This is a genomic window from Pseudomonas sp. FFPRI_1 (assembly GCF_055384485.1).
On record NZ_AP029168.1, the window covers coordinates 1041563 to 1097355 of the forward strand.

A 55793-nucleotide genomic window follows, 5' to 3' on the forward strand; every position below is an offset into this window, starting at 1 on the left:
TGCGCGGTGAGCGCCACCACCGGGGTACGCACCCGTTGGTTGCCGACTTCCCAGGCCCGCAGTTGCTGGGTGGCGGAGAAGCCGTCGAGCACCGGCATTTCGCAATCCATCAGCACCAGGTCGTAGCGCTTGGCTTTCATCGCCTGCAGGGCCTCTTCGCCATTGCTGGCGGTGTCGGGCTGCAGGTTGAGCTTGCCCAGCATGCCGCGGATGACCTTGGTGGAGATGCTGTTGTCCTCGGCCACTAGGATGCTGAAGTCGCTGGGCACAGTGACCGATGCCGGGGCCGGGGGCGGATTGAGCGGCAGGTTGTAGGGCGCTGTCGGTGCCTTGTCGCGCTGGCTGAGCTCGTCGGCCAGGGTGGTCTTGAGGGTGTAGCCGGCCACTGGCTTGGCGAGGATGCGCTTGATCCCGGCATTGCGTGCAATCACCTTGCTCGGCGCATTGCTGATGCCGGTGAGCATCACCAGCAGGATGTCGTGGTTCAGGCTCGGGTCTTCCTTGATCTTGGCCGCCAGTTGCATGCCGGTCATGCCGGGCATGTTCTGGTCCAGCAATACCACATCGAAGTAGTCCCGCAGGTGCGCCTTGGTGCGCAGCAGGGCCAGGGCTTCCTTGCCCGACGGCACGGCGCTGACGTTCAGGCCCCAGGCGCTGCATTGCTGCACCAGGACCTTGCGGCAGGTGTCGTTGTCGTCCACCACCAGTACCCGCGCGCCTTGCAGCGGGCCGTCGAGGTCGGCGGTCGGGTGCTCCAGGCGTTCGGCGTCCAGGGGCAGGGTCAGCCACAGGGTGCTGCCTTGCTGGGTACCGCTCTTGATGCCGAACTCGCCGTGCATCAGCAGGATCAACTGACGGGCGATCACCAGTCCGAGGTTGCCCCCCAGGCGGGTGGTGGCGAGGAAGTTCTTGCTGTGCAGCTCGGTGTGCAGCAGGGCCTCGCGCTCTTCGGCGTCCATGGGCTGGCCGCTGTCCTGCACGGCGATGCGCAGGCGCGGCTTGCTGCTGCGCTCGTCGAGGGCGACGACGATCAGCACCTCGCCTTCGTCGGTTTTCTTCAGGGCGTTTTCCAGCAGGCTCAGCAGGGCTTGGCGCAGGCGCGTCGGATCGCCGCTGATGACCCGCGGCACTTGCGGCTGGATGAAGCTGATCAGCTCGACATTCTGCTGTTCGGCCTTGGCCCGGAAGATGCTCAGGCAGTCCTCGATCAAGGCGTTGAGGTCGAATTGCACGTCGTCCAGCTCGATCTGCCCGGACTCCAGCTTGGAGATGTCGAGGATCTCGTTGATCAGGGTCAGCAGCTCGTTGCCGGCGCTGTGGATGGTCTGCACGTAGTCGCGCTGCTTGACCGACAGTGGTGTGCCCAGCAGCAGTTCGGTCATGCCCAGCACGCCATTCATGGGGGTGCGGATTTCATGGCTGATCTTGGCCAGGAACTCGGCCTTGGCGTTGACCTCGGCGGTGCTGGCGGCCAGGTCGCGGCTGACGCTGAAGCGGTTCTCGGTGATGCTGCGCTGGCGCTCGCCCAAGGCAACGCTCATCAGCAGGCCGGCGATGCACACCACGCTGAGCAGGGTGACGATCAGGCCTTGCGGCGGTACCAGGGTCAGGCCGAGCAGGGCCGGGAGGATCACCAGGGTGCCGAGGTTGAAGATCACCATCGCGGCCACGAACAGCCGCGCCGGGCGATAGCCCTGATGCCAATGGTAGCCGCCGACGAACAGCATGCTCAGGCCGGCCAGGGCCACCAGGCCATAGGTGATGACATTCAAGGGCAGGGTGCTGACGAACAGCAGCAACAGGCCGAACAGGCTGATCAGCAGGATGTTGCCCAGCAGCAGCCGGTTCAGTGGATGCGGGCCCAGGGGGGCGAAGAAGCGGTAGGCGAACATCATCCCGCACGGGGCGGTCAGCAGCAGGGCGACATAGGCCCCTGGGGTCTGCAGCGCTTGCCAGTCCGGCAGCCAGGGCGCCAGCAGGTTCAGCAGCATCAGCAGGCTGAGGGTCAGCAGGCTCTCGCAGGCCGCCAGCCACAGGCTGCTGCGCGAGCGGGTGTAGGCGAAGCGCGTGAGGTTGTGCAGGATCAGCATCGCCAGGCAGCCGAAGAGCAGGCCGTAGATCAGCGTCTGGCTCTGGTCGGCGGCGGCCGTCACCGCCGATTGCAAGGTGATGTAGGGGCGCAGTTCGTGCTCGGACACCAGGCGCACATAGACTTCCAGGGGCTTGGCGCTTTGCGGCAGCGGCAACATGAAATCGCTGCTGGGCAGGGGCTTTTGCGCCTGGGAACGGCTGGAGCCGGTGTTCACTTGCTCGATCAGCTTGTCGCCGTCGAGCACATAGAGATTCAGGTGGGACAGGTCGGGCGCGAAGATCCGCAGCACCTGCTCGTGGGTTCCCGGCTGGAGTTTGAAGCGCAGCCACAGGGCGCCATCGGGCTCGGCGGCGGTCAGCTTGTCCAGTTCGATCGGGCTGAATTGATTGGTGTAGCGCGGGGAGCGGATGTCACTGAGCTGCAGGTCGGCCTGTTCGTCGAGCAGCACCGCCCAGCCACTGCCTTGGGCGGCCAGGGCCGGGGTCAAGCAGAGCAGGGTCAGCAATGTGACGGTGAAGCCTAGGGCAATCCTGAGCCAGCGCACGGCGAAATCCCTTCGTTGGTTGATGCCTGATTATAACTATGCGCGGCGTAATAGCCGCCCGGCAAGGGCTTGAACCCCTTGCCGGAGGCTTGGACGGCCTTACTCCTGGCCACGCTCGCGGGCAATGGCACGGTAGCCGATGTCCTTGCGGTAGAAGCAGCCTTGCCAGTCGATCTTGGCTGCCAGGCGGTAGGCTTGCTGCTGGGCCGCATCGACGCTGTCCCCCATGGCCGTGGCACAGAGCACCCGGCCGCCGGAGGTCACCACCTGGCCGTCCTTGAGTGCGGTGCCGGCGTGGAAGACCTTGCCTTCCAGAGTGGCGGCGGCGTCCAGGCCGGTGATCGCGGCACCCTTGGCGTAGTCGCCCGGGTAGCCGCCGGCGGCCAGCACGATGCCCAGGCTCGGACGTGGATCCCATTGTGCTTCGACCTTGTCCAGGGCCTGGGCCAGGGCGGCTTCCACCAGCAGCACCAGGCTCGACTGCAGGCGCAGCATCACCGGCTGGGTTTCCGGGTCGCCGAAGCGGCAGTTGAACTCGATGACTTTCGGGTTGCCGGCCTTGTCGATCATCAGGCCCGCGTAGAGGAAGCCGGTGTAGACGTTGCCTTCCTCGGCCATGCCGCGCACGGTCGGCCAGATCACCAGGTCCATCACCCGCTGGTGCACATCGGCGGTGACCACCGGTGCCGGCGAGTAGGCGCCCATGCCACCGGTATTGGGGCCAGTGTCGCCGTCACCGACGCGCTTGTGGTCCTGGCTGGTGGCCATGGGCAGGACGTTCTTGCCGTCGACCATGACGATGAAGCTGGCTTCCTCGCCGTCGAGGAACTCCTCGATGACCACGCGGGAACCGGCGTCGCCGAAGGCATTGCCGGCGAGCATGTCACGCACTGCGTCCTCGGCTTCGGCCAGGGTCATGGCGACGATCACGCCCTTGCCGGCGGCCAGGCCGTCGGCCTTGATCACGATCGGTGCGCCTTTCTCGCGCAGGTAGGCCAGGGCCGGCTCGATCTCGGTGAAGTTCTGGTAGTCGGCGGTGGGGATCTTGTGCCGAGCCAGGAAATCCTTGGTGAAGGCCTTCGAGCCTTCCAGCTGAGCCGCGCCGGCGGTCGGGCCGAAGCAGTCCAGGCCACGGGAGCGGAACAGGTCGACCACGCCGGCCACCAGCGGCACTTCCGGGCCGACGATGGTCAGGGACACGTTCTTCTCTGCAAAATCTGCAAGCTGTTCAAGGGCCAGCACGTCGATATCGACGTTCTCGCACTTGGCCTCGATGGCGGTGCCGGCGTTGCCCGGGGCGACGAATACTTTTTCGACCCGTGGGTCCTGAGCGACTTTCCAGGCCAGGGCGTGTTCACGACCGCCGCTACCAATGATCAAAACGTTCAAGTCAGACTCCTTCGGAGGAAGCTACAAGCCGCAAGCTGCAAGTGAAGAGCAATCTGGGTCGCTCTGAAGTGCGGCGTGCGGCTTTGAATGAGAAAGGCTGCAAGCGCAAGCAAGGGCGACTGCGGTCGGCTCTGGCTTGTCGCTTGCAGCTTGATGCTTGTGCTGCTCTTAGTGACGGAAATGACGCATGCCGGTGAAGACCATGGCAATCCCGGCTTCGTCGGCTGCGGCAATCACTTCGGCATCACGCATCGAGCCGCCCGGCTGGATCACTGCGGTAATACCGACCTTGGCGGCGTTGTCCAGGCCGTCGCGGAACGGGAAGAACGCGTCGGAGGCCATGACCGAACCGGCTACCTGCAGACCGGCGTGCTCAGCCTTGATGGCGGCGATCCGCGCGGAGTTCACGCGGCTCATCTGGCCGGCGCCGACACCGATGGTCTGGCGGTTCTTGGCGTAGACGATGGCGTTGGACTTGACGTACTTGGCGACTTTCCAGGCGAAGATCAGGTCGTTGATCTCTTGCTCGGTCGGGGCGCGCTTGGTCACCACTTTCAGGTCATCGGCACCGATCATGCCGATATCACGGCTCTGCACCAGCAGGCCGCCGTTGACGCGCTTGTAGTCCCAGGCTGCGGCGCGGTCAGCCGACCACTCGCCGCAGGCCAGCAGGCGCACGTTGGCCTTGGCGGCGACAATGGCGCGGGCTTCTTCGCTGACGCTCGGGGCAATGATCACTTCGACGAACTGACGCTCGACGATGGCCTTGGCGGTTTCGGCATCCAGCTCGCGGTTGAAGGCGATGATGCCGCCGAAGGCCGACTCGGTGTCGGTGGCGTAGGCCAGTTCGTAGGCCTGGCGGATGCCGCCTTCAGCGTCGGGGCTAACGGCTACGCCGCACGGGTTGGCGTGCTTGACGATGACGCAGGCCGGCTTGACGAAGCTCTTCACGCATTCCAGGGCGGCGTCGGTGTCGGCCACGTTGTTGTACGACAGCTCCTTGCCTTGCAGCTGGGTAGCGGTGGCGATGCCGACCTCGGCCGGCTTGGCTTCCACGTAGAACGCCGCGCTCTGGTGCGGGTTCTCGCCGTAGCGCATTTCCTGGGCCTTGATGAACTGGCTGTTGAAGGTCCGCGGGAACTCGCTGCGGCCTTCTGTGCTCAGGGTCTCGGCGGCCTGGTTCACGGTGCCCATGTAGTTGGCGATCATGCCGTCGTAGGCCGCGGTGTGTTCGAAGGCCTTGAGCATCAGGTCGAAGCGCTGGGCGTAGGTCAGGCCGCCGGCTTTCAGGCCTTGCAGGACGCTGGCGTAGTCGCTGGCGTTGACCACGATGGCCACGTCTTTGTGGTTCTTGGCCGCCGAGCGAACCATGGTCGGGCCGCCGATGTCGATGTTCTCGATGGCGGTCGGCAGGTCGCAGCCTGGCTTGTTGATGGTGGCTTCGAAGGGGTAGAGGTTGACTGCCACCAGGTCGATCGGCTTGATGCCGTGCTCGTTCATGATGGCGTCGTCGATGCCGCGACGACCGAGGATACCGCCGTGGATTTTCGGATGCAGGGTCTTCACCCGGCCGTCCATCATTTCCGCGAAACCGGTGTAATCCGCGACTTCCACTGCGGACACGCCGTTGTCCTGCAGCAGTTTGAAGGTCCCGCCGGTGGAGAGGATCTCCACGCCGAGGGCTTCCAGCTCCTTGGCGAATTCGAGGATCCCGGTCTTGTCGGAAACACTGATCAAGGCGCGGCGGATCGGCAGGCGGGTAGTCTGGTCGGTCATCTCAATTTCCATCAAAAGCAAAGGAGTCAGCAAAAAAGGCGACCGTTTTTTACGCGGGCGCCTTTCTGGTTTGATTGAATGCTTACAACAAATCGTACTGCTTGAGTTTCTTGCGCAGGGTGCCGCGGTTCAGACCCAGGAGTTCGCTGGCCTTGGTCTGGTTGCCCTTGACGTAGTTCATCACGCTTTCGAGCAACGGAGCCTCGACTTCGGAGAGCACCAGGTTGTACACGTCCGTGACGGCAGCGCCCTCAAGGTGGGCGAAATAATTGTGCAGCGCCTTCTCGACACTCCCGCGAAGGGTCTGGCCTTCTTCGCTGGGGGTATTGAGGTGCTGTTTCAAATTCACGTTGTCGCTCACGGGTGTAGTTCCACTCACTAAAGTCTCGGTCATCATCGTCATGCGGCCACCCCCTCTCCGTCCCCTGTCGCCAGGCTCTTGTAACGCCCGGCGAAGAACTCCCGAACGTTGGCGCATTGTGCTTCCGTATCTTCCAAACGATTGAAGTGGGCGCGAAACTCCCTGGCGCCCGGCAGGGTTGCGAGATACCAGCCCACATGCTTGCGCGCAATGCGTACGCCCATGACATCCCCATAGAAGGCATGCAGCGCGGCCAGGTGCTCTAGCAGAATACGTTCCACCTCGAACAGCTCCGGGGCCGGGAGGGTTTCACCGGTGCTCAGGAAGTGTTCGATTTCACGAAAAATCCATGGCCGCCCTTGGGCGGCCCGGCCGATCAACAGCCCGTCGGCGCCGGTAGCGTGCAATACGTGCCGGGCCTTTTCGGGTGAGTCGATGTCGCCATTGGCGAAGACCGGAATCGACACCGCCTGCTTGATCGCGGCAATGGTGTCGTACTCGGCTTCACCGGTATACAGGTCGGCCCGGGTCCGACCATGGACCGCCAGTGCCGTAATGCCTGCCTGCTCGGCGATCTTCGCCACCGTGAGGCCGTTCTTGTTCTCCCGGTCCCAGCCGGTGCGGATCTTCAGGGTGACCGGTACATCCACCGCGGCCACCACCGCCTGGAGAATCTCGTTGACCAGGGCTTCGTCTTTCAGCAACGCGGAACCGGCGGCCTTGTTGCAGACCTTCTTCGCCGGACAACCCATGTTGATGTCAATAATCTGTGCGCCCAACTCGACGTTGGCGCGGGCGGCGTCTGCCAGCATCTGTGCATCGCCACCGGCGATCTGTACCGAGCGGGGCTCGGGATCGCCTTCGTGGATCATGCGCAACCGCGATTTGCGGCTGTTCCACAAGCTCATGTCGCTGGTGACCATTTCCGAGACTACAAGGCCCGCGCCTAATTGCTTGCAAAGCTGACGAAAGGGCTGGTCGGTGACCCCCGCCATCGGGGCGAGAATCAAGCCGTTGTGCACTGTGTATGGGCCGATGCGTACCGCCGACATAGGACTTCCCTGTTGTGGGGCCGGATCATGAGAGTTCGAAAAAGGGTTGGCATGATACCCGCTCTCGATGACCGGATAAAGGCTGAATTGGATAAAATCTGAACAGTTCTTCCGTTATCGCCCCGGGATTAATCTGGGCGATGCAGTCATAAATCTGTCGTCAATCCAGAATTTTCCATCAGCTTGTTTGGCTGATTCACTCGGGCGAGTGGAAACTCAGACTGTAGTTCACAGCTTTCGGTCCTGGGTCGAGAATATCCAGGGCGATGTGAATGGGCGTCTGCGGCGGCATTTCCGCGGCATCCTGCAAGTCGCCACCCAGGTATTCCCCAGGCTTGAAGCTGCGGCTGGCAATCAGATGGCCATTGAGGTCGGCGAAGCGCAGTTCCAACAACGGGAAGGGCTGGGAGAAGGGCGCGCGGTTGTAGATGATGGCGTCCACCACCAGGGCCCCGCTGAACTCCGGATGGCTGCGCACCACCAGGTTGCTGCTCTTGATCCGGGCGATATCGACCCGGGACGGCACTGTGCAGCCCAGTTCCGGGCACAGTTCCTGGAACCAGGGGCGGTACTGGTCCTGGCGCGCCAGTTCATCGAAGTGATAGGCGACGTACTGGCCTACCAGGCCACCGGCAGCCAGCAGGATCAGCAGCAACCAGAGCAGGCGTCGGCCCCAGGGCGAACGTCGCTTTTGCCAATCGAGGTGCAGCGGGTCGTCCACCAGGTCCAGCAGCACCTCTTCCTTGACTCCGGGCTCGTTGCGCTCGCGGCGCTTTTTGCCTTGGGCGGCTGGCTCGGGCGGCTCGTCCTGTTCGCTGGGGTCGGCTGCAGGATGAGCGGCCAGGGGTTCGAGGTCATCATCCAGGCGCAACCGTGGAGCCTGGGGCTCGTCATCCAGGTCCGCCAGGTTGAACGACAGCGACGGTTCGGTGCGGCTGGGCTTGGGTGGCTCGGGGCTGGTCTCGGTGTCGCTCGCTTGCATCTTGAGGGGCGAGGGCTCGTCTTCGTCCTGTTCGGCGGCACTGCCGAACAGCCCATCGGGCCAGTTCGCCTCATCGGCATCCCGGGTATCGCGTCGGGCGCTGAGGCTGCCTTCCTTGTGCTCGCGTTCCTGGCCAAAGGTCTTGGCCGGCTGGATCTCGCGCTGTTCGAGCTTGGCCAGTTCTTCGTCGAGGTCCAGGTGATCCAGGTCCATCTCGGCGGCCGACCACTGTTTCTGGCTGATGGCACGCTGAGGGGTGGCAGGCGCGGTCGGCGGCGGCAGATCCGTTTGGGGCGCCGCGGCTGCCGGTGTTGCCGGCGCCGCGGGAGCGACCGGCGGTACTGCCGGTTTGGCAGTGGCTTTCGGCGTGGCAGCTTCCCTGGCCGCGCGTTGCTCGAGCAACTGCCGCGCGGCGTTGAACACCTGCAGGCAGGAGCCACAGCGAACCACCCCGCGGGCCACGCTCAATTGAGCGTGGCTGACGCGGAACCTGGTTTGGCAATGCGGGCACTGGGTGACGAAGCTGTCGGTCATGCGGCCATCCGGATTATGCAGGCGGCCATTCTAGCGCCGACGGCCGGTGATGCGCACCCAGCCATCGAGGGTGGCGATCGGGTCCAGATCGAAGTCCTGGGCATAAGCGGCAGCCACTTCTTCGCCTTGTTCGGCGAGGATGCCCGACAGCGCCAGGCGCCCACCGGACTTGACCAGGCCCGATAGCTGCGGGGCCAGGGAAACCAGGGGGCCGGCGAGAATGTTGGCCACCAGCACGTCGGCCTGGACCTGGGGCAGTTGTTCCGGCAGGTACAGCGGGAACAGAGCCTCGGCAATGTTGTTGCGCCCGGCGTTGTCACGGGAAGCTTCCAGGGCCTGCACGTCGATATCGGTGCCGACGGCCTGCCTGGCTCCCAGCAGCAGGGCGGCGATGGCGAGGATCCCCGAGCCGCAGCCGAAGTCCAGTACGTCGCAGCCCTTGAGGTCCTGGCCGTCCAGCCATTCCAGGCACAGGGCGGTGGTCGGGTGGGTGCCGGTGCCAAAGGCCAGGCCCGGGTCCAGCAGCAGGTTGACGGCCTCCGGCTCCGGCGCGGCGTGCCAGCTCGGGACAATCCACAGGCGCTGGCCGAAGCGCATGGGCTGGAAGTTGTCCATCCAGCTGCGTTCCCAGTCCTGGTCTTCGATGACTTCGCTGTGGTGCTCGGGCAGTGGGCTGCCGGTCAGCAGCTCGAGGTGAGCGAGTACGCTGGCGGCTTCGGTGCCGCCTTCGAACAGGGCCAGCAGGTGGGTGTGGGACCACAGCGGGGTGGTATTGAGTTCGGGTTCGAAGATCGGTTGATCCTCGGCGTCCATGAAGGTCACCGAGACGGCGCCGACTTCAAGAAAAGCGTCTTCGTAGGTTTCGGCTTGTTCTGGGCTGATGGCGAGACGGACTTGCAGCCAAGGCATGGCGGGCACCTTCGAAAAATGTGATGTGCAGCCTAGCGGGCCGCGAGAAGCGCGCAAGTTTACGCGAGACGACCCGTGGGAGCGAGGGGGATGCCTGGTTCTTGCTTGCGATAGCGGCTGATCAGGCAATCTAGGCAATGGCGCGCTGCGCGGTTCGCGGTTCGCGGTTCGCGGTTCGCGAGCAGGCTCGCTCCTACAGAGCGCGGGGAGACAAGCAGATACGCCAAGGCCGCTCGAAAGCGGCCTTGGCGGTGTGGCGGTTGCCGATCAGTGTTGCTCGGCCAGCTTGTGCTCGAGGTAGTGAATGTTCACGCCCCCTGTGCAGAAGCCTTCGTCACGGGTCAGGTCGCGGTGCAGCGGGATGTTGGTCTTGATCCCGTCGACGACGATTTCGTCCAGCGCATTGCGCATGCGCGCCATGGCTTCGTCACGGGTGGCCCCGTAGGTGATCAGCTTGCCGATCAACGAATCGTAGTTCGGTGGAACCGCGTAACCGCTGTACAGGTGCGAGTCGACGCGCACGCCGTTGCCGCCCGGAGCATGGAAATGCTTGACCGTGCCGGGGCTTGGCATGAAGGTTTTCGGGTCTTCGGCGTTGATCCGGCATTCCAGCGCGTGCCCGCGGATGACCACGTCATCCTGGGTGAACGACAGCTTGTTGCCGGCGGCGATGCTGAGCATCTCCTTGACGATGTCGATACCGGTGACCATTTCCGAAACCGGGTGCTCTACCTGCACGCGAGTGTTCATCTCGATGAAGTAGAAGCGGCCGTTCTCGTAGAGGAACTCGAACGTGCCGGCGCCACGGTAGCCAATGTCGATGCACGCCTTGACGCAGCGGGCGAAGACTTCCTGGCGAGCAGTCTCGTCGATGCCCGGTGCCGGCGCCTCTTCGAGGACCTTCTGGTGCCGACGCTGCAGCGAGCAGTCGCGGTCGCCCAGGTGAATGGCATTGCCCTGGCCGTCGGACAGTACCTGGACTTCCACGTGACGTGGGTTGGTCAGGAACTTCTCCAGGTAGACCATCGGGTTGCCAAACGCCGCGCCCGCTTCGGAGCGGGTCAGCTTGGCCGAGGCGATCAGGTCTTCTTCCTTGTGCACCACGCGCATGCCGCGACCACCGCCGCCGCCAGCGGCCTTGATGATCACCGGGTAGCCGACTTCACGGCCGATGCGCAGCGCGGTTTCCTCGTCTTCCGGCAGCGGGCCGTCGGAACCTGGAACCGTGGGTACGCCGGCGGCGATCATGGCGTGCTTGGCAGAAACCTTGTCGCCCATCAGGCGGATGGTCTCGGCTTTCGGGCCGATGAAGGCGAAGCCGGAGTTTTCCACCTGTTCGGCGAAATCGGCGTTTTCCGCGAGGAAGCCGTAGCCGGGGTGGATAGCGGTGGCGCCAGTGACTTCAGCGGCGGCGATGATGGCCGGGATGTGCAGGTAGGACTGTGCGGCTTGCGCAGGCCCGATGCAGACGGACTCGTCCGCCAGGCCCAGGTGCATCAGCTCCTTGTCGGCCTTGGAGTAGACGGCGACGGTCTTGATCCCCATTTCCTTGCAGGCACGCAGGATCCGCAGGGCGATTTCGCCGCGGTTGGCGATCAGGACTTTTTCCAACTTCGCAGGCTTCAACATCAAAGACTCTCCGCGGTTCAAACGATGGTGAACAGCGGTTGGTCGTACTCAACCGGCTGGCCGTCTTCGACAAGAATGGATTCGATCACACCGCTGGTTTCAGCTTCGATGTGGTTCATCATCTTCATCGCTTCGACGATGCACAGGGTGTCGCCTTTCTTCACGCTCTGGCCGACTTCGACGAAGGCTGGCGAGCTAGGCGAAGATTTGCGGTAGAAGGTACCGACCATCGGCGAGCGGGCCACGGTGCCATTCAGTGCCGGAGCGGCTGGGGCGGCAGGTGCAGCGGCAGCGGCTGGAGCGGCGGCGGCAGGTGCAGCTACGGGGGCGGCTACCGGAGCCGGTGCGTAGTACTGCTGGGCTGGAGTCTTGCTGTGGCGGCTGATGCGTACGGACTCTTCGCCTTCCTTGATCTCCAGCTCGTCGATGCCGGACTCTTCCAGCAGTTCGATCAGTTTCTTAACTTTACGGATATCCATGAATCATCAACTCCCAAGGGTCGGTCAGGGGCGTTTAGCTTGTTGTTCAAGCTGCTCTAGTGCGGCCTCCAGGGCCAGTCGGTAACCGCTGGCGCCAAGGCCGCAGATCACTCCCACCGCAACGTCGGAGAAGTAGGAGTGATGGCGGAAAGGTTCGCGTTTGTGCACGTTAGACAAATGCACTTCGATGAATGGGATGCTCACCGCCAGCAGCGCGTCACGTAATGCGACGCTTGTATGCGTAAAAGCTGCTGGATTGATCAGAATGAAATCCACGCCTTCATCCCGTGCGGCATGGATGCGCTCGATCAATTCGTACTCGGCGTTGCTCTGCAGGTACTGCAGATGGTGCCCGGCATCACGGGCCCGCTGCTCCAGATCCTGATTGATCTGGGCCAGGGTGGTTGCACCGTAGACCCCCGGTTCACGGGTGCCGAGCAGGTTCAGATTGGGTCCGTGAAGAACCAGTAGGGTGGCCATCGGTTGTTCCTTGTTATCGGGGTGCTGTTGTCAGAACCCGGCGACTATGCCGGAAAGACTTTATGACTGTCCAGTTCTCGGCAATAGCCAGCACGATGACCGATGTTTGCGCAAAATATGTGACCAAGCGATTAAATCCGGTCATTTGCCTGCAAGCCATGTGGAGGGGCGTGTTTGCCGTGGGTTTCGCCGATGTTGCGCTCCAGTGCTGTCAGGCTGGGCGCCGCGGGCGAAGCGGGCAGTTTCAGCCCGTCTCCAGGTATTTCATGCGGCGAGGTCCTTGCCCTAGGCGTCGAGGCCGGTCTCGGGCGGGCGTGTCCGGGGTCAGACGCGGAAGGCTTGCACTGCCGTGTGCAACTGGCCGCCCAGGTCCAGCAGGTTGTCGCCCTGGGCCCGGCCTTCGCCGATGCGTTGCAGGTTGTCGCCGCCCAGTTGATGGATACGCTCACTGTGGTCGCGGATCTCGCTCACCGCGCCGCTTTGCTGGGCGGTGACATCGGCGATCCGCACGGCGGTCTCGGCAATGGTCTGGATCGCCCCGACGATTTCGTCCAGGGCGCCATCGGCAGCCTGGGCCTGGCTGGCGGTGGCCTCGGCATGCTCCACCTGGGCACGCATGCCCTGCACCGATTGCTGCGCGGCGCTCTGCAGGCCGGCGATCAGGCTCTGGATCTCTGCGGTGGCCCCGGCGGTGCGCTGGGCCAGGGTACGCACCTCTTCGGCGACCACGGCAAAGCCGCGGCCCATTTCGCCGGCGCGGGCGGCTTCGATGGCTGCGTTGAGGGCCAGCAGGTTGGTCTGGTCCGCAATCGAACGGATCACCGTCAGCACGCCGCCGATGGTGGCGGACTCCTGTGCCAGGTGTTCGATCATCTGCGCATTGCCCTGCACCTCGCCCACCAGGGCGTGCAGCCCGGTCAGGCTCAGGCCAATGACTTTCTGCCCTTGCTGCACTGCCAGCCCGGCGCTGCGGCTGGCATCGGCGGCCTGGCTGGCGTCGCCGGCCACTTGCTGGATGGTGGCTTCCAGTTCGCCCAGGGCATCGCGGATCTGCGCAGTATCGCCAGCCTGGCGCTCGGCGCCGCTGTGCAGGCCGCTGCTGAGGTCGGCCAGGGCCCGGCTGCTGCCGGCCACCTGTTCGGCGTTCTGGCGAATGGTGCCCACCAGGTCCACCAGATAGGCCCGCAAGCGGTTCAGGGATTCTTCGATGGCGTGCAGTTCGTAATTGGTCTTGCCCAGCTGGATCGGCCGGCTGAAGTCGCCATCGGCCCAGGTCGACAGCGCCGGGGCCAGATTGGTCAGGACCCGGGCCAGCCGGCGCTGCAAGGTGTCGATCACCAGGGCGATCAGCAGGATCAGGCCGATCATCAGGCCCTGCATCAGTCGTACCTCGCCCTGGATCTGCCCGTGCTGGGCGCGCACCGCAGGTTCCAGCTCGGCGATGGCCTGGCGTACGGCAGTAATCTTCAACAGGGTCGCGGCGCTCAGGTCGGCACGTTTCTGGATCTGTTGCCGGGTGCGCTCAAGTTCTGCGGGGTAGCGGTTGAGCAGGCTGTTGAGTTCGCGCTTGAGGCCGACGCCGACGTCTTCGGCAGCGGCCTTCTGGGTGTTTTCCAGCCCCATCAGGGCGGCGAAGTCGTCGGTGCCGGATTCGCTGCTGGCGGTCACGCCCAATAACGGCAGGGCCTCGATCAGCTCGGCCTGGGCGCGGATGTTGTTCACTTCGCGCTCGACGTCGGCAGCCAGTTCACTGCGGCCACTGCTCACCAGCTTGTCCCGGGCCAGGGACAGCTTGCCCAGGTGCTGCGAAGCCGTCAGCAGCAATGGCAGGTAGGCTGCGGCATCGGTTTTCCCGGTGCCACTGGCGTACTGGCTGAACTGCTCCAGGTTGGCGCTCAGTTCCCGCTCGGCCTGCAGCAGCAGGGCCTGCGGATCGCCCGCCAGCTTGCCTGCCGCCAACAGGTCGGTCTTGCTGAACTCGTCGAGGCTGGCCAGGCTCGGGCGCAGGCTTTGCGCGAGTTGCGGTGGCAGCTCGGCCAGTTCGCTCTGCAGGGTCTCGATCGCCTGGGCGGCACTGCTCAGGCGCAGCGCGTCGCCACTGGCCAGGTAGTCCTCGATATTGCGCGCCACTTGATTCTGAAACTGCTGGGACAACCCCAGGTACCGCTCCATCAGCAGGTAGGGGCGCTCCAGGGCTCGCTGCGACCACCAGAGCGTCGCCCCCAGGGCCAGGCACACGGCAACTAATAGCAGGGTGTTGAGATTGGTCAGCAGCTTCAGGCGCATCGGGGCTCTACCAACGGCTTAAATGGTAAGCGCCCGAACTTATTGCGTTTGTATTACAAGGTTATGACCGAATCAGTGGATTCGGATGAAAAAGTGGCACTTTGACTTGATTGCCGCGCGGCCTGCACCCGGTTGCGTCCGCCGTGCTTGGCGCGGTACAGGGCCTCGTCCGCCTGGCTGGCCATCATCAGGCTGTCGGAGTCTTGCTGCATTTCCACCACCCCGGCGCTGAAGGTGCACCACAGGTCCTGGGGCTGAGCCGGGTAGTGGATCTCGGCAAAGCGCTGGCGGATTTCATCGAGCACCTTGCAGGCGGCTTCCTGGTCGGTGTCGGGCATGACGATGGCGAACTCTTCACCGCCGTAGCGGCCGATGAAGTCGGTCTTGCGCAGACGCTGCTTGAGGAACAGCGCCAGGCTCTTGATCACTCGGTCGCCCATGGGGTGGCCGTGGCTGTCGTTGACCCGCTTGAAGTGGTCGATGTCGAGCATGGCGAAGCTCAGTGGCTTGCCCTCGCGGCGAGCGCGGAAGCTGCAGTCTTCGAGCAGTTGCAGGATGTGGGTATGGTTGTACAGCCCGGTGAGGCTGTCGCGGACCATCCGCGCCTTGAGGTTGCGCGCCCGGGCCGCGCGGTTGCGCACGGTGGTGATCAGGTGGCGCGGCTTGATCGGTTTGGTGAGAAAGTCGTCGCCGCCTTCGCTCATGGCGTCGAGCTGCTTGTCCAGGTCGTCCTCGGCCGACAGGTAGATGATCGGCACGCTGACGTAGCGGTCGTTGTGGCGGATCACCTTGGCCAGCTCGGTGCCGGTGCAGGCCGGCATGTACATGTCGAGGATGATCAAGTCCGGCTGGAAGTCCGCCAGCTCGGCCATGGCCTGGATCGGCTCGATCAGGGTACGGGTAACGATCCCGGCGCTGTTGAGCAGGCGCTCGGTGTGCAGCGCCTGGGCCCGGGAATCGTCGATGATCAGCACTTTATAGGGCTCGTACTGGGCGACGCAGGTCAGCACTTCGATCTTTTCCAGCAGGCTGGAGGCTTCCAGGGTGCCGGTGAGAAACTCCTGGCCACCGGCGCGCACGGCCGCCAGGCGGGTCGGGGTATCGGTTTCATGCAGGCTGAAGAACAGCAGCGGCAGCTTCTGCTCCAGTCCGAGCTGGGCCTCATCGGCCAGGGTCAGGCCGATGCCGGGGCCGCAGAAATCCACATCGATGACAATCGCCGCCGGCAGGCGCTCGACCATGGATGAGCGAAACGCCGCGACGCTGTCCAGGGATTGGGCGCTGAGGCCGAAGAACTCCAGCTGCTTGGCCAGGCGCTCGGCCCGGTCGTGATCCTGCAGCATCACGTAGATCGGTTTGCGCAGCGGTGGCAGGAAGGTTTGTTCCAGCTGATCGCCGTGACGCAGCCCGGTACGCGACAGGCGTTGCATCAAACGGTTGAGGTCGGTGATGAGGTTGCTGCTCAGGCGCCCGCGGTTGGCATCCACGGCTTCCAGCGACTGGCTGATGCTGCGGGCCAACTGAGTGTGTTCGGGTTGTTCGAAGCGTTCGGCGAACCGCAGCAGGCGCAGATTGGCCTCGCACAGTTCCGACATGTCAGTGGTCGACCATTCGCTGCGCTGCAGACGCTGCCATATCTCAAGAATCTGACGTGCCTGATGAATTACCCGCTGGGCAAAGTGGTGCTTGAGGCGCTCACGGCTGGGGTCTTCTGGCTCGGTCATATCCTGACTACTAGTTAGGGTGCATGCTGAGATCGACTGGTGGCTCTATGCTAGCACCACTTTTGCGTCCCATGAGTGTCGTACGTCAATAATGTGCAAGGCGAGCCGATTCAGTTCCTGACCGGCTGGTCGCATAGGCTTCGGGACTGTGCTTCATTTATAGTGGCTGCCTGATTCGCAATCATTGCGCGGCGCGCATTTGCCGGAAGAGATATCCCGTCAAGGCAAGGCACGATGGAGTAGGGTTGTGGTCGAACCGATGAACCCAAAAGTGATTGAAAGGACATAGCCATGCTGGATTGGAAGAATCGCGCAGGCAGCGCGCCGGATCGGGCTGCCGAACCCAAGTCGGCGACACGCAGCTATTTCGGTGGCCTGCTGTTCAGCCGCGCCCTGGCCACCTTGCTGGGCCTGTACTTGTTGGTCACCGGTGCCCTGGGCTGGTACTGGAGCCAGGAACCGGCGCTGTTCCCGGTCCAGCAGAACGCCCAGATTGCCGCCGAGAAGGAAGGCCGGCAGATGGTGGTGGGCTACACCACCGTGGAAACCCTCAAGACTGTGGCCGGTACCCTGCTGGACAAGCCGGGCGGCTATATCTCCAACGACCGCTTCCCGCCGGGCCTGTGGATGGACAACATGCCGAGCTGGGAATACGGCGTGCTGGTCCAGGTCCGCGACCTGACCCGTGCCCTGCGCAAGGACTTCGCCCGCTCCCAGTCGCAGTCCGCCGAGGATGCCGACCTGGCCAAGGCCGAGCCGCGCTTCAACTTCGACAACAAGAGCTGGGTGCTGCCATCCAGCGAGTCGGAGTATCAGGACGGCATCAATTCCCTGAGCCGCTACCAGGCGCGCCTGTCCGACCCGAACCAGAAGACCGCGCAGTTCTATGCCCGTGCCGACAACCTCAACAACTGGCTGGGTGATGTCGGTACGCGCCTGGGCTCGCTGTCCCAGCGGCTCTCGGCCAGCGTCGGCCGGGTCAAGCTCAACACCGCGCTGAAAACCGAAACCCCGGCCCCGGGCCAGGCGCCGCAGGTGGACGAGGTGGTGGAGGAAACCCCGTGGATGCAGATCGACAACGTGTTCTACGAGGCCCGTGGCCAGGCCTGGGCGCTGTCGCACCTGTTGCGGGCGATCGAGGTGGATTTCGCTGATGTACTGGCGAAAAAGAATGCCACGGTCAGCGTGCGCCAGATCATCCGTGAACTGGAGGCCTCCCAGGAACCGGTCTGGAGCCCGATGATCCTCAACGGCAGCGGTTTCGGGATATTGGCCAACCACTCGCTGGTGATGGCCAACTATATTTCCCGGGCCAACGCGGCGGTCATCGACTTGCGCCAACTGCTCAATCAAGGCTGATCCATGGTCGCAACCACCAATGAGGCGGCCCATCGCGCCGCCTCCGACGCAGAACAGATCGCCTGGGTCGATGGCGAAGACCAGTTGCTGGGTGCCATGGTCCGTTCCGAGCTGCGCGAGCGCGGCCTGATCGGCCGGGGCACCTACATCATGCTGTTCAACTCCGCCGGTGAGCTGTGCGTGCACCGGCGCACCCTGAGCAAGGCCATCTACCCGGGCTACTGGGACGTCGCCGCCGGCGGCATGGTCCTGGCCAGCGAGAGCTATGCCGAGTCGGCCGCCCGGGAACTGGAAGAAGAGCTGGGGGTGAGCGGGGTGGAACTGGTCGCCCACGACCACTTCTTTTTCGAGGACACCGGCAACCGTCTCTGGTGCTCGGCGTTCAGTGCCGTGTGGGATGGCCCGCTGCGCCTGCAGCCTGAAGAAGTTCTCGAAGCGCACTTCCTGCCACTGGATCAGGTGCTGCGGGAAATCCACGAAAAGCCCTATTGCCCGGACTCTCTGGCCGCCTTGCAACGCTATCTGGCCCGACGTCGCTAAAGTTGCATAAATTGGCGCTGATTGGCTCTTAGCAAGTGGGCTTTTTGCCGTTACACTGCGCGCCTTTTCAAGCTGAGCCGGCGTTGTCTTTTATCCGCCGTCGGCCCAGTAGCGCTGCCCCTGCCTGAGTGGGGCTTCGCGGTCGATGGCAGCGCCATATGCTTCGACCAGTCTTTGTCCTCCCAAGAGGATTGCCGGTGGCCAAAAAAGCCGCATCCTTCGCCGCCCTTGGTGGCCTGGTGTTTTCCACCGACGCAGGTCGACATTGCCCGGACTGTAGCCAGCCGGTGGCCGCCTGTATCTGCAAACAAACCCTGATTCCGGCCGGCGACGGCATTGCCCGCGTGCGCCGCGAAAACAAGGGCCGTGGCGGCAAGACGGTGACCACCATCACCGGCGTGCCCCTGGCCGAGGACGCCCTCAAGGAGCTGGCCGCGACGTTGAAGAAACGTTGCGGTACCGGTGGCGCCTTGAAGGACGGTGTCATTGAGATCCAGGGCGATCACGTCGAGCTACTCTTGGCGGAGCTGGTCAAGCAGGGATTCAAGGCGAAGAAGTCCGGCGGCTAGCAGCCTCTGTGAAAACCACCTCTGACTGGATGCGGTCCCGGGTTGCCCGGGATGCAGGCGGCGTCTCCATGGTTTTCACAGAGCCTGTTCATGAACGGTTTCTAAACTCAGTACTGCGAGCGCGGTCTATTGCCCTTGCAGGCTAATCGTCATTTTCATTCTTTAGACTGCGCCAGCCCTGGATTGGGGCGGCGCTCTATGACTTCTTTATAGGGGACTTCGATGTCCGTACGACGCACACGTAAAGACGATGGCAGCCAATGGACCGTTGCGGACAGCCGCAGTGTCTATGGGATTCGCCATTGGGGGGCCGGGTATTTCGCGATCAATGACGCCGGTCGCGTCGAAGTTCGTCCGAACGGCCCGAGCAGCTTGCCCATCGATCTGTTCGAACAAGTCGAGGAGCTGCGCAAGAGCGGCTTGTCCCTGCCTTTGCTGGTGCGCTTCCCGGACATTCTCCAGGACCGCGTGCGCCAGCTGACCGGCGCCTTCGATGCCAACATCGAGCGCCTGGAGTACCAGAGCAAATACACCGCGCTGTACCCGATCAAGGTCAACCAGCAGGAAGCGGTGATCGAGAACATCATCGCCACCCAGAACGTCTCCATCGGCCTGGAAGCCGGCTCCAAGCCGGAGCTGCTGGCGGTCCTGGCCCTGGCGCCCAAGGGCGGCACCATCGTCTGCAACGGCTACAAGGACCGTGAGTTCATCCGCCTGGCGCTGATGGGCCAGAAGCTGGGCCACAACGTGTTCATCGTCATCGAGAAAGAGTCCGAAGTGGGCCTGGTGATCGAGGAAGCGGCATCCCTCAAGGTCAAGCCACAGGTGGGCCTGCGGGTGCGCCTGTCGTCCCTGGCGTCGAGCAAATGGGCCGACACCGGCGGCGAGAAATCCAAGTTCGGCCTGTCGGCGGCGCAGTTGCTGTCGGTGGTCGAACGCTTCCGCGCTGCCGGCCTGGACCAGGGCATCCGCCTGCTGCACTTCCACATGGGCTCGCAGATCGCCAACCTGGCGGACTACCAGCACGGCTTCAAGGAAGCCATCCGCTACTACGGCGAGCTGCGCAACCTCGGCCTGCCGGTGGATCACATCGACGTCGGCGGTGGCCTGGGCGTGGACTACGACGGCACCCATTCGCGCAATGCCAGCTCGATCAACTACGACATGGACGACTACGCCGGCGTGGTGGTGGGCATGCTCAAGGAATTCTGCGATGCGCAGAACCTGCCGCACCCGCACATCTTCTCCGAGAGCGGCCGCTCCCTGACCGCCCACCACGCGATGCTGGTGGTACAGGTGACCGACGTCGAGAAACACAACGACGACGTGCCGCAGATCGACAACAAGGCCGAGCTGCCGGAAACCGTGCAATGGCTGGTGGACCTGCTGGGCCCGACCGACATCGAGATGGTCACTGAAACCTACTGGCGCGCCACCCACTACATGAGCGATGTGGCCGCCCAGTACGCCGACGGCAAGCTGACCCTGGCTGAAAAAGCCCTGGCCGAGCAGTGCTACTTCGCCGTGTGCCGCCGCCTGCACAACTCGTTGAAGGCTCGCCAGCGCTCCCACCGCCAAGTGCTCGACGAACTCAACGACAAGCTGGCCGACAAGTACATCTGCAACTTCTCGGTGTTCCAGAGCCTGCCGGACACCTGGGCCATCGGCCAGGTGCTGCCGATCCTGCCGCTGCACCGTCTCGACGAAGAACCACTGCGCCGTGCGGTGCTGCAGGACCTGACCTGCGATTCCGACGGCAAGATCAAGCAGTACGTCGACGAGCAGAGCATCGAGACCAGCTTGCCGGTGCATGGTCTCAACGAAGGCGAGGACTACCTGCTGGGGATCTTCCTGGTGGGCGCCTACCAGGAAATCCTCGGTGACATGCACAACCTGTTCGGTGACACCGACTCGGTGAACATCTACCAGCGGGCCAATGGCAGCGTGTACCACGCCGGCATCGAGACCCACGACACCATCGAGGACATGCTGCGCTATGTGCACTTGTCGCCGGAGGAGTTGATGACCCACTACCGCGACAAGGTGGCCAGCGCCAAGATCAGTACGGCCGAGCGCACCCAGTTCCTGGACGCCCTGCGCCTGGGCCTGACCCGCTCGTCCTACCTGTCTTCCTGACACCCTGGGCATCCCCGCTGATGCCTGTTGGTCCATGAAAAACGCCGCGTCCTGTCCATCAGGAGGCGGCGTTTTTTGTACCCGCTGCCCTATCGCTTGGTGGCCAGGGAGTTTGCTCCTGTTCGGTCGCGTCGCGGGCGTGAATCCTGAATTCGATCTTCCCCGGTCACCACCCCACGGTGCCCAGCGCGTGCCGGCCCCCTCGCCACCTGTATGCGCATGACCGGCCTCATCCCGTTCTGTTGCTTGTCAGCGCCCACAACTCAGTCTTTGCAGCTAGCCTGCTGGAAGCGCTCCGCGGTGGAGGCACAGAGGATTGGCGATGCCTCATCGATCAAGGAACACCTTGCGTCTACTGTTCAGCGGACTGTTGATCAGCCTGCTGGCAGCCTGTTCGCCGCTCAAGGTACTCAATGCCCTCACCCCCGGCAGCAGCTTCACCAAGACCTCGGGCATTGCCTATGGCAGCGACCCGCGGCAACGGCTCGATGTCTACCGGCCCAGGCAGGCCGCGCCCGGTGCACCGGTGGTGGTGTTCTTCTACGGAGGCAGTTGGAACAGTGGTTCACGCAGCGACTACGATTTTGTCGGCGAAGCCCTGGCTTCCCGGGGCATGGTGGTGGTGATTGCCGACTATCGGCTTTATCCCCAGGTGCGCTACCCGGCGTTTCTCCAGGATGGGGCCCGGGCCGTGGCCTGGACCCATGAACATATCGCCGACTTTGGGGCCGACCCGCAGCGCCTGTACCTGATGGGCCATAGCTCGGGGGCCTACAACGCGGCGATGCTGGCCCTGGATCCTCGGTTGCTGGCAGAGGTCGACTTGACGCCGCGGATCATCAAGGGCTGGATCGGCCTGGCCGGGCCCTATGACTTTCTGCCCATTCGCAACATCGAGGTGCGCCCGGTGTTCTTCTATCCCGACTCGCCGCCGGACTCGCAGCCGATCAACCATGTCAGCCACGACGCTCCGCCGGCGCTGCTGATGGCCTCCAACGATGATTCCCTGGTCAATCCGCAGCGCAACACCGGCGGCCTGGCCAGCAGGTTGCGGGCGGCAGGCGTGCCGGTGCAGGAGTTCTATTTCTCCCGTACCAGCCACGCGACCTTGGTTGCCGCTTTGTCCCGGCCGCTGCGGAGACTGGCCCCGGTGCTTGAGCGGATCAGTGGTTTCGTCGAGTCGACAGCGGTTCAGTGAGCACGAGCAAACCAGCCGTCGCGGCGGTCCAGGCGCCAGGCGAAGGCGCCCAGGGTCAGGCTGCGCAAGAGCATGAACAGTAGGAACGTCAACCACAGGCCATGATTGCCCAAGCCTTGCAGGGCCCAAGCGAACGGTGCGAGCAGTAGCACGCTGAGGAGCATGCCGTTGCGCATTTCCCGGGCCCGGGTGGCGCCGATGAACAGGCCGTCCAGCAGGTAGCTCCAGACCGCAATCAGCGGCAGCACGGCGAGGTAGGGCAGGTAGGTAAAGGCGGTCTGGCGGACTTCGGGGATGTCGGTCTGCATTTCGATGAACAGGTGGCCGCCCAGCAGGAACAGGACGGCGAACCCCAGGCTGGCCAGCAGCGACCAGCCGCCGGCCACCACCAGCGAGCGGCGCAGGGCCTGGCGGTCATGGGCGCCGATGGCGTGGCCGCACAGCGCCTCCACCGCGTGGGCCAGGCCATCCAGGGCGTGGGCGGTGAGCAGCAGGCCATTGAGCAGCAGGGCATTGGCCGCCACCGTCGCATCGCCGAGGCGCGCGCCCTGGACGGTGATCAGGAAAAACACCGATTGCAGGGCCAGGCTGCGGATGAAGATGTCGCGGTTCACCGCCAGCAACGGGCGCCAGCTCTGCCAGCGCCGCAAGGCGGCCCAGACGATCTGGCCCGGGTAGGCGCGCAAGGCCGGGCGGGTCATGGCCAGGCCGATCAGCGCGCCACTCCATTCGGCGATGACCGAGGCCCGGGCCGAACCGGCCACGCCCCAGTCCAGCCCGAGGACGAACCACAGGTTGAGGGCGATGTTCAGCAGGTTGGTGCTGAGCAGGATGATCAACGGTGCCCGGGCGTTCTGGGTGCCGAGAAACCAGCCCACCAGGGCGAAACTGGCCAGGGCGGCGGGCAGGCCCAGCAGGCGGGTGTGGAAAAACGTCCGGGTCATCTGCTCCAGCTCTGCCGAGGGTTGCATCAGGTGCAACGCTGCGCCGCTCAGCGGCACCCCGATGCTCCCCAGTAGCAACGCCAGGCCCAGGGCCAGCAGCAGGCCCTGCAACAGGATCTGTCGCAGCGCTGCTCCATCGCCGCGTCCTGCCGCCTGGGCGGCAAAACCGGTGGCGCCCATGCGCAGGAAGCCCATGGCCCAGGCAAGAAAGGTATAGAGGCTGGCGCCGACCGCCACGGCTCCCAACTGATGGGCATGGGGCAGGTGGCCGATGACGGTGCTGTCCACCAGGGCCACCAGGGGCACGGAAATGTTCGACAGGATCATCGGCGCGGCCAGGGCCCAGACGCGACGATGAGTGGGGCGATGACGCCAATCGGTGATCAGGGGGGACATGCGGGCTCCTTGCGAGAGCGAGCATTGTAGCCCGGCGCGCGGTGGCGCCGAGGGTGAAGTAGAGGGATCAGGGACAGCAGGCAATCAATGGATGATCCAGCTCAGCAGCCAGAGGCCGAGTACCAGCCAGATCAGCCCGAGGATGATCGAGGCGCGCATGAAGGCGCGGATTGCCGAGTAGAGGAACATCAGGCCGATGATCAGGGTGATGATGCTGATGATCGAGGTGTCCATGCCCAGGGCCCGGGACAGCCCGTCGATAAAATTGCCTCCGGCGTGGGTCAGGGTATTGAACAACCCGCTGAGCAGGTCGACGATAAACCGGATGACCGAGCCGATGGCCTGGCCGAGCCATTCGAAGAAGCTTTCTACCTGCATGTGTACGTCCTGATGAAAGAGAGGCGGGGTGCCGAAGCTCAACCTTGGGCCACGGATGCCTGGGGCGAGTTCCCCATCAGCATAGAAGCTGGCGGCTGGGTACATTCTATAGGAGCGCCCGGAGGATGTTGCACCTGCCGGCGCATGCCGCCCTTGCGTCCCGTGCCCATCCCCCGGAAGCTATACGCCTTCAGGAGACCCCGATGAACCTAGAGCAACTGACCCAACGCCTGCACGCCATTCGTGATCGCAACGATTGGCGGCCATTCCACAGCCCGAAGAACCTGGCCATGGCCGCCAGTGTCGAGATGGCGGAGCTGGTGGAAATCTTCCAGTGGCTGACCGAAGACCAGTCGCGGCAACTGCCGGCCGACCAGTTGGCCCACGCCGGGCAGGAGATTGGGGACATCGTCCTCTACCTGTTGCTGCTGTGCAGCGAGTTGGGGCTGGACCTGGACCAGGTGGTGCGCAGCAAGCTGGCGGACAGCGAACGGCGGTTCTGCTCATGAGCGATCGTCACTTCGATCAGTTGGCGACCCGTTTCGCCGAGAAAATCTATGGCGGTGCCAAGGGTGCGATCCGCCTCGCCGTGCTTCAGGCCGATCTCAAGGAAAGCCTGCCGGAACGGCCGTTGCGGGTGCTGGATATCGGTGCCGGCCTGGGGCACATGTCCTTGTGGCTGGCGCAGCGCGGGCACCAGGTGACCCTGGCCGAGCCGGCCGCGCCGATGCTTGAAGGCGCACGCCAGCGCTTTGCCGAAGCCGAGCAGCAGGCGACCTTCATCCAGGCGCCCTGGCAGGAGTTGCTGGGGCAACTGACCGAGCCTTATGACCTGGTGCTGTGTCACGCGGTGCTGGAATGGCTGGCCGAACCCCACGCGATCCTGCCGGTATTGCACCAATTGACCCGCGCTGACGGTTGGCTGTCCCTGGCTTTCTACAACCGCGATGCCTTGGTGTACCGCAACCTGCTCAAGGGCCACTTTCGCAAGATGCGCAAGAACGACATGGCCGGTGAGAAGCAGAGCCTGACCCCGCAACAACCGCTTGATCCGCGCGAGCTGGCGGCGCAACTTGAGGGCTTGTGGCAGGTCGAAACCCAGAGCGGTGTGCGGGTGTTCCACGATTACATGCCGGTGGAGTTCCAGGCTCGAGCCGAACTGACGGATCTGCTGGAGATGGAGCTGGCCCACCGTCGACACCCAAGTTTTGCCGGGCTTGGGCGTTATCTGCATTGGCTGTGCCGGCCGGTCTAACGGAGTGTGCAATGAAACGCCGCCTGGGTCTGATTCTTGTGTGTGCCGGGCTTGCCGCCTGTCAGGGCAGCAACCCCTATGTCGCCAGTTCCAATCCCTTGCCGCCGGCCCCGCCGCAAGCGGCCACGACCTTTGATCGCAGCGCCTACCCGGCGCCGACCCGAGACTACGGCCGCTACCGCAGTTGGGCCTGGCTCAACGGCCGCCTGCCCAGTGGCTCGGCCTGGGCCGATTCGGCGCAGATCGCCGAGGCGGTGAGCAATGCCCTGGATCAACGTGGGCTGCGCCCCCTGCATGACCAGCGGCCGGCGGATTTGTGGGTCAGCGCCGACCTGCATCTGGAGAAGCGCCTGCGCCAGGTCCAGGACGATTACGGTTACGCAGGCTATGGCGGCTACAACCGCTACGGACCGGGCTACGGCATGTACGGCAGTGTGCCGGTGGTGCGCACCTATGAAGTGGAAGTGGTGGTGGTGCGGGTCAACCTGTATGACGGCGCCAATGGCCAGCCGGTATGGAGTGCCAGCGCCGAAACCAGCAGTCGCGGCAGCCTCGGCGAGCGTGCCGATGCATTACGTGAGGCGGTGGAAAAAGCCATGGCCGCCTATCCTCCCAGTTAGCGCTATCTGTTCAGGCCTCAGCCATGAAGTGGAGAAACAGCATGTTCCATCGAGTCGTTTTACTGGTGTGCATCGCGCTGCTCGGCGCCTGTGCGTCCGACCAGGTCAACCATGATTTCGACGCCAGCCGGGACTTTGGCGCCTACCGCAGCTGGAGCTGGAAAGAACCCGCCCTGCAGTACCGTCCCGATGATCCGCGGATCAAGAGCGACTTGACCGAGCAGCGCATTCGCCAGGCCGTGTCCGAGCAACTGGATCAGCGTGGCCTGCGCCCTGTCCAGGGTGGTGCAAGGGCCGATGTGAACGTCCAGGCCTACCTGATCGTCGAAGACCGCCAGCAACAGGTCACCACCAACTACGGCGGAGGCTGGGGTGGTCCGTGGAACGGCTACTGGGGCGGGCCGATGTACAACGAGACCCGCAACATCACCTACAAGGTGGCGACCATCCAGATCGACCTGCTGGACGGCAAGGACGGCAAGCTGGTCTGGCGTGGCAGTGACGAGCAGATGCTCAGCAGTTCGCCCAACCCTGCGGACCGCAGCGCCGCGGTCCGCGCCACGGTCATGCGAATCCTGCAGAACTACCCGCCTCATTGAGGCCATTCCTTCTCCTGTCATCCGGGGCACGGCAGCACCTTGAGGTGCCTGCGGTGCTCTTGCCCGCCGCCAGTCAGCCGGGCTGGCCTCCTGCCAGCGTGCCCTCCAGGCATTGACTACACTGCTTTCATCCTTGGAGATAGCGCTCGGCTGCGAGCCGGTAAAGGAGTGCCTCGATGTCTCCCCTGAAGCGGTTTTCCGGCCCCGCCCACCAGCGCGGCGCCATTGGCCTGATGGCGGCGGTGACCTTTGCCCTGGCGCTGTTGCTCATGCTTCTGGTGGTGGACAGCGGCCGGCTCTACCTGGAGCAGCGCAGGTTGCAACGGGTTGCGGATAACGCAGCCCTGGAGGCGGTCAGCCGCGGTGGCAATTGCCAGGCCGGCCTGAGCGCCGCCGCCTATGCCGGGCAGAGCGCGACCCGCAACGGTTTTGTCGTGGCCACCGGCAGTACCCTCACCACCACCTGCGGTTCCCTCACCACCGGGGCCAACGGCCTGCGCACCTTCAACGCCAATGCCACGCAGTCTGTAGCCGTGCGGGTGGTTGCCAGCAACACCGTGCCCATCAGCGTCGCCTCGGGAGTTGCCGCGCTGTTTTCTCCTGGGCCGATCAACCTCACCACCCAGCTCAGTGCCACGGCTGTCGCGGCGGCACCGACCCCGACGGTGGCGCAACTGAGCATTCGCAGCACCCTGGCCACGGTCAGCACCGCGCAGTCGAGCATTCTCAACCCGCTGGTGGGAGGAATGCTCGGGGGCAGCCTCAGCCTGAGTGCGGTGGGGTGGAATGGTTTGCTCAACACCAACATCAACCTGCTGAGCTACCTCAATCAACTGGCGATCAACCTGGGCGTGGCGGCGGGCAACTACACCCAGTTGCTCAACACCACCACCAGCGTGACGCAACTGATCCAGGCCGCGATCACCGTGGTCCAGGCCAATGGTGCCACCGCCGATGTGCTGACCGCCCTGGGCAATCTGCAAATCGCGGCGATCAATGCCGCTCCGCTGAAACTGGGGGACATCCTGCAACTGCAGACGGGCTTGCCGAGCACGGCCCTGGACGCCAGCGTGCAACTGTTCCAGTTGCTGCAGGCGGTGGTGCAGTTGTCCAACAGCAACAGCGCGGTGGCGGCGACCTTGCCGATCAACGTGCTGGGGCTGGCCAATATCACGGTGCAGACCAAGGTCATCGAGCCGCCGCAGTTGTCGGCCATCGGCAACCCTGCCCTGGCCAAGGCCAACCCCACTGGGGCCAATCGCATTTATGTGCGTACTGCACAAGTGCGAACCCTGGTGCGGATCAATCTGCCGGTGCTGTCCGGGGTCTCGGGGCTGAGCACGGCGGTGAGCAATCTGGTGGCGCCGCTGACGCCGTTGTTGAACAGCCTGCTGAGCCTGAACCTGGTGGCGACCCTGAGTTCGACGCTGTGCCTGTTGGGCGCCGGGTGTGAGCAACTGTACCCGGCACTTGCGCCTTCTTCGGAGATCGACCTGAGCCTGGATGCAGGAGGGGCAATCGCCTATGTCACCGACTACAGTTGCCCGGTGAACAACAGCGGGACCAAGAGCCTGACCGCCCACACCATTACCTCCATCGCCGACCTGAAAGTCGGCCAGATCGACCCGACCAACGCGTTCTCCTCATCCGCCGAGCCCACGGTGACCCCGCTGCCCCTGGTGGATCTGGGAGTCCGTACCTGTTACCAGTTCCTGATCCTGCCGGGCCGCTGCGATCCGGTGGTGCACTACGCGGGAGGGGGAATCGCGGTGATGGTCAACACCAGCGTGGCGCAGAACACCCAGGACCTGGTGTTCTCCAGTACGGCTTCGCCTTTCCCGGTGCCCCCCAACGTCAACCAGACCCCGAGCTACCAGACGGCGGCGCCGACCACCAATATCATTTCCAGCCTGGCGAGTACCCTCTCGGGCATCAATCTGATTGTCTACAAACCCGTCAACAACAACCCCCTGGGGGCCATCGTCACGGGCCTGGCCTCGGCCATCAGTGGCGTCAGCAACTTGCTGACGCCGGTCATCACCGGGCTCTTGAGCCCAGTGCTTGATCCATTGTTGAACAACTTGCTGTCGGGACTGGGAATCAACCTGATGGATGTCGAAGTAGGCGCCAACCTGACCTGCGGGCAGACCGGCAAGGCCTACCTGGTGATCTGATCCGGCGGGGCGATCGGCAATTCGATGCAGAAGCGCGCGCCTTCCTGGCCGTTGCTGACGCTCAGGCGCCCGCCCATGTTCTCGACGATGCCATAGCTCACCGACAGCCCCAGTCCGGTGCCGACCCCTACTGGCTTGGTGGTGAAGAACGGCTCGAAGATCCGCTCCAGCAGCCGCGGGTCGATGCCGCCGGCGTTGTCCTCGACCCACAGCCGCAGCCACTGTTCGTCACGTTGCCCATGCACGGAAATCCAGGGTTTGAAGCCGGGCTGTTTTTCCCGCTGGCCCAACAGTGCGTCCCGGGCATTGACCAGCAGGTTGATCAGCACTTGTTCCAGCTGGTCGACAAACCCCAGCACCCGGACATCGAAACCCAGCTCGCTGATGCGCAGGTCCAGGCCTTTGCCACGCATGCCTTCGGCCAGCAGCGAGAGCGTGCCCTCGATGGCCTGGGCCGGATCGAACGGCTGCTGTTCCACCTCCGAGCGTCGGCCAAACACCCGCATGTGGTCCACCACTCGGGCAGCCCTCTGGACCTGGGCGTCGATGCGGTGAAGCTTTTCGGTGAGGTAGTCGACCTGGATATCGCCACTGTTCACACGCTTGAGCACATTGACGATGGCCATGCGCATCACGTTCAGGGGCTGGTTGATTTCATGGGCCAGCCCGGTGGCCATTTCCCCGAGGGTGGCCATTTTCGCGCTTTGCGTGAGCTGCTGCTGGGAGCGCCGTACCTCGGTGTTGTCGCGCCCCACCGCCTGGATCTCCAGGAGTTGGCCCTGGTCATCGAACACTCCACGGTCCGACCAGACCCACCAGGCATGTTCCCGCCCGGGCAGTTGCAGGTTGATTTCTGCGGTGCTGACCGGAAACTCCGGGCTCAGCAGGTTGATCCGGCGCTCGAAGCCTTCGCGCTGCTCGGCGGACAGCCACTGTCCGAGATTGCTTCCTGGCAGATCGGCAGCGGCGCACTCCAGGTAGGCGGCCAATGGCCGGTTGCCGAAGGTCAGGGTCAAGTCCGGGCGGTAGCGGCAGATCATCGCTGGTGAATCCTCCACCAGGATCCGATAGCGCTCCTCGCTCTGGCGCACCTGCTCGGTGGCCAAGGTGGCCTCGGTGACATCCAGCCACAGGCCGACCGCCTCGACCGGCAGGCCGAGGTCGTCACGCAGCAGCCTGGCTTCGTCCAGGACCCAGTGGTAGTTGCCCTGGCGATCTCGCAGGCGATAGCGGCTGTGGACATGGCCTGCGCGCAGCAACTGGCGGCAGCGCTGGAAGTACAGGTCGCGGTCCTCGGGGTGCAGCCAGTCCACCAGCCGGCCCTCCGCGCAGTCTTCCAGGGTCCAGCCCAGCAGAGGCTGCAGGCTGGCGCTGAAGAAACTCGGGTGCAATGCACCTTCGAGGTAACGCTGGACATAGATCACTGCCGGCGAACTGGCGATCAGGTTGTCCAGGCGGGCGTGGGCCGCGGCCGCTTGTTGCTGCTGGTTCTTGATGTCGCTGATATCGAGCATGAAGCCCACCAGGCGCTGGTTTTCTCCCCGTCCCAGGGCCTGGCCCTGCAGGCGATACCAGCGCGCTGGGAATGTCGGCTCGGGGCTGTGCAGGCGCACGCAGAGCAGCAGGGGCTTGCCTTGCTTCAACTCCTGCAGGCGGCTGCCGAGCTCGGCCCGATCGACGGGATGAATCAGCTCCAGCCATGCCTGGACGCTCAGTCGGGTATTGCCCTCGGGTACCTGCAGGGATGCCGCCAGTTGGCTGGCCAGGAGGATCTCGGCGGTGCCTGGGCACAGCTCCCACCACCCGGCCCCCAACAGGCCTTGCAAGGCTTCCAGGCGTTCAAGGTGCAGGTGATGGCGGTGTTCGCGCAGGCGACTGAGCAGCGGCCCGGCGAGGGCTGCGGTGAGCATCAGCCAGTCGCGGTCCAGCAGGTTGGGCGCGTGCTGTTGGCTACTGTAGCCACCGCACAGGAGCCAGGCGGCGACGCCGTGATCATCCCGGTAAGGCACCAGGAACCCTTCGCGGTGAGCGAAGATGGCCTGCAGGCGCGGGTGTTCATTCAAGCCGGGAACCTGATTCAGGCGCAGGGGCATGTTGCCGCTCAGGCTGTCGAGGCCGGTGCCCAGGGCCTGGCCGTCCTGCCACAGCTGTGGTGCGTCGTGGGCGTTGCAGCAACTGTGGATCAGCCAGCTTTGCTCTTGCTCATCCAGCAGTGCCAGGCCGACGCAGGGGATGTGCCAGAAGCGGGCCAGGTCGAGCAGTTGCTCGTGCAGCACCTCCTTCAGGCGCGGCAGGCCGCACAGGCGGATCTGTTCGCTGATCTGCGCGGCAAAGGCCTGGCACTGTTCGCGACTGAAGGCCTGTTCGCGTTGCAGGATCAGGTCGCCGATATCCAGGAGCTGCAGATGCCATTCCTGGGCCTGACGCTGGACCCAGCCGCGCAGGTGCAGGGTCTTCACCCCGAGCCCGCGAAAATCGAGGTCCAGGACTTGCCCGCTCCAGTCGGCGGGGCGGCCTTCGAGCGCCTGGGTGCTGCCGGGCACCACATAGTCCCGCAGATGGGCTGGTTCGGCACTCGGCGGGAGTTGGGCCAGGGCATGGCGCAAGGGCCCGCTGGTGGTCAGGATCCGACCCTGTTGATCCAGCACCAGCAACAGGCCGATGGCCTGGGGCGCATCGGTTGCCTGGGGTTCGTCAGCGACCGCCGGCTGGCGGCCCAGGAAGCGACCGAAGAGCTTGTCGCCAGAGGTCAAAACTGCAGACTCGAAGTGACGGAAAGGTTGCTGGGCAGGTTGGGCACGGTGCCGATAACCGGCAATACCAGCAGCGGCAGCACCTGGTTCAGCTTGAGGGTGGGGTAGTTCACCGAGACCGTCAGCACGCCGGCGCTGTACACCGCGCTGTAGTCGGTGGCGGCAAAGTTGAAGGCCGCTGGAATCCACTGGGTCTGGGTCTGGATCACACTGTTGGCGAGGTTCTGCACCGTGGTGGCGTAGTTGGCGCTGTTGGGATCGACCATCACCGCACGGCGGATTGCCTCGGCGGTGGCTTGATGGAAGGACTGCATCATCAGCAGCGGCACGCTGTAGCTGACCAGGCCATAGAACACCGCGAAAAAAATCACGAACACAGCAGCAAACTCGATCGCTGCAGCGCCTTTCTGCTTTCTAGGGAGGCCCGGTTTCATCAGTGCGTCTACCCTGACAACCACTATGTTCATTAAGCATAGGATCTTTCCGGAAAAAGGGACCGTTTCGGCCGATGCATTTATTGGTTTTGTGGATCTGGTTGGCAATCTGCGCGCTGCAGGATCTGCGTCAGCGGCATATCGCCAACGCTTTGACCCTGGGCGCTGCGCTGCTGGCCACTCTCTACCTGTCATGGACCGGCACTACCTGGCTCGGGAGCAGTGCCGCGCAAGGTGGCTGGGCCCTGCTGCTGGCCTTGCTGTTCACCTTGCCCGGGTATGCCACGGGAAGAATGGGCGCGGGGGATGTGAAGCTGATGGCGGCCCTGGGGCTGGCCACCGATACCCAGCATCTGCTGGGCGCGTTTATCGGGGCCGGGCTGTGCAGCCTGCTGTGGCTGCTGATCGCTGCCAGGCTCGACCTACAGCCAAAACAAGGGCTTGAGCCCTCGACCGGGGAGCCGGCAAAGCACTTGTCAAAAAAATACCCCTTTGCCCCTTTTGTCCTGCTCGGAATGGTCTTAACTGTGAGCGTGATCCACTAGTCGCCGGGCTGATTAATGCGATGTACATAGTCGGAAAGTAGATCTAGGTTTTAAGTTGTAGCTGCCCGGATCATGCGTCGCAGCACAGGAGTGGCCCGTCATCGATGGGCCCGCACGGAGTAGCACGTGAACAAGCTCACCTCACAGATGAAAGTGCTCGTGGTCGATGATCAGCCACTGATTGTCGAAGAACTTTGCGAGTTTCTTGAAAGCAGTGGTTACCGTTGTGTTCCTTGCCAGTCCAGCCGCGAGGCCGTGGAGTGCTTCAACAAGGATCCGGAAATCTCCCTGGTGCTCTGCGACCTGCACATGCCAGGCCTGGACGGTATCCAACTGGTGCAGGAGCTGCAGCGCATTGCCGGCAAGCAACGGGTGTTCGAGGCCATCATGTTGACCGGCCAATCCGACAAGCAGGATGTGATCAAGGCCCTGCGTGCCGGGATCGCCGATTACTATCAGAAGCCCATCGATCTGGACGAACTCCTGGAAGGCTTGCAGCGTCAGGAAGTCGCCTTGCAGGAACGGCAGAAAAACCTGCACCTGGGGCACCTGAACCAGAAGCTGCAGTTTCTCTCGGAATCCATCGACGATCTGTATCAGGACCTGGACAAGGTCCGGGGTGCACCAGCCTCCAGCCGCAACGAAGAACCCCGGGGCGAGGGCGGCGGCGATGCCGACAGCATCGAAATCCCGACGATCTTCAATCAGCTTTCGCCACGGCAACTGGATGTCGCGCGCCTGGTGGGCAAGGGCCAGACCAACTACCAGATCGCCTGTGAGCTGGGGATTACCGAAAACACCGTCAAACTCTATGTTTCCCAGGTGCTGCGGCTGACCCACATGCACAATCGCACCCAGCTGGCCCTGGCGCTGTCTCCGAGCAATTCGGGGTTGCGCCAGCGGGTGACGGCACACTGACTGCGAAGCACTGGCGGTGCCGGGTTCACCGCCAGCTGTAGCTTGCGACTATTTGCTTTCCACCTTGCCGCCCGCGTCCGGGTCGTAGAGATCCGGAATCTCGTACTTGTATTTCTTCAGCCAGCGTTGCAACGCCAGCTCGCGTTCGGTGGGGGTCGCCGTCTGTGGTTGCGGCGAGGCTGCCAGGTTGCGGTTCTGCAACAGCAGCCAGCCTTCGGTTTCCTGCTGCTGGGGGGAGGACGGCCCGGCATCGATGGCCTGCGCGACCAGCGGCAGTGTCAGCAGGGCAGTGCAGCAGAGCATGGGCAGTTTCATCTTCAGCGCTCCTTGGCTGGCGCGGCATCAGGCTGCAGGGTGGTGGTTCCTGTAGCCACCTGGGTCACGGGGCCGGTGGTCTTCGACGGGGTCTTGAGCTGTTCGGCACGGGCCTGGGCCTGGGCGAACTGCTGCGGGCTCAGGCTGGCCTGGCTGACCACTTGCGCCGCCTGCTTCCAGTCGTCCTGATAGAGCAGCAGGGTCACCATATTGATCGCCGCCAGCGGCTCGGACTGCTTGAGCTCGATGGCGGTGAGGAACTCGAAGCGGGCCTCTTCGATCCGCAACTGGTTGAGGTAGACCACACCCAGGTCATTGCGGATTTTCTCGTTGGTCGGAGCCAGGCGCGCCGCCCGTTGCAAGTGAGCCTGGGCCTGGCCGTTATCGCCCCGGGCTGCTGCCAGCTGACCCAGGCCGTGCTCGCCTTCGGCTGCCAGGCACGAGCCCAGCAGGCTGCGGTACAGCGGTTCGGCCTCGCTGCGTCCCAGCAGCCGGTAGACCCGGGCCTTGCGAACCCGGACTTGCGCCAGGTTGTCCGGCAGGCTCTGCAGGTTGGCCAGGCTGGCGTGCAGCTTGCCGTCGTTGGCCATTTCATCGGCAAGGCTGACTGCCAGTTCCTGCTCGGAGCTGAGTTTGGCGCAACTGCTGGAGTTGGTCAGGGCCGCCCATGGTGGCTGGCCGTTGCTGGCGCATCCGCCGAGCAGCAGCAGGCTTGCAGCGACAATCATGGCTTTCATCAAATTCCCTCTAGGAAGCAAAGGCCCGGGCAATGGCGGTGAAACCCGGCCCGGCCAGCACGATCAACAGGGCGGGGAAGAGAAACAGCATCATCACCACCGACATTTTGGCCGACATTTTCGAGATGTATTCCTGCAGGCGTGTCAGGCGCCGGTCATCGAGCAATTGCTTGAGCGCCTGCAGCGACTTCATCGCACCGCCGCCCTGCAGGATCAGTTGCTGGAGGATCACGCAGGTGTCGGTGAATTCGTCCACCGCCAGCAAGGTCGCGGTCTTGTTGATCTCTTGGCCCAGCTCCAGGCCCGAGTCGACTCGCGCCAGGATCAGGCGCAGCTCGTGGGTCAATTCCGGCAGCAGCTTCTGAGCCTCGTTGCCCAGCACGCGCAAGGCCTGTTCCACGGCCATGCCTGATTCGAACAGGATGCGCAGCAGGGGGATGAAGGTGGAGATCTCCACGGCGATGTGTTTCTGCCGGCGTTGGGCGGCGTAGGCCAGCATCCGCTTGGGCAGCAAGTAGCCAGCCCCCAGGGCGAGCATCGGCATCAGCCATTTGCTGGCTTGGGGAAACGCCACCTCCTGGATGAAAAACACCAGGCATGCCAGCAGCACCGGGGTGGCGATCTGGCTGGCGGCAAACAACGAGCGCTGGCTGGCACGGCGCCAGCCGAGGCGGTTGAGCAAGGTCTGGGTTTCGCTGTCCATGCTCACGGCGCGCTGGCCGAAACGGCTGTCGCCCAGCAGGCGCAACCAGCTGCCCAGGCGGTTGTCGCGGGTCATGTTGCCTTGCAGTCGCTGGGCAACCTGGCGTTCGCGCCGGCGTTGCTCAAGCAAGCCGTTGCCCAGCAGGAGCAAGGCGGCGAGAAACAGCAGCGCAGCGGCCAGCAGAAGCATCTCAGATACTCCTCAACATGCGCCAAAGGGCGAGGCAGCCGAAGATCTGCAGGCACACGGCAGTGATCAGCATTTTCTGTCCGGCGGAGTCGTGCCACATGCCGAGCATGTAGCCCGGATTGGTGGCCATGAAATAGCTCACCAGAATCAGCGGCAGCAGCCCCAGGACCCAGGCCGTCATGCGGGTCTCCCCGGTCATCGCACTCAATTGCCGGGCCCCTTGCTCACGTTCGCGGATCAGTTTGATCAGGTTTTCCAGCAACTCGCTGGCATTGCCGCCATAGCGGTGATTGACCTTCAAGCCGAGTGCGAACATGCGCAATTCGTCCTGCTCGTAGAACTCGGCAAAATCACTGACCGCCTCCGGCAGGTTGACCCCCAGTTGCACGTTGCGCTGGACCCGGCCCATGGCCTGCTTCAGTGGATCGTTGCTGGCCTCAATGGCGCCGAGTACCGCATCGGCCAGGGTGCGGCCGGACTTCAGGCTGCGCACGCTGTGGTCGAGCAAGGCGGGCAACTGCTCGATCATGCGCTTGAGCCGGCGCTGGTACAGCCAGGCGATGTACAGCCGCAGGAGCAAGGGCGGACCGAGGAGACCGCCCAGCAGGCCGAGCCAATCCGCCATCAGGTAGCCCAGCAGCGCCAGCGCCACCCAGACCGCCAGCCACAGGCCCAGGCGTTCATTGGGCTGGCCCAGGCCGGCACGGGCAAAGGCTCGCTCCAGGCCGCTCCAGGAGCTGCGTTGCACCTTGAGGTCGGGTTGCCCTTCGGCCAGCCGATTGAGAACCCGCTCACGCTCGGTCTTGCGCACCCCGTGATAGAACAGCCATCCGGAAAGCCCCAGCAGGAGCAGGCAGATCAAGGTAAGTAGCAGGCCGATCATGGGCCACCTCGTCGTTTCAATTGACGCCCAGCCCGCTCTCGCGCCGCAGTTTGTCACCGGCCGGATTCAGCGCCTCGCGCTGGAAGCCGAAGCCGCTGCGTCGGTCCAGGCGGAACAGCGTATTGGTGACATAGATGTCTTCGCGAATGCCCACTACTTCCACGACTTCGCTGACGCAGCGCCGGCCGTCGGGCAGGCGGGTCAACTGGATCACCACGTCCAGCGCCGCACAGATCATCTGGCGCAGGGTGCGCTCGGCCACTTGGCGTCCGGTCAGGCCCACCAGGGTTTCCAGGCGCAGCAGGGCGTCCTGGGCGTTGTTGGCGTGCACCGTGCTCATGGAACCGTCGTGGCCGGTGTTCATCGCGGTCAGGACGTCGAGCACTTCCACGCCGCGAATCTCGCCGAGGATGATCCGGTCGGGACGCATCCGCAGGGCGTTGCGGATCAGGTCGCTGGCCTTGACCTCGCCATGGCCCTCGGCATTCGGCGGGCGGGTCTCCAGGCGTACCACGTGGGGGTGCCCCAGTTGCAACTCGGCCACGTCTTCGATGGTGACCAGACGCTCGTAGGGGTTGATCAGCTGGCTGAGAATGTTCAGCAAGGTGGTCTTGCCGGTACCGGTACCGCCACTGATGAGGATGTTGCAGCGCTTGCCCACGGCCTCCTGGATGAACTCGAAGATCGCCTGGTCAATGGTTTGCATGGCGATCAGGTCGCTGCTGTTGAGCATGTCCTTGCGGAATTTACGAATTGACAGGCAGGGACCGTCCAGGGCGATCGGCGGGATGATTGCATTGACCCGGCTGCCGTCCGGCAGGCGGGCGTCGACCATTGGCGAGGATTCGTCGAGGCGGCGGCCCAGGGGCGCGAGAATTCGCTGCATCACCCGCTCCACATGGTGGGCGTCGATGAAGCGCAAGTCACTCTGGTGCAGCACGCCCTCGCGCTCGACGAACACCCGGTGCGGGCCATTGACCAGGATCTCGGTCACTGCCGGGTCACGCAGCAGCACTTCCAGAGGGCCGAAGCCGGTCAGTTCATCGACGATTTCTTCCGCCAGGCGCTCCATCTCGTAGCGGGAAATGGCCAGGTGCATGCGCGCGATGTATTCCGCCACCTTGTCGATGACGAACTGCGAGAGGTTCTGCCGGGAGCTTTCCAGCAGGTTTTTCCCCGACTCTTCGATGGCATCGATGATGTAGCGGTGCAACACCAGTTTCAGGCCTTCGTGGTCACTGTTGCCCGGGGCCGCGCGAGTGGTGGCGCCAAAGAGTTTTTCGCCGCTCATTTGCCCCCCATGATCCGATTGAGCCAGCCGGCCTTGGGCTGGGGCAGGCCTTCGGAGCGCTTGGCCAGTCGCTCACCCAGGGTTTTCAGGCTTTGGGTCAGGGCCTCGCGGGGGGCCAGTTCAAACAGGCTGACGCCCTGGTTCTTGGCGTTCAGGCGGACTTCCGGGCTGTAGGCCAGTACCGCGATCACTTCCAGGGCGAAGGTCTTGCCCAGGGTTTCGGAGTCCGGCGCGACTGCGCGCAGGTAACGGTCCACCAGCAGGCGGGCATGTTCGAGCTTCATGCCTTTTTCCCGCCAGTGGTTGAGCACCGTCAGGTTGCGTCGGCAGTCGAGCACGCTCTGGTCGGTACGCCAGAGCAACTTGTCGCAATGGCTGACAAAGGTGCGCAGGGCTTCGCTGTCCGGTTGCCCGGCAAGGTTCACCACGATGTGCTGGAAGTGCTGGCGCAAGGCGCTGAGCAACATGTACAGCTCTGCCGCACTGGTGTGTTCCAGGGGCTCGTCGTGACTGGCGTAGGCGAGAATCCGCAAACCCGAGTCGGTACTGGTGAAGGCGCTGTCGATCAGGGTCGCGTCCAGGCGCCGCAGATGCCTGAGGGCATCGCCAAAGTGGAACGAGCTTTCCAGTCCCATCAGGGCCAGGCTGTCGCCCCGGGGCAGGCCGAGGTCCAGCAGCAGGGTTTGCTGGCCGCTTTTTTGCACCACCAGCGCCAGGTGCCCGGCCAGTAATGCGCCGTCGCCGTCGCTCTGGGTGCCGTAGAGCACGGTCAGCCCCCCCAGCTGGGTATTGGGCGTGACCGCCGGCAGGCGTTTGCTCAGGCGCCTGACCAGGCCGGCAACCTCGCTGGAGCGTGAACCGTAGGCCACGAAGTCTCGAGCGCCAGCACGCATGGCGTTGAGCACCAGTTGGTTGTCCATGCCATCGCCCAGGGCGACGATCGCCAGCATCGGCTTGGCTTCCAGGGCGCCCTCGATCAGTGCTGCCTGGGCCACCACGTGTTCGCGATCGAGGCCGACGAACACCAGGTTGGCGAAGGTCACGTCCACCAGTGCCAGCAGTTCGTCCAGGCTGCCAGCGGTCCCCACGACCTGGCCCAGGGGCGCCAGGGCCCCTTGCAGCCACTCAAGATCGGTGCTGTTGCGGGTGATGGCGAGGAATGTCTGGCTCAGGCTCTGGCTCATTGCGACAGCCCACTGCGCTTGTCGAAGTTGCCGTTCTCGAGGAAGAACATGCGATAGAAGTTCGGGTCGTAGCTGCGCAGGCGTTCGCCAGGCAGGGCGGGCAGCTTGGCGTCGGCGGCCAGGGGCTGGACCAGGTGGGGGGTGACGATCATCAGCAACTCCCGTTCCTCGCGATTGATCGAGGTGTCGCGGAAGAAGGCACCGATGACCGGAATGTCCCCCAACCCTGGAAACTTGTTCACCTGGGAGCTGTTGCGGGTGCTGATCAAGCCACTGATGACGAAGCTTTCGCCGTCGGCCAGGGAAATGCTGGTATCGGTGCGGCGAATGGTCAGGGCCGGGACTTGGGTCCCGGCAATGTTCACGGTGTTGCTGTAGTCCAGCTCGCTGACCTCGGGGGCGACTTTCAGGGATATGCGGCCACGGTCGACGATGGTCGGGGTCAAGGTCAGGCGAATGCCGAACTCCTTGTATTCGATGGTCACGCTGTTGCTGCCGGTACTGGGCACCGGGATCGGGATTTCACCACCGGCGAGGAAGCTTGCGCTCTGGCCACTGAGGGCCACCAGGGACGGGCGGGCCAGGGTGTAGGCGAAGCCGCTGCCTTCCAGGGCATTGATCAGTGTCAGCACCCGGCCATTGCCGAAGCCGATGTTGAAGGTGCCATTGTCCAGGGGAATGCTGTTGCGCCGGCCGCCGAAGGTCGGAGTGACGTTACCGGAAGAGCCGCTGGTGGTCGGGGCGGTACCGGGTGCACCGAACAGGAAGTTGTTGCCATGACCGAAGATCGAGACGCTGGCCTCCTTGAGTTTGGTGCGGCTCACCTCGACGAAGCGAATGTCGGTCTGTACCTGGCTGGGGAGGAGCGGGTCGTCCGTCATGGGCAGGCCGGTGGTGGCCATGTCGGCAGTAGCCCGGCCCTGGACGAACACCATGCTCTGGCGTGGAGTGCCGGAGCAGGGAGTCCAGACCATCAGGCTGGTGGCGCCAGGGGCCATGCCGGTGAGGAGAAAGGCATGGTTGCCGTTGGCATGCACGTCGGCGATCTTCGGATCACCAATGGCCAGGCGGGTAATGGCCACCGGGGATTGCAGTTCCTGTTGCAAGCCTTCGCCAACCTCCAGTACCGCTGGCAGGGGGGCAAGGTTCGAGCAGCCCGCCGGTGCGGCCAGGGCCTGATTCCAGAACAATTGACCCAGGCCCAGGGTCAGCAGAGCGGTGAACAACGGCATGGAACGACTGCGCATGTAGTGCATCCTTGCTCAATCAGGGAGTTTGTTGAGTGACCTGGTTGCCACGGATCACCTCCACCGCCGATCGGGGGGCGCCACCGTGGGCGACCGGACTGCGGGGAGCGCTGCCGAGGGCCAGTTGAGTGAACTGGAACAGGTTGCTGTTGGCTGCATCGAGGTGTTCACCGGCGTCCGGGGTGCCGGCCCAGTAGTGAGCCAGGCGCTGCTCCTCGCTGCTGCGTACTGCCAGGCGCAGGACACCGACCTGGGTGGCCAGCATCAACCGGCTCAAGAGGGCTTCGGGAACCGCCAGGACTACCGTCCGGGCCGCCATCCGGCGCTGGTCCTGCTTGAGCTTCTCGTCGCTGCTCAGGGTGGGGGAGGCGGGCTGTCCGTCATTGGTCAGCCCCAATTGCTCGCCCACGGCCAAGACGCGCATGGCCGGCACCGCGATCTGTGCCGACTGCTGCGGGTTGCTGGTGTCCTGGCGCAGGAACAGCAGCACGTCGACATAATCACCCGGGCTCAGTTGGCCGGCTGCGCCTATCACTTCATCGACCGCAACCGCCATGGCTCGCTCATCACCGTGGATCATTCGCGCCAGGGCGCCGCCGCTGTCGAAGCTCTGTTCGTTGAGCCAGGTCCCGGCATTCAATTGCCGCCAGGGCGTGCGACCCACGGCCTGGCTGATGGCGGTAAGGCTGCCGGCAGGGGCGGTGCGCAGTTTTTCCAGCGCCAGATCGGTGGCGCTCAGGGGGACAAAAGGCGGCACATCGCGCACCAGGACCACCACCGGTTGGCGGGTCTGGTCTTCGGCACTGGCAGTGGTTTGTTCGATGACGCTGGGGGGCGCCGGTTGGGGCGCTGGTGTCGGTGCAGGCTGGCGGCTGAGTACCAGGCCCCAGTAGCCGAAAAACACCGCACCCACCAGCAGAAGCCCGGCCAGACCCATGGTGACGCGACTGTTCATGAAGGCTCTCCCTTTCCTGCTGCACTACCAACGCCCGTGCTTCCAAATGAGTCGATTTCGCAATCAGGCAGCTATGAACATGCAACTATTTCGCTATGTGAAGGTAGTAGAGCTAGGACGAAATGCCATTAACTGGCCAAAAAATAGCTATCGAAAGTAGAGGTGATGTCATAGCGGGTGGATTTTTGGCGTTAACCTTCCAATTAATACTTAATGATTAATTCGTTCTTACAGTTGCTGGCCCGTCCTTTGTTGACAATGCTCAGATGGCACCGGGGAAATTCATGCCGGTGCGGTTTTATCGGCGCCGTCTGGCGCTAAGGAGAGCTAGGATGATCCTTCAATATCTGTTTCTCAGAGCGCGCCTGTTTTTTGACCGTACCGAAGGCGCTTCAGCCATCGAATACGCAATCGTGGTCGCCATGGTGGCCGTGGTCGTGGTGGCGTTCGTGACTCCCCTGGGAGACCGGGTACTGGCCATCTTCAACAACATACTGGTCGCTCTGGGAGGTGCCACTGTCGTCCGTCCCACCCCTTGAGCTTCTTGGTTGCTCTAGCAGTACGGATCGCCGGACAGTCCGCTCAAGGTAACGTTGATGAACACGCCCCCCACCCCACGCCAGCAACTTCTTCTTGTGGATGACGAAGAGGACGCGCTGATGGAACTTGCCGAGTTGCTGGAAGGTGAGGGTTTTTGCTGCTTCACCGCGACCTCGGTGAAGCTGGCACTGGAGCATCTCACTCGCCACCCTGACATTGCGCTGGTCATCACTGACCTGCGCATGCCGGAGGAAAGCGGCCTGTCGCTGATCAAGCGCCTGCGCGAACACACTTCACGCCAGCACCTGCCGGTGATCGTCATGTCGGGACATGCCGACATGGACGACGTCAGTGACCTGTTGCGCCTGCAGGTGCTGGACCTGTTCCGCAAACCGATCTATCACGTGCGCCTGCTGGAAACTCTCAACAACCTGTTTCCCGAGCCTCGCCTGCATGTGGTTGGCCCCTGAGTTCCAGCTCCGCTCAAGGCTTGGATCGCCCCTCAGTAGGTTCCTCTGTTTTCGGCTCAGCCGTGGCCCGGTTTTGGCTCCTGTGGGTTGAGCCTGACGCCGAGCCTGTGGCTGGCCGTGCATGAGACCCGCTCGACAGCAGGCCTCATGCATGGGCTGTCGCTCAGAGTTGGTAGCTGAAGCTCAGGGTGTAGCGCGGCCGGCGGTTGTAGGTGTCCAGGGCTTCGTCGGACATGGCCTTGGCTGCTTCCAGGGCGATGTTGTAGTGCTTGGCGTCGCCGAAGCGCAAACCGAAGGCCGCGGAGGACAGGCTGCTGCCCTTGACCGGTAGCTGGTTGAACCAGGTCTTGGAGCGGTCGAACACCACGTAGGGTTGCAGCACCCGCACCCAGGGGCCTTCACGGTTGAAGCTGTAGTTCACTTCATAGGCCACGCCCCAGCCCTTGTCGCCGGTAGCCTGGTCATCGGGATAGCCGCGGGCGAAGTTCTGGCCGCCGAAACTCGCGCGTTCACTGTCGGGCAGGTTGTCCTGGCTCCAGTACAGGGCGCCGGACAGTACTCCTTGCCAGTTGTCGAAGAAACGGTTGCTTTGCACCCCGGCCAGACGCAGGCGGAAGAAGTCCAGGTCGTACAACGCGTTGTTGGTCTTGGCACCCATGCTGTCCAGGCCCCGGTACAGACCGGCGCTGAGGATCCGCAACTGGCGGGGGTCTGATTTGCTCCAGTCACTCTCCAGCGCCAAAGCGCGGATATCGGTTTTTTCTTCCAGGGTCAGCGGGGCGCTGGTGAGCTTGTAGCGGGTCTTGTCATTTACCGCATACAGACGCGTGCCGACGGTGAGCATTTCAGTGGGGGAGGCAATGAAGGGGTGGCTGACTCCGATGGAGGCGCGGTCGTTCTCGCGATGGGGTTCCAGTTCGAGGCCGTTGTCCAGTTGCAGGTTGCTGTGGGGGTCGCTGCGGTAGCGCGCGCCACTGAGGGTCAACTGGGTCCCTTCCGACCCTAGCAACTGGCTGTAGTCGAGGCGGTAGTAGTGCTCCTTGTCCTTGCCAGGGGGGAACAGGCCGCTGAGGCTGAGCTGCTCGCCCCAGGCGGTTTGCGAGTTGCTGGTGATGCCCACCAGGGCCTGCAGCCCATTGCGGTTGTCGTCGGTGCTGTTGAGGGTGGTGGCGATGGACTTGCGGCTGGCCACGGCCACCAGGCGGGTTGCGCCGTCGGTGGTTCCGGGCGGGGGAACCACGGCCTGCAGGGTCACTCCGGGAACCCGGCTCATCAGGGTTGTGTAGCGTTCGAAGGTCTTGCGCGTCAGCGGTCGCTCGGCCTTGAGCTTGCTTACCAGCTTGTCCAGGTAGGCGGATACCGGACCGATGTCGCCCTGCAGTTGGTAGTCACGGATGTAGCCTTCCACCAGCACCACGCGCAGGGTGCCCTGGTCTAGATTCTGCTGCGGCATGAAGGCATAGGAGAGCAGGTAGCCGTCGTTCTGGTAGCGGCGAGTGATGCTGCGAGTGGCTTCGATCAGTTGGCCGAAGCTGGTCTCATGCCCGATCAGGGGCTGGTAGATCGCTGCCAGTTCTTCCAGGGGGTAGAGGGTGCCGCCTTCGATCTGTACCTGGCGCACCGTGACCTTGGTACCCATCATCAGCGGCTGCTGTCCCTGGGCGGGCCCGGGCTGGTCGGGCAGTTGCAGTTGCGGAGTTGCCGGGCGGTAGGCGTCTACCGGAAGGTTCGGCATCGGCAGGTTGTTGATACTGTCGTTGCTGTTGAGGAAGCGGGGAAGAGAGTCGGCAAAAGCGGAAGTGCAGCATCCAAGTAACAACAAGCCGGCCAACGTGCGCATAGGACACTCCATGGTCAATCTGCGGCGGTGCTAAACATCCTCATGCCAAGTGTCGCTCGGGGCTGGGCCCGGATCTGACACCGGGATGTCATGCTCTGGATAAACAAAAAGGCGAGAGACTCACTTGAATCTCTCGCCCTCAACCAAGCGTAGGCGCTGTAGGTGAGGCCGTCGAATCGGCCAGGTGCAAATTATTTTTTGCTGCCGCCCAGGGCGCCGGTCAAGCCACCCAGCACTCCACCCAGGCCGCCGCTGGCTCCGGCGGATGCGCTGCCGCTGGCACCGGCGCTGGCGCCGACACCCACACCCAGGCCACCGAGCAAGCCGCCGCTAGGGGCTGTGCCGCCGTTGACCAGGCCGCCGACCGAGGCCACGGTGCCGCCCACTGCGCCCAGGGTGCTACCCAGGGCAGTGCCTACCTGATTGGTGCCGGTGCTGCCGGCAACATTGCTGCCGACGTTGCTGACGGCGCCGCCGACCTGGCCCAGCAGGCCGCTGACCGGTGCGCCAAGACCTGTGGCTGCTCCCACTTGCTGGGTCAGACCGGTGACCGAGCTGGTCACTGGATTGAGCGCCGAACCCAGGCTGACGCCAACGCTGGCCAGGGGGGCGGAAACCACCAGGTTCGGGGTGCCGCTGCCGCCGAGGGCTCCGCCTACCGAGGCAATCAGACCGCCCGCGGCACTGCCGGTGACGCCGCCGGCACTGACGGTACCGTTGGTGTTGCCGGCGTTGAGGCCGTTGCTCAGGTTGGCCACGGCACCGCCGACGGTTTCCAGCAGGCCGTTGTTGCCGCCGATACCACCGATACCGCCGGTGCCACCGCTGCCTGTGCCGCTGCCACTTCCGGCGCTCACATAGCCGCCTGCGGCGCCCACTGCGGTGCTGCCATTGCTTAGGGCATTACCCAGCAGGCTGGTCACAGGGTTGCCGTTGCCGGTGCCACTGATTTTATCGCCGGTGCTGTCCACGGCCCCGGCCACGCCATTGAGCAAGCCTTTGACCGGAGTGCCCAGGCCAGTGGCGCTGCCGACATTGCCGGTCAAGCCTTCCGCCAGGCTCACCACCGGCACCAGTACCTGGTCGCCTACGCCATCGGTCAGGGTGCCCAGGGGGCCGCTGCTGGTGACGGTGCTCAGGGTATTGCCGAGCATGGTCACCCGAGCGCCGACGCCGCCGAGTACCGGTGCGACCTTGGTGACTACGCCGCCGACCACTGGAACGCTCTGGGTAGCGGTAGCCAGCTTGCCACTTAGATCAGTGACGCCGGTGCCCACGTCGCTGACCACATTGCCAACGGTGGCGGTGGTCTTGCTCAGGGCCTTGGGATCGGTGCCCAGCTTGCCGAGGCCGTCGGTCAAGCCATCGCCCACGGTGTCCACTACGTTGCCGGTGGTGTTGACGGCGCTTTGCACGACACCGCCGACCACTGGAACAGTCGACAGGGAGTTGCCCAGGTTGCTAACGCCTGTACCCACGCCGCTGACGGTGGTGCCCAGGTCAGATACCAGAGTGCTGGTGGTCAAGGTTGTGCCGGTGGTACCACCGCCAGTACCTCCAGTGCCGCCACCGGTCCCACCTCCAGTGCCACCCGTGCCGCCACCGGTCCCGCCCGTGCCACCGCCCGTACCACCACCTGTACCGCCAGTGCCGCCTCCAGTGCCACCTGTGCCACCACCCGTACCGCCAGTACCACCATCAGTGCCGCCGCCGGTTCCACCATCAGTTCCTCCTCCCGCGCTGGCAGGGGACGAGCTGCTGGAACTGCTCTTATGGCCGCCGCCACCGCCACTGCAGCCTGCCAGGCTGAGGGTCAGGATCAGGGCCAGTGCTGTACATGCTTTCCATCCGAATTGAGTTTTCATGAGAGATATTCCTTGCACCTGTTACAACGTTCGTTGTTTCGATAGCCCCCCAGTTCTTGTGCTGGAGATGCCTTCGTCCGTTGTCTACATAAAAGGCTCGGGAAAGAGTTTGAACAATTATGAGCTTGGTATTAATGACTTATTCTTGGGGAGGTTATTGCCCTACAAGTAGCTAGTAATAAAGTATTGGTTGATGGCTTTTGTTTTAAGAGATGCTTTTTAAATCAATATGTTGATTGTTTTTGTTGGGGCTGATGCAGGCCTGGTCAACTAAAGTTGTATATATACAATTGATGGGCTTTGCTCCTGGCGTTAACGGCCGGTTATAACTTTCTACCCGTCGACTAGTTTTGTTGAAAGACTTCCCGAACATGTCCTGATCTATACTGCACGACCGAAGTTTCCTTGGAGTTCATGATGCCGAGCCCTGTCTGGTGGCTGTTGTGCCTGCCATTTTTTGCCGGCGCCTTCCTGGCCCTGCAAGCCGGGATCAATGGCCAGTTGGCCAAGCAGGTTGGCAGTGTGCTGGCCGCTGCGTTGATTTCCTTCTTGGTTGGCACCGTAGCGTTGCTGGTGCTGGTGTTGCTGCAGCGCGAAATGCCGACACTGAGCGCCCTCAAGGAGCTGACCTGGTGGCATTGGTGCGGCGGTCTGCTAGGGGTGTTCTTTATCACCACCGCCGCTTTTGCCGGCCCCAGGATCGGTGCCTTGCTGTTCATGGCACTGGTGCTGGCTGGCCAACTGGGTATGGCCCTGGCCCTGGATCACTTCGGCTGGGTGGGGTTTCGCGAGGCGCCGGTCAGCCTCGGCAAGATTGCCGGATTGCTGCTGATCGTCGCGGGTGTGGTCTTGATCCGCAGGGGCTGAGGGCCTGTCAGGCGATTGGCTGCCAACCACCCAGCATGTGCTGCAGGTCGCCGTTGCCCATCAGTCGCAGTGCACCGCTTGAGCCGGCCGCGCTGGCTTGCAAGCGTACCTCGCCTGGCAACAGCACTGGCTTGATGAACTGCACGCGGATGTCCAGGTTCGCTGCCGGCAGGTGTTCGCTCAGCGCTGCCAGGGTGCGTGCCTTGTTCCACAGGCCGTGGGCGATGGCCTGGGGAAAGCCGAACAGTCGAGCACTCCAGGCGCTCAGGTGGATCGGGTTGTAGTCGCCGGAGACCTTGGCGTAGCGCCAGCCAATATCGCTTTCGGCCCGCCAGTGGCTCAGGTCATCAAGCCCTGCGGTCGAGAACGAGGGCGGCTGCGCAGGCTCTCCTGGCAGCTGGACGCCACGACAGAGCATCCGGCTTTGCGCCTCCCATAGCGGACCCAGCAGGTCGTCCACGGTTGTCACCAGGTCGAACACCGCGCCTTTGGCGTGAGGTTGCAGATTTTCCACATGGACGCCGACCCGCACACTGCTGACATTGCCCATGGGCCGCATCACCCGAATCCGGTTGGCCAGGTGAATCAGCCCCAATAGCGGAAAGGGAAAGTCCCGGGCAGTCAGCAGTTGCATCTGCAAGGGGAAGGCCAGCACGTGGGGGTAGGTGGCGGGCAGCAAGCCGTCGTCGGTGAAACCACAGACCTTGCGGTAAGCCAGCAGTTGCCTGGGGTCCAGGCTGATCCAGCAGCGCAGGCCCTGGTCGGGCAACTGCGTGCCGTTGATCCGCCGGCGCATGGCTGCCTTGAGATACAGCGGGGGCAGGGGCGAAGGAATATTCAGTTCGTGCCAGTGGTTTGTCATGTTCAGGCTCCCAGGACGCTCTGGCCGCAAACCCGCAGGGCTTGTCCGCTGACCGCGCCGCTGCCCGGCTGGGCAAGCCAGGCCACGGCCTCGGCGACATCCTGGGGCAAGCCGCCCTGGCCCAGGGAGCTCATGCGGCGCCCGGCTTCGCGCAGGGCGAAGGGCACTTTGGCGGTCATCTGGGTCTCGATGAACCCCGGTGCCACGGCGTTGATGCTGATGTCCCGGTCCTGCAGCTGCGGTGCCCAGGCCTGGGCCAGGCCGATCAAGCCGGCCTTGCTCGCAGCGTAGTTGGTCTGTCCGCGGTTGCCGGCGATGCCGCTGATGGAGGCCAGCAGAATCACCCGCCCGTGCTCATGCAGGCGGCCGCTGTCCAGCAGGGCCTGGGTCAGCACCTGGGGCGCATGGAGATTCACCGCCAGCACGGCGTCCCAGAATTCCGGGGTCATGTTGGCCAGGGTCTTGTCCCGGGTGATACCGGCGTTGTGCACCAGGATGTCGATGCCCTCAGGCAGTTGTTCGATCAATTGGCTGGGGGCGTCTTCGGCGCAGATGTCCAGGCTGATTGCACGCCCGCCGAGACGGGCGGCGAGGGCCTCGAGGTCGGCTTGGGCCGGGGGCACATCGAGCAGCAGCACCTGGGCGCCGTCCCGGGCCAGGGTCTCGGCGATGGCCGCGCCGATGCCCCGCGCGGCGCCGGTGACCAGGGCCTTGCGTCCGGCCAGTGGGCGGCTCCAGTCCCGGACCTGCGCGGTGCACGGCTGCAGGCGGATCACCTGCCCGGAGATGAAGGCGCTCTTGGGGGAGAGAAAGAACCGCAGGGCTCCTTCCAACTGGTCTTCGGCACCGGCTCCCACATACAGCAGTTGCAGGGTGGCACCGTCTCTCAGCTCCTTGGCCAGGGAACGACTGAAGCCCTCCAGGGCCCTTTGCGCGCTGGCAGCAAAGGGCGTCTCCTGGGTTTCCGGGGCGCGCCCGAGGATCACCAGGTGCGCGCTGGGCTCGAGGTTTCTCAGCAGCGGCTGGAAAAACTCGCGCAACTGTTTGAGCTGGTCGGTGTGCAGCAGCTCGCTGGCATCGAACACCACCGCCTTGAGCTTGGGGCCATGTCCGGGAATCCAGGGGGTGGCCAGGGCGGGTTCGATGCCATAGCTGTAGATCCCCTCCGTCAGCCGTGGGGCCAGGCTGCTGACCTGCTGGGCCAGGCGGCCACCGCCGATCAGCAAGGCGCCTTCGATGGGGCGCAGGCGGCCGGCCTGCCAGCGCTCCAGGCGTACCGGTGACGGCAGGCCAAGGGCCCCGACCAGGCGCTGGCCGATGGACGAGTTGGCGAAGTCGATATAACGGTCAGACATGGAACGCACTCCGAAGGCTGGGGTTCAAAGTGTGGACCATGAATGGCCCCGGGTCGTTCGATCAGCCAGATCCCTCCTACGCTAGTGGAGGAGGTACTCACCGTAGTCGCACTCACACAATAGGGAGCTTTCCATGACACAGCTGCGTCGCGTCGCGATCATCGGCGGTAACCGCATCCCCTTTGCCCGCTCCAATGGCCCCTACGCCACTGCGAGTAACCAGGCAATGCTCACCGCCGCCCTGGAGGGCCTGATCGAGCGCTACAACCTGCATGGCCTGCGGATCGGTGAAGTGGCGGCCGGGGCAGTCCTCAAGCACTCCCGGGATTTCAACCTGACCCGGGAATGCGTGCTGGGCTCGCGCTTGTCGCCCACCACCCCGGCCTACGACATCCAGCAGGCCTGCGGCACTGGCCTGGAGGCGGCGTTGCTGGTGGCCAACAAGATCGCCCTGGGGCAGATCGACTGCGGCATTGCCGGGGGCGTGGACACCACCTCGGATGCGCCGATCGGTGTCAATGAAGGGTTGCGCAAGATCCTGTTGCAGGCCAACCGGGCCAAGAGCACGGGCGACAAGCTCAAGACTCTGCTGCAACTGCGGCCTCATCACCTCAAGCCGGAGCTGCCGCGCAACGGCGAACCGCGCACCGGCCTGTCCATGGGCGAGCACTGCGAGCAGATGGCCAAGACCTGGAACATCCCCCGTACCGAGCAGGATCAGTTGGCCCTGCAAAGTCATCAGAACATGGCTGCCGCCTATGCCGAGGGCTGGCAGGATGACCTGCTCACGCCGTTCCTCGGCCTGACCCGGGACAACAACCTGCGCCCGGACCTGACCCTGGAAAAACTCGCCAGCCTCAAGCCGGCCTTCGACCGCAGTGGTAGCGGCACCCTGACCGCCGGCAACTCGACGCCGTTGACCGATGGCGCCTCCCTGGTGTTGCTGGGCAGTGAGCAATGGGCCAGGGAGCGCGGGTTGCCGATCCTCGCCTATCTGCGTGACGGCGAGGCCGCGGCGGTGGACTTCGTCAACGGCGCCGAAGGCCTGCTGATGGCGCCGGTGTACGCAGTGCCGCGCTTGCTGGCGCGCAATGGCCTGAGCCTGCAGGACTTCGACTACTACGAGATTCACGAAGCCTTCGCAGCCCAGGTGCTGTGCACCCTCAAGGCCTGGGAGGACCCCGAATACTGCAAGACCCGCCTGGGCCTCGACGCCCCCCTGGGCAGCATCGACCGGGCCCGGCTCAACGTCAAAGGCAGCTCCCTGGCGGCGGGGCATCCCTTTGCCGCCACCGGTGGGCGCATCGTTGCCAACCTGGCGAAGCTGCTGAGTGTGGCGGGGCAGGGCCGCGGGCTGATCTCGATCTGTGCGGCGGGCGGGCAAGGCGTTACGGCGATCATCGAGCGCTGAGGTTCGAGGCATTCGCCGGCCAGCGGCTCCTACACAGAAATGCCGATAATCCGTAGGAGCCGGCTTGCCGGCGAAAGCGTCATCAGGTCTTGAAGCGCCGCACCAGGCTGTCCAGTTCGTTGGACAGTCCGGCCAGGCTCTGGGAGTCCAGGCGCGCCGAGTTGGCCAGTTCCGCCACCAGTTGCGCATCGCCATGGATCTGGCTGATGTGCCGATTGATGTCTTCCGCCACCTGGTGCTGCTCTTCCGCAGCCGTGGCGATCTGGGTGTTCATGTCGCGGATCACGTCCACCGATTCGCGGATCTGCCCGAAGCTGTTGCGTGCCAGGCCGATGCGGCTCACCGATTGCTGGGACACTTCCAGGCTGGCATGCATCTGCTGCGTCACGGCGCTGGTGCGCTTGGCCAGGTTGCCGAGCAAACCGTCGATCTCGGCAGTGGAGTCGGCCGTGCGCTTGGCCAGGGCCCGCACTTCGTCGGCGACCACGGCGAAGCCGCGTCCTTGCTCGCCGGCCCGGGCCGCTTCGATGGCGGCGTTGAGGGCCAGCAGGTTGGTCTGCTCGGCGATCGAGCGGATGGTGCCGAGGATCGACTGAATATCGTTGCTGTCGCGCTCCAGCTGTTGCATCGACTGCGCCGACTGTTCGATTTCCTGGCTCAGGCGGTCGACGCTGTGCACGGCGTCGTCGATCTGCTGCTGGCCTTCCCGGGCCTGGCGCTGGCCACTGTCGGCCGACTCGGCGGCCTGGCTGCAGGAGCGGGCCACCTCGTTGGCGGTGGCGACCATTTCATGGAACGCGGTGGACACCATGTCCACGGCTTCGCGCTGGCGCCCGGCGGCCTCGGCCATGTCGTTGGAGACCTGGGTCGAGGAATGGGAGGTGGCGAGGATCTTCTGCGCTGCCTGACCGATGTTCTGGATCAGGTTGCGAATGGCCGCGAGGAACTGGTTGAACCAGCTGGCCAGTTGCGCGGTTTCATCGCTGCCGCGGATATTCAGGTCCCGGGTCAGGTCGCCTTCACCCTGGGCGATGCCTTCCAGGCCGCTGGCGACGCTGCGGATCGGGCGCACGATCAGGCTGGCGAAACTGGCCCCGACCACCGCGAACACCAGCGCCAGGACCCCGGCAATGATGCCGATGATCCAGGTCAGCTGGGTGGCCGAGCCCATGACTTCGCTCTGCTTGATCAGGCCGATGAAGGTCCAGCCCAACTGCTCCGAGGGCCAGACGTTGGCCATGTAGTGCTCGCCGTTGATCTCCACGTTCACCAGGCCCTTGCCGGCCTTGGCCAGTTGCGCGTAACCGTCGCCGAGGCTGTCCAGGGTCTTGAAGTTGTGTTCCGGTTGCTTGGGGTCCACCAGCACCGTGCCGTTGTTCTCCATCAGCATCAGGTAGCCGGATTCGCCGAGCTTGATCTGCTTGACGATCTCGGTGAGCTGCTTGAGGGTCACGTCGATGCTCACTACGCCGCCGGGGCTGCCCAGCTTGTTGGCCACGGTGCGCACGGTGCTGACATAGGTTGCGTTGTCGGTGGCCCAATAGTAGGCCGCGGTACGAAACGACTTGCCCGGGTTGGCCATGGCCGCCTTGTACCAGGGGCGCTGGCGCGGGTCGTAGTTGTTGAGCTTGGGATCATCCGGCCAGGACACGTAGCCGCCGGCCTGGGTGCCGATGATCGCGTAGGCGTAGGCCGGATGGCTGGTGCCCAGGCGCTCCAGCAAGGCAAATACCTGCTTGTCCATCTCGCCCTGGGGGATCTGCTCGGCATCGGCGCTGCCGTAGTTCTTCAGGCTGGCGTCAGTGTTGGCGATCAGGGGTTGGGAGGCCAGGTAGTCGACGTTCTGGCTGATGCCATCGAAGAAGATCTGCATGGCATTGCTGACCTGGCGAATCTCCCGGCCACTGTTGTCGACGAAGCTGTCCCTGGCATCGCTGCGCAGGTTCATTACCACCAGTGTGGCGACCAGCACCACGGGCAGGCAGGCGATGACGGCGAAGGCCCAGGTGAGTTTCTGCTTGATGTTCATCCGCGCTCCTAATTTTTGTATGACCACGAAGTGCTGGCGACTCGCGGATTATGGGCAGCTTGAAAGATGGCGCTGATTGCAGTCCCTGAGAACGAGGCCGAGCAGGCGAGGATCGAACCTTGGCCGGTTGCTGGCGTCTTTATTGGATTGTCGGACAAACTCCCTCTGTCTCTGATGACTTCGGCGGGTGCGGCGGAATGTTGAGCCGCCCGGAGAAAAAACCTTGCCGAGGGAGTCGAGGGCGGGCCTCGGGCGGCGGCAAACTTGCTGCCTTGGCCGGGGCTTGCAGGCTGGAGTCTCGGCTATGATCTTCGGCGGTGTCGATGGATTGATCTGGCACATTGAGTGCATTGCTGTCGTTCGGTGGTCGGCAGCCCTTTCCCGTCGTGGGAGGATTGCCGTATAACGAGTGACTTTCGCGTGTTTGGTAACAAGGGACCCACAATAAAAGCTGATGAAGACTCCAAAACGCATTGAACCGCTGATCGAAGACGGTCTGGTAGACGAGGTGCTGCGCCCACTCATGAGTGGTAAAGAGGCAGCTGTGTATGTGGTGCGCTGCGGCAACGAGCTACGTTGCGCCAAGGTCTACAAGGAGGCGAACAAACGCAGTTTCCGTCAGGCGGCGGAGTACCAGGAGGGCCGCAAGGTCCGCAACAGTCGCCAGGCACGGGCCATGGCCAAGGGGTCCAAATTTGGCCGCAAGGAAACCGAGGACGCCTGGCAGAACGCCGAAGTGGCGGCCCTGTTTCGTTTGGCCAATGCCGGGGTCCGGGTACCCAAGCCGTTCGACTTCCTCGAAGGCGTGCTGCTCATGGAGCTGGTGTCCGACGAGTACGGCGATGCCGCGCCGCGGCTGAACGATGTGGTGCTGGACGCGGAGCAGGCCCGTGAATATCACGCCTTCCTGATTTCCCAGATCGTGCTGATGTTGTGTACCGGACTGGTGCACGGTGACCTGTCCGAGTTCAACGTGCTGCTGGGCCCCGACGGCCCGGTGATCATCGACCTGCCCCAGGCGGTGGATGCGGCCGGCAACAACCACGCGTTCAGCATGCTTGAGCGTGACGTCGGCAACATGGCTTCCTACTTCGGGCGTTTCGCCCCGGAGCTCAAGCGCACTCGTTATGCCAAGGAAATGTGGGCCTTGTACGAGGCTGGCACCTTGCACCCGGGGAGCGTGCTGAGCGGCGAATTCGATGACCCTGAAGAGCTGGCGGATGTCGGCAGCGTGATCCGCGAGATCGAGGCTGCGCGTCTGGACGACGAGCGCCGCCGGGCATTGCGTGCGGCTGACGAAGTGCCGCCAGGCAAAGCCGAAGAACCACCGCCTCCGCCCTGGATGCAGTGAGCATGAAAAATCCGGCCTTGGCCGGATTTTTTATGCGCTGAAACTTTCCCGCGGCGGGGCCCTGAGGCCCCGCGCCGCGCTGCCGCAGAGCGCCCCAAGGCCCTGCAGGCAACGGCCGCAGCGAGGCTGGTGCCCGGGCCTGCAGCACGCCCGCCGGGCCCCGGGCATGTTCAGGAGTGGCAGCAACTGCCGGAGGCCAGTTCCTTGAGGATCGGGCAGTCCGGACGGTGGTCGCCCTGGCAGTGTTCCACCAGGTCCTGCAGGGTGTCGCGCAGGCCGGCCAGTTCGCGGATCTTGCGGTTCAGTTCATCGATGTGCTGGCGCGCCAGGGCTTTCACATCAGCGCTGGCCCGCTGGCGGTCCTGCCACAGGGTCAGCAGCTTGCCGACCTCTTCCAGGGAGAACCCCAGGTCCCGGGAGCGCTTGATGAACGCCAGGCTGTGCAGGTCGTCGTCGCCGTACAGGCGATAGCCGCTGTCGCTGCGGTGCGCCGGCTTGAGCAGGCCGATGGACTCGTAGTAACGGATCATCTTGGCGCTCAGGCCGCTCTTTCGGGCTGCTTGGCCGATGTTCATTCGGCGTTCTCCAGGTCTTTGGGCTTCCAGGTTTTCAACAGTAGCGCATTGCTCACCACGCTGACGCTGGACAGGGCCATGGCGGCCCCGGCCAGTACCGGGTTGAGCAGGCCGAAGGCCGCCAGCGGAATGCCGATCAGGTTGTAGACGAAGGCCCAGAACAGGTTCTGGCGGATTTTTGCGTAGGTCTTGCGGCTGATCTCCAGGGCGGCCGGGATCAACCGCGGGTCGCCGCGCATCAGGGTGATACCGGCTGCGTGCATGGCAACGTCGGTGCCACCGCCCATGGCGATGCCGATGTCCGCTGCGGCCAGCGCCGGGGCATCGTTGATGCCGTCGCCGACCATCGCCACCACCCCGGTCTTCTTCAGCTCGGTCACGGTCGCGGCCTTGTCCGCCGGCAGCACCTCGGCATGCACGTCGGTAATGCCCAGGGCCTCGGCCACCACCTTGGCGCTGCCGCGGTTGTCACCGGTCAGCAGGTGGCTGCTGATGTGTCGTGCGCTAAGTTGTTGCACCGCCTGCAGGGCGCCCGGCTTGAGGGTATCGCCAAAGGCGAACAGGCCCAGCACCCGGGGTTGCGGGCTCTGTTCGATCAGCCAGGACAGGGTCCGGCCTTCGTGCTCCCAGTCCTGGGCCGCTTGCGCCAGGTCGCCCGGGTTCAAGCCGCTTTCTTCCAGCAGGCGCCGGTTGCCCAGGGCCAGTTGGCGGCCGTCCAGGGTGCCGGCGATGCCGCGTCCGGTCAGGGACTGGCTGGCACTGACATCGGCCACCGGCAGTTGGCGTTCCTGGCACAGGTCCAGCACTGCCTTGGCCAGGGGGTGTTCACTGCCGCGCTGCAGGGCGCCGGCCTGTTGCAAGAGGGTGCCCTCGTCGCCTTCCACCGCTTGCAGGTGGGCAATGCGTGGCGTGCCCGAGGTCAGGGTGCCGGTCTTGTCGAAGACCACCGAGCTGACTTCATGGGCCCGCTCCAGGGCTTCGGCGTCCTTGATCAGGATGCCGTGGCGAGCGGCGACGCCGGTGCCGGCCATGATCGCGGTGGGCGTGGCCAGGCCCAGGGCGCAAGGACAGGCGATCACCAGCACTGCCACGGCATTGATCACCGCGGTTTCCAGCGGTGCGCCGTACAGCCACCAGCCCACCAGGGTAAACAACGCCAGTACCAGCACCGCCGGGACGAACACTTGGCTGACCTTGTCCACCAGCTTCTGGATCGGAGCCTTGCCGGCCTGGGCGTCTTCCACCAGGCGAATGATGCGTGCCAGGACGGTTTCCGCCCCCAGGGCCTGGGTCCGAACCAGCAGGCGCCCTTCGCCGTTGATGGCGCCACCGGTGACGGTGTCGCCGGGCTGCTTGGGCACCGGCAGGCTTTCACCACTGATCAGCGCCTCATCGGCGTGGCTCTGGCCTTCGATGACCGCGCCGTCCACCGGGAAGCGTTCACCGGGCTTTACCAGCACCAGGTCACCCAGGCGCAGGGCGCTGATGGCCACATCCTGCTCACGACCGTCGATCACCTGGATCGCCCGCTCGGGGCGCAGGGCCTCCAGGGCGCGGATGGCACTGGCGGTCTGGCGCTTGGCCCGGCTCTCCAGGTACTTGCCCAGCAGCACCAGGGCGATGACCACCGCTGAGGCTTCGAAGTACAGGTGCGGCATGCTGCCGACCGGGGCGGTGGCCCATTCGTACAGGCTCAGGCCGTAGCCGGCGCTGGTGCCCAGGGCCACCAGCAGGTCCATGTTGCCGCTGCCGGCGCGCACGGCCTTCCAGGCCGCCACGTAGAAGCGCGCACCGAAGATGAACTGCACCGGAGTGGCCAGGGCGAATTGGGCCCAGGCCGGGAGCATCCAGTGCAGGCCGAAGGGTTGCACCAGCATCGGCAGCACCAGGGGCAGGGCCAGGAGGATGGCCAGCACCAGGCTCCAGCGTTCACGGCGCAAGTGCTGCTGCGGGTCGTCGCTGCGAGCCTGTTCGGCCTGCCACAGGCTGGCGGAGTAGCCGGCCTTGGTCACGGCATTGATCAACTGCGCCGGATCGAGTTGGCCGAGCCCTTCGATGTGGGCCCGTTC

General features: G+C 64.1%; 48 protein-coding genes and 1 pseudogene (2 of these 49 running past the window's edge). 17 read left to right on the forward strand and 32 right to left on the reverse strand.

The window, feature by feature from the left end; translation table 11 throughout:
* The 12 genes from ACZ5BO_RS04605 to gcbA form a co-directional block, all read right to left on the reverse strand.
* On the reverse strand, positions 1 to 2636 hold the 5' portion of the coding sequence (locus tag ACZ5BO_RS04605; RefSeq protein WP_025130558.1) for a hybrid sensor histidine kinase/response regulator. 151 nt of this gene lie to the left of the window's left edge; the window shows 2636 of its 2787 coding nt (coding positions 1-2636); it begins with the start codon at positions 2634 to 2636; its stop codon lies beyond the left edge, outside the window.
* Positions 2637 to 2735: 99 nt separating this feature from the next.
* Positions 2736 to 4025 (reverse strand): phosphoribosylamine--glycine ligase, encoded by a 1290-nt coding sequence (purD, locus tag ACZ5BO_RS04610; RefSeq protein ID WP_025130559.1) that lies wholly within the window; start codon positions 4023 to 4025, stop codon positions 2736 to 2738.
* 168 nt (positions 4026 to 4193) lie between these two features.
* A complete protein-coding gene (purH, locus tag ACZ5BO_RS04615) occupies positions 4194 to 5801 on the reverse strand; it encodes a bifunctional phosphoribosylaminoimidazolecarboxamide formyltransferase/IMP cyclohydrolase (protein WP_025130560.1) in 1608 nt (535 codons plus the stop codon).
* An 82-nt stretch (positions 5802 to 5883) separates the two neighbouring features.
* Entirely contained in the window at positions 5884 to 6204 is a 321-nt protein-coding gene (fis, locus tag ACZ5BO_RS04620) for a DNA-binding transcriptional regulator Fis (protein WP_003186237.1), read from the reverse strand.
* On the reverse strand, positions 6201 to 7214 hold the full coding sequence (dusB, locus tag ACZ5BO_RS04625; RefSeq protein WP_025130561.1) for a tRNA dihydrouridine synthase DusB: 1014 nt from the start codon (positions 7212 to 7214) through the stop codon (positions 6201 to 6203). Before dusB ends, fis begins: the two co-directional genes overlap by 4 nt.
* A 196-nt stretch (positions 7215 to 7410) precedes the next feature.
* Entirely contained in the window at positions 7411 to 8730 is a 1320-nt protein-coding gene (locus tag ACZ5BO_RS04630; RefSeq protein WP_464698474.1) for a DUF3426 domain-containing protein, read from the reverse strand.
* A gap of 30 nt (positions 8731 to 8760) precedes the next feature.
* The gene (gene prmA, locus ACZ5BO_RS04635) at positions 8761 to 9639 is read right to left on the reverse strand and encodes a 50S ribosomal protein L11 methyltransferase (RefSeq protein WP_025130563.1); all 879 of its coding nucleotides are present in this window, start codon (positions 9637 to 9639) and stop codon (positions 8761 to 8763) included.
* A gap of 267 nt (positions 9640 to 9906) precedes the next feature.
* Entirely contained in the window at positions 9907 to 11268 is a 1362-nt protein-coding gene (gene accC, locus ACZ5BO_RS04640) for an acetyl-CoA carboxylase biotin carboxylase subunit (RefSeq protein ID WP_464698476.1), read from the reverse strand.
* 17 nt (positions 11269 to 11285) lie between these two features.
* On the reverse strand, positions 11286 to 11747 hold the full coding sequence (gene accB / locus ACZ5BO_RS04645) for an acetyl-CoA carboxylase biotin carboxyl carrier protein (protein WP_464698478.1): 462 nt from the start codon (positions 11745 to 11747) through the stop codon (positions 11286 to 11288).
* Between the two features lie 24 nt (positions 11748 to 11771).
* Positions 11772 to 12227, reverse strand: a complete 456-nt coding sequence (gene aroQ, locus ACZ5BO_RS04650; protein ID WP_025130565.1) for a type II 3-dehydroquinate dehydratase — start codon at positions 12225 to 12227, stop codon at positions 11772 to 11774.
* 324 nt (positions 12228 to 12551) lie between these two features.
* Positions 12552 to 14513 carry a methyl-accepting chemotaxis protein gene (locus ACZ5BO_RS04655; protein WP_464698480.1) on the reverse strand — a complete coding sequence of 654 codons (1962 nt, stop codon included), beginning with the start codon at positions 14511 to 14513 and terminating at the stop codon, positions 12552 to 12554.
* Between the two features lie 53 nt (positions 14514 to 14566).
* Positions 14567 to 16237: a diguanylate cyclase GcbA gene (gcbA, locus tag ACZ5BO_RS04660; protein ID WP_025130567.1), complete on the reverse strand. Its 1671-nt coding sequence runs from the start codon at positions 16235 to 16237 to the stop codon at positions 14567 to 14569.
* A gap of 291 nt (positions 16238 to 16528) precedes the next feature.
* On the opposite strand from gcbA, the gene ACZ5BO_RS04665 reads away from it, so the two are divergent.
* The 5 genes from ACZ5BO_RS04665 to ACZ5BO_RS04685 all read left to right on the forward strand — a co-directional run bounded on the left by ACZ5BO_RS04665 (position 16529) and on the right by ACZ5BO_RS04685 (position 22039).
* Positions 16529 to 17596, forward strand: a complete 1068-nt coding sequence (locus ACZ5BO_RS04665; RefSeq protein ID WP_025130568.1) for a DUF2333 family protein — start codon at positions 16529 to 16531, stop codon at positions 17594 to 17596.
* Between the two features lie 3 nt (positions 17597 to 17599).
* On the forward strand, positions 17600 to 18136 hold the full coding sequence (locus tag ACZ5BO_RS04670; protein ID WP_025130569.1) for an NUDIX hydrolase: 537 nt from the start codon (positions 17600 to 17602) through the stop codon (positions 18134 to 18136).
* A 197-nt stretch (positions 18137 to 18333) separates the two neighbouring features.
* Positions 18334 to 18705: a translation initiation factor Sui1 gene (locus ACZ5BO_RS04675; RefSeq protein WP_464698483.1), complete on the forward strand. Its 372-nt coding sequence runs from the start codon at positions 18334 to 18336 to the stop codon at positions 18703 to 18705.
* Positions 18706 to 18927: 222 nt separating this feature from the next.
* The gene (speA, locus tag ACZ5BO_RS04680) at positions 18928 to 20841 is read left to right on the forward strand and encodes an arginine decarboxylase (protein WP_025130571.1); all 1914 of its coding nucleotides are present in this window, start codon (positions 18928 to 18930) and stop codon (positions 20839 to 20841) included.
* Positions 20842 to 21163: 322 nt separating this feature from the next.
* A complete protein-coding gene (locus ACZ5BO_RS04685; protein ID WP_464698485.1) occupies positions 21164 to 22039 on the forward strand; it encodes an alpha/beta hydrolase in 876 nt (291 codons plus the stop codon).
* Here ACZ5BO_RS04685 and ACZ5BO_RS04690 read toward each other — a convergent pair.
* Together ACZ5BO_RS04690 and ACZ5BO_RS04695 are read right to left on the reverse strand one after the other, a co-directional pair.
* The gene (locus ACZ5BO_RS04690; RefSeq protein WP_464698487.1) at positions 22033 to 23379 is read right to left on the reverse strand and encodes an MATE family efflux transporter; all 1347 of its coding nucleotides are present in this window, start codon (positions 23377 to 23379) and stop codon (positions 22033 to 22035) included. The two genes, ACZ5BO_RS04685 and ACZ5BO_RS04690, sit on opposite strands and share 7 nt — an antisense overlap.
* Positions 23380 to 23463: 84 nt before the next feature.
* The gene (locus ACZ5BO_RS04695) at positions 23464 to 23757 is read right to left on the reverse strand and encodes a hypothetical protein (protein ID WP_464698489.1); all 294 of its coding nucleotides are present in this window, start codon (positions 23755 to 23757) and stop codon (positions 23464 to 23466) included.
* 203 nt (positions 23758 to 23960) lie between these two features.
* Here ACZ5BO_RS04695 and ACZ5BO_RS04700 point away from each other — a divergent pair, with 203 nt between their 5' ends.
* The 5 genes from ACZ5BO_RS04700 to ACZ5BO_RS04720 all read left to right on the forward strand — a co-directional run bounded on the left by ACZ5BO_RS04700 (position 23961) and on the right by ACZ5BO_RS04720 (position 28405).
* The gene (locus tag ACZ5BO_RS04700) at positions 23961 to 24266 is read left to right on the forward strand and encodes a MazG-like family protein (protein WP_025130575.1); all 306 of its coding nucleotides are present in this window, start codon (positions 23961 to 23963) and stop codon (positions 24264 to 24266) included.
* Positions 24263 to 25012 carry a methyltransferase gene (locus ACZ5BO_RS04705; protein ID WP_025130576.1) on the forward strand — a complete coding sequence of 250 codons (750 nt, stop codon included), beginning with the start codon at positions 24263 to 24265 and terminating at the stop codon, positions 25010 to 25012. The genes ACZ5BO_RS04700 and ACZ5BO_RS04705 overlap by 4 nt, the downstream gene beginning before the upstream one ends.
* Positions 25013 to 25023: 11 nt before the next feature.
* Complete coding sequence (locus ACZ5BO_RS04710) at positions 25024 to 25632, forward strand: DUF4136 domain-containing protein (protein ID WP_025130577.1); 609 nt, start codon at positions 25024 to 25026, stop codon at positions 25630 to 25632.
* A 41-nt stretch (positions 25633 to 25673) separates the two neighbouring features.
* The gene (locus ACZ5BO_RS04715; protein WP_464698491.1) at positions 25674 to 26231 is read left to right on the forward strand and encodes a DUF4136 domain-containing protein; all 558 of its coding nucleotides are present in this window, start codon (positions 25674 to 25676) and stop codon (positions 26229 to 26231) included.
* 176 nt (positions 26232 to 26407) lie between these two features.
* Entirely contained in the window at positions 26408 to 28405 is a 1998-nt protein-coding gene (locus ACZ5BO_RS04720) for a pilus assembly protein TadG-related protein (RefSeq protein WP_025130579.1), read from the forward strand.
* Here the strand turns inward: ACZ5BO_RS04720 and ACZ5BO_RS04725 are convergent.
* Together ACZ5BO_RS04725 and ACZ5BO_RS04730 are read right to left on the reverse strand one after the other, a co-directional pair.
* Entirely contained in the window at positions 28390 to 31158 is a 2769-nt protein-coding gene (locus ACZ5BO_RS04725; RefSeq protein ID WP_464698493.1) for a PAS domain-containing sensor histidine kinase, read from the reverse strand. The two genes, ACZ5BO_RS04720 and ACZ5BO_RS04725, sit on opposite strands and share 16 nt — an antisense overlap.
* Complete coding sequence (locus ACZ5BO_RS04730; protein WP_464698495.1) at positions 31155 to 31592, reverse strand: TadE/TadG family type IV pilus assembly protein; 438 nt, start codon at positions 31590 to 31592, stop codon at positions 31155 to 31157. Before ACZ5BO_RS04730 ends, ACZ5BO_RS04725 begins: the two co-directional genes overlap by 4 nt.
* A 74-nt stretch (positions 31593 to 31666) precedes the next feature.
* On the opposite strand from ACZ5BO_RS04730, the gene ACZ5BO_RS04735 reads away from it, so the two are divergent.
* Together ACZ5BO_RS04735 and ACZ5BO_RS04740 are read left to right on the forward strand one after the other, a co-directional pair.
* Entirely contained in the window at positions 31667 to 32137 is a 471-nt protein-coding gene (locus ACZ5BO_RS04735; protein WP_025130582.1) for a prepilin peptidase, read from the forward strand.
* Between the two features lie 126 nt (positions 32138 to 32263).
* Positions 32264 to 33055 carry a response regulator gene (locus ACZ5BO_RS04740; protein ID WP_464698497.1) on the forward strand — a complete coding sequence of 264 codons (792 nt, stop codon included), beginning with the start codon at positions 32264 to 32266 and terminating at the stop codon, positions 33053 to 33055.
* A 48-nt stretch (positions 33056 to 33103) separates the two neighbouring features.
* Here the strand turns inward: ACZ5BO_RS04740 and ACZ5BO_RS04745 are convergent, their stop codons facing one another.
* The 8 genes from ACZ5BO_RS04745 to cpaB are packed head-to-tail and all read right to left on the reverse strand — an operon-like array spanning position 33104 to position 40559.
* The gene (locus tag ACZ5BO_RS04745) at positions 33104 to 33370 is read right to left on the reverse strand and encodes a DUF3613 domain-containing protein (RefSeq protein WP_025130584.1); all 267 of its coding nucleotides are present in this window, start codon (positions 33368 to 33370) and stop codon (positions 33104 to 33106) included.
* 2 nt (positions 33371 to 33372) lie between these two features.
* A complete protein-coding gene (locus tag ACZ5BO_RS04750; protein WP_025130585.1) occupies positions 33373 to 34107 on the reverse strand; it encodes a tetratricopeptide repeat protein in 735 nt (244 codons plus the stop codon).
* Positions 34108 to 34117: 10 nt separating this feature from the next.
* A complete protein-coding gene (locus ACZ5BO_RS04755; protein WP_025130586.1) occupies positions 34118 to 34999 on the reverse strand; it encodes a type II secretion system F family protein in 882 nt (293 codons plus the stop codon).
* A gap of 1 nt (position 35000) precedes the next feature.
* Positions 35001 to 35882, reverse strand: a complete 882-nt coding sequence (locus tag ACZ5BO_RS04760) for a type II secretion system F family protein (protein WP_464698500.1) — start codon at positions 35880 to 35882, stop codon at positions 35001 to 35003.
* 16 nt (positions 35883 to 35898) lie between these two features.
* On the reverse strand, positions 35899 to 37173 hold the full coding sequence (locus tag ACZ5BO_RS04765; protein ID WP_025130588.1) for a CpaF family protein: 1275 nt from the start codon (positions 37171 to 37173) through the stop codon (positions 35899 to 35901).
* Positions 37170 to 38357, reverse strand: a complete 1188-nt coding sequence (locus ACZ5BO_RS04770; protein ID WP_464698502.1) for an AAA family ATPase — start codon at positions 38355 to 38357, stop codon at positions 37170 to 37172. The genes ACZ5BO_RS04765 and ACZ5BO_RS04770 overlap by 4 nt, the downstream gene beginning before the upstream one ends.
* Entirely contained in the window at positions 38354 to 39604 is a 1251-nt protein-coding gene (locus tag ACZ5BO_RS04775) for a type II and III secretion system protein family protein (RefSeq protein WP_025130590.1), read from the reverse strand. Before ACZ5BO_RS04775 ends, ACZ5BO_RS04770 begins: the two co-directional genes overlap by 4 nt.
* A 19-nt stretch (positions 39605 to 39623) precedes the next feature.
* On the reverse strand, positions 39624 to 40559 hold the full coding sequence (cpaB, locus tag ACZ5BO_RS04780) for a Flp pilus assembly protein CpaB (protein ID WP_025130591.1): 936 nt from the start codon (positions 40557 to 40559) through the stop codon (positions 39624 to 39626).
* 332 nt (positions 40560 to 40891) lie between these two features.
* Between cpaB and ACZ5BO_RS04785 the strand changes: the two genes are divergently transcribed.
* Together ACZ5BO_RS04785 and ACZ5BO_RS04790 are read left to right on the forward strand one after the other, a co-directional pair.
* Positions 40892 to 41098 (forward strand): Flp family type IVb pilin, encoded by a 207-nt coding sequence (locus ACZ5BO_RS04785; RefSeq protein WP_464698505.1) that lies wholly within the window; start codon positions 40892 to 40894, stop codon positions 41096 to 41098.
* Positions 41099 to 41155: 57 nt separating this feature from the next.
* Entirely contained in the window at positions 41156 to 41569 is a 414-nt protein-coding gene (locus tag ACZ5BO_RS04790) for a response regulator (RefSeq protein ID WP_025130594.1), read from the forward strand.
* Positions 41570 to 41732: 163 nt separating this feature from the next.
* On the opposite strand, the gene ACZ5BO_RS04795 is transcribed toward ACZ5BO_RS04790, so the two are convergent.
* Positions 41733 to 43409 carry a ShlB/FhaC/HecB family hemolysin secretion/activation protein gene (locus tag ACZ5BO_RS04795; RefSeq protein ID WP_464698507.1) on the reverse strand — a complete coding sequence of 559 codons (1677 nt, stop codon included), beginning with the start codon at positions 43407 to 43409 and terminating at the stop codon, positions 41733 to 41735.
* Positions 43410 to 43600: 191 nt separating this feature from the next.
* Positions 43601 to 45274: a collagen-like triple helix repeat-containing protein gene (locus ACZ5BO_RS04800; RefSeq protein WP_464698509.1), complete on the reverse strand. Its 1674-nt coding sequence runs from the start codon at positions 45272 to 45274 to the stop codon at positions 43601 to 43603.
* A gap of 417 nt (positions 45275 to 45691) precedes the next feature.
* On the opposite strand from ACZ5BO_RS04800, the gene ACZ5BO_RS04805 reads away from it, so the two are divergent.
* On the forward strand, positions 45692 to 46141 hold the full coding sequence (locus tag ACZ5BO_RS04805; RefSeq protein ID WP_025130597.1) for a DMT family transporter: 450 nt from the start codon (positions 45692 to 45694) through the stop codon (positions 46139 to 46141).
* A 7-nt stretch (positions 46142 to 46148) separates the two neighbouring features.
* Here the strand turns inward: ACZ5BO_RS04805 and ACZ5BO_RS04810 are convergent, their stop codons facing one another.
* Both ACZ5BO_RS04810 and ACZ5BO_RS04815 read right to left on the reverse strand, forming a co-directional pair.
* Positions 46149 to 47003 carry a MaoC/PaaZ C-terminal domain-containing protein gene (locus tag ACZ5BO_RS04810; protein ID WP_464698511.1) on the reverse strand — a complete coding sequence of 285 codons (855 nt, stop codon included), beginning with the start codon at positions 47001 to 47003 and terminating at the stop codon, positions 46149 to 46151.
* Between the two features lie 2 nt (positions 47004 to 47005).
* On the reverse strand, positions 47006 to 48358 hold the full coding sequence (locus ACZ5BO_RS04815; protein ID WP_025130599.1) for a 3-oxoacyl-ACP reductase: 1353 nt from the start codon (positions 48356 to 48358) through the stop codon (positions 47006 to 47008).
* Positions 48359 to 48491: 133 nt separating this feature from the next.
* Here ACZ5BO_RS04815 and ACZ5BO_RS04820 point away from each other — a divergent pair, with 133 nt between their 5' ends.
* On the forward strand, positions 48492 to 49769 hold the full coding sequence (locus tag ACZ5BO_RS04820) for an acetyl-CoA C-acetyltransferase (protein WP_464698513.1): 1278 nt from the start codon (positions 48492 to 48494) through the stop codon (positions 49767 to 49769).
* An 82-nt stretch (positions 49770 to 49851) separates the two neighbouring features.
* Here ACZ5BO_RS04820 and ACZ5BO_RS04825 read toward each other — a convergent pair whose 3' ends face one another.
* Positions 49852 to 50619 (reverse strand): methyl-accepting chemotaxis protein, encoded by a 768-nt coding sequence (locus ACZ5BO_RS04825; protein WP_371261346.1) that lies wholly within the window; start codon positions 50617 to 50619, stop codon positions 49852 to 49854.
* A gap of 90 nt (positions 50620 to 50709) precedes the next feature.
* Positions 50710 to 51798, reverse strand: a pseudogene (locus ACZ5BO_RS04830) (cache domain-containing protein); the annotation flags it as partial.
* A 454-nt stretch (positions 51799 to 52252) separates the two neighbouring features.
* Between ACZ5BO_RS04830 and ACZ5BO_RS04835 the strand changes: the two are divergent.
* Positions 52253 to 53149, forward strand: coding sequence for a PA4780 family RIO1-like protein kinase (locus ACZ5BO_RS04835; protein ID WP_025130602.1), 897 nt, complete (start codon positions 52253 to 52255; stop codon positions 53147 to 53149).
* Positions 53150 to 53319: 170 nt separating this feature from the next.
* On the opposite strand, the gene cueR is transcribed toward ACZ5BO_RS04835, so the two are convergent.
* Both cueR and ACZ5BO_RS04845 read right to left on the reverse strand, forming a co-directional pair.
* Positions 53320 to 53724, reverse strand: coding sequence for a Cu(I)-responsive transcriptional regulator (gene cueR, locus ACZ5BO_RS04840; protein WP_025130603.1), 405 nt, complete (start codon positions 53722 to 53724; stop codon positions 53320 to 53322).
* Positions 53721 to 55793, reverse strand: partial view of a heavy metal translocating P-type ATPase gene (locus ACZ5BO_RS04845; RefSeq protein WP_464698516.1) — the 3' portion only. It continues 324 nt past the right edge of the window; 2073 of the gene's 2397 nt are visible here — the last part of the coding sequence; its start codon lies off the right edge, out of view; the stop codon is at positions 53721 to 53723. The genes cueR and ACZ5BO_RS04845 overlap by 4 nt, the downstream gene beginning before the upstream one ends.

What these genes read in the sequence shown, in the direction of transcription:
- ACZ5BO_RS04775 (WP_025130590.1), bottom strand. Translation starts at nt 39,604, where the DNA reads ATGCGCAGTCGTTCCATGCCGTTGTTCACCGCTCTGCTGACCCTGGGC.
- ACZ5BO_RS04810 (WP_464698511.1), bottom strand. Translation starts at nt 47,003, where the DNA reads ATGACAAACCACTGGCACGAACTGAATATTCCTTCGCCCCTGCCCCCG.
- ACZ5BO_RS04745 (WP_025130584.1), bottom strand. Translation starts at nt 33,370, where the DNA reads ATGAAACTGCCCATGCTCTGCTGCACTGCCCTGCTGACACTGCCGCTG.
- ACZ5BO_RS04700 (WP_025130575.1), top strand. Translation starts at nt 23,961, where the DNA reads ATGAACCTAGAGCAACTGACCCAACGCCTGCACGCCATTCGTGATCGC.
- purH (WP_025130560.1), bottom strand. Translation starts at nt 5,801, where the DNA reads ATGACCGACCAGACTACCCGCCTGCCGATCCGCCGCGCCTTGATCAGT.
- speA (WP_025130571.1), top strand. Translation starts at nt 18,928, where the DNA reads ATGTCCGTACGACGCACACGTAAAGACGATGGCAGCCAATGGACCGTT.
- accB (WP_464698478.1), bottom strand. Translation starts at nt 11,747, where the DNA reads ATGGATATCCGTAAAGTTAAGAAACTGATCGAACTGCTGGAAGAGTCC.
- ACZ5BO_RS04710 (WP_025130577.1), top strand. Translation starts at nt 25,024, where the DNA reads ATGAAACGCCGCCTGGGTCTGATTCTTGTGTGTGCCGGGCTTGCCGCC.
- cpaB (WP_025130591.1), bottom strand. Translation starts at nt 40,559, where the DNA reads ATGAACAGTCGCGTCACCATGGGTCTGGCCGGGCTTCTGCTGGTGGGT.
- ACZ5BO_RS04800 (WP_464698509.1), bottom strand. Translation starts at nt 45,274, where the DNA reads ATGAAAACTCAATTCGGATGGAAAGCATGTACAGCACTGGCCCTGATC.
- ACZ5BO_RS04760 (WP_464698500.1), bottom strand. Translation starts at nt 35,882, where the DNA reads ATGATCGGCCTGCTACTTACCTTGATCTGCCTGCTCCTGCTGGGGCTT.
- ACZ5BO_RS04735 (WP_025130582.1), top strand. Translation starts at nt 31,667, where the DNA reads ATGCATTTATTGGTTTTGTGGATCTGGTTGGCAATCTGCGCGCTGCAG.
- ACZ5BO_RS04805 (WP_025130597.1), top strand. Translation starts at nt 45,692, where the DNA reads ATGCCGAGCCCTGTCTGGTGGCTGTTGTGCCTGCCATTTTTTGCCGGC.
- dusB (WP_025130561.1), bottom strand. Translation starts at nt 7,214, where the DNA reads ATGTCGGCGGTACGCATCGGCCCATACACAGTGCACAACGGCTTGATT.
- ACZ5BO_RS04690 (WP_464698487.1), bottom strand. Translation starts at nt 23,379, where the DNA reads ATGTCCCCCCTGATCACCGATTGGCGTCATCGCCCCACTCATCGTCGC.
- ACZ5BO_RS04755 (WP_025130586.1), bottom strand. Translation starts at nt 34,999, where the DNA reads ATGCTTCTGCTGGCCGCTGCGCTGCTGTTTCTCGCCGCCTTGCTCCTG.
- ACZ5BO_RS04705 (WP_025130576.1), top strand. Translation starts at nt 24,263, where the DNA reads ATGAGCGATCGTCACTTCGATCAGTTGGCGACCCGTTTCGCCGAGAAA.
- ACZ5BO_RS04720 (WP_025130579.1), top strand. Translation starts at nt 26,408, where the DNA reads ATGTCTCCCCTGAAGCGGTTTTCCGGCCCCGCCCACCAGCGCGGCGCC.
- ACZ5BO_RS04655 (WP_464698480.1), bottom strand. Translation starts at nt 14,513, where the DNA reads ATGCGCCTGAAGCTGCTGACCAATCTCAACACCCTGCTATTAGTTGCC.
- accC (WP_464698476.1), bottom strand. Translation starts at nt 11,268, where the DNA reads ATGTTGAAGCCTGCGAAGTTGGAAAAAGTCCTGATCGCCAACCGCGGC.
- ACZ5BO_RS04730 (WP_464698495.1), bottom strand. Translation starts at nt 31,592, where the DNA reads ATGAAACCGGGCCTCCCTAGAAAGCAGAAAGGCGCTGCAGCGATCGAG.
- ACZ5BO_RS04695 (WP_464698489.1), bottom strand. Translation starts at nt 23,757, where the DNA reads ATGCAGGTAGAAAGCTTCTTCGAATGGCTCGGCCAGGCCATCGGCTCG.
- ACZ5BO_RS04685 (WP_464698485.1), top strand. Translation starts at nt 21,164, where the DNA reads ATGCCTCATCGATCAAGGAACACCTTGCGTCTACTGTTCAGCGGACTG.
- prmA (WP_025130563.1), bottom strand. Translation starts at nt 9,639, where the DNA reads ATGCCTTGGCTGCAAGTCCGTCTCGCCATCAGCCCAGAACAAGCCGAA.
- ACZ5BO_RS04765 (WP_025130588.1), bottom strand. Translation starts at nt 37,173, where the DNA reads ATGAGCGGCGAAAAACTCTTTGGCGCCACCACTCGCGCGGCCCCGGGC.
- ACZ5BO_RS04795 (WP_464698507.1), bottom strand. Translation starts at nt 43,409, where the DNA reads ATGCGCACGTTGGCCGGCTTGTTGTTACTTGGATGCTGCACTTCCGCT.
- ACZ5BO_RS04715 (WP_464698491.1), top strand. Translation starts at nt 25,674, where the DNA reads ATGTTCCATCGAGTCGTTTTACTGGTGTGCATCGCGCTGCTCGGCGCC.
- ACZ5BO_RS04630 (WP_464698474.1), bottom strand. Translation starts at nt 8,730, where the DNA reads ATGACCGACAGCTTCGTCACCCAGTGCCCGCATTGCCAAACCAGGTTC.
- cueR (WP_025130603.1), bottom strand. Translation starts at nt 53,724, where the DNA reads ATGAACATCGGCCAAGCAGCCCGAAAGAGCGGCCTGAGCGCCAAGATG.
- fis (WP_003186237.1), bottom strand. Translation starts at nt 6,204, where the DNA reads ATGACGATGATGACCGAGACTTTAGTGAGTGGAACTACACCCGTGAGC.
- ACZ5BO_RS04770 (WP_464698502.1), bottom strand. Translation starts at nt 38,357, where the DNA reads ATGAGCCAGAGCCTGAGCCAGACATTCCTCGCCATCACCCGCAACAGC.
- ACZ5BO_RS04750 (WP_025130585.1), bottom strand. Translation starts at nt 34,107, where the DNA reads ATGAAAGCCATGATTGTCGCTGCAAGCCTGCTGCTGCTCGGCGGATGC.
- ACZ5BO_RS04670 (WP_025130569.1), top strand. Translation starts at nt 17,600, where the DNA reads ATGGTCGCAACCACCAATGAGGCGGCCCATCGCGCCGCCTCCGACGCA.
- gcbA (WP_025130567.1), bottom strand. Translation starts at nt 16,237, where the DNA reads ATGACCGAGCCAGAAGACCCCAGCCGTGAGCGCCTCAAGCACCACTTT.
- ACZ5BO_RS04820 (WP_464698513.1), top strand. Translation starts at nt 48,492, where the DNA reads ATGACACAGCTGCGTCGCGTCGCGATCATCGGCGGTAACCGCATCCCC.
- ACZ5BO_RS04815 (WP_025130599.1), bottom strand. Translation starts at nt 48,358, where the DNA reads ATGTCTGACCGTTATATCGACTTCGCCAACTCGTCCATCGGCCAGCGC.
- aroQ (WP_025130565.1), bottom strand. Translation starts at nt 12,227, where the DNA reads ATGGCCACCCTACTGGTTCTTCACGGACCCAATCTGAACCTGCTCGGC.
- ACZ5BO_RS04825 (WP_371261346.1), bottom strand. Translation starts at nt 50,619, where the DNA reads ATGGCCGAGGCCGCCGGGCGCCAGCGCGAAGCCGTGGACATGGTGTCC.
- ACZ5BO_RS04835 (WP_025130602.1), top strand. Translation starts at nt 52,253, where the DNA reads ATGAAGACTCCAAAACGCATTGAACCGCTGATCGAAGACGGTCTGGTA.
- ACZ5BO_RS04665 (WP_025130568.1), top strand. Translation starts at nt 16,529, where the DNA reads ATGCTGGATTGGAAGAATCGCGCAGGCAGCGCGCCGGATCGGGCTGCC.
- ACZ5BO_RS04785 (WP_464698505.1), top strand. Translation starts at nt 40,892, where the DNA reads ATGATCCTTCAATATCTGTTTCTCAGAGCGCGCCTGTTTTTTGACCGT.
- ACZ5BO_RS04790 (WP_025130594.1), top strand. Translation starts at nt 41,156, where the DNA reads ATGAACACGCCCCCCACCCCACGCCAGCAACTTCTTCTTGTGGATGAC.